General features: G+C 54.0%; 36 protein-coding genes and 2 rRNA genes (2 of these 38 running past the window's edge). 25 read left to right on the plus strand and 13 right to left on the minus strand.

The window, feature by feature from the left end; translation table 11 throughout:
* Both L1F30_RS06495 and rrf read left to right on the plus strand, forming a co-directional pair.
* Positions 1 to 1,701: ribosomal RNA gene (locus L1F30_RS06495) — 23S ribosomal RNA — on the plus strand; it begins 1,185 nt to the left of the window's first position.
* A 270-nt stretch (positions 1,702 to 1,971) separates the two neighbouring features.
* Positions 1,972 to 2,087: ribosomal RNA gene (gene rrf, locus L1F30_RS06500) — 5S ribosomal RNA — on the plus strand.
* Between the two features lie 1,514 nt (positions 2,088 to 3,601).
* On the opposite strand, the gene L1F30_RS06505 is transcribed toward rrf, so the two are convergent.
* On the minus strand, positions 3,602 to 5,200 hold the full coding sequence (locus tag L1F30_RS06505) for a cation:proton antiporter family protein (RefSeq protein ID WP_253360844.1): 1,599 nt from the start codon (positions 5,198 to 5,200) through the stop codon (positions 3,602 to 3,604).
* Positions 5,201 to 5,227: 27 nt separating this feature from the next.
* Positions 5,228 to 6,643 (minus strand): exodeoxyribonuclease VII large subunit, encoded by a 1,416-nt coding sequence (gene xseA / locus L1F30_RS06510; RefSeq protein ID WP_253360845.1) that lies wholly within the window; start codon positions 6,641 to 6,643, stop codon positions 5,228 to 5,230.
* Positions 6,644 to 6,859: 216 nt separating this feature from the next.
* On the opposite strand from xseA, the gene guaB reads away from it, so the two are divergent.
* The 6 genes from guaB (at position 6,860) to L1F30_RS06540 (ending at position 14,793) form a co-directional block, all read left to right on the plus strand.
* The gene (gene guaB, locus L1F30_RS06515; RefSeq protein ID WP_253360847.1) at positions 6,860 to 8,335 is read left to right on the plus strand and encodes an IMP dehydrogenase; all 1,476 of its coding nucleotides are present in this window, start codon (positions 6,860 to 6,862) and stop codon (positions 8,333 to 8,335) included.
* A 102-nt stretch (positions 8,336 to 8,437) separates the two neighbouring features.
* A complete protein-coding gene (gene guaA, locus L1F30_RS06520) occupies positions 8,438 to 10,015 on the plus strand; it encodes a glutamine-hydrolyzing GMP synthase (RefSeq protein WP_253360849.1) in 1,578 nt (525 codons plus the stop codon).
* 216 nt (positions 10,016 to 10,231) lie between these two features.
* Positions 10,232 to 11,176 carry a fibronectin type III domain-containing protein gene (locus L1F30_RS06525; RefSeq protein ID WP_253360851.1) on the plus strand — a complete coding sequence of 315 codons (945 nt, stop codon included), beginning with the start codon at positions 10,232 to 10,234 and terminating at the stop codon, positions 11,174 to 11,176.
* A gap of 262 nt (positions 11,177 to 11,438) precedes the next feature.
* A complete protein-coding gene (locus L1F30_RS06530) occupies positions 11,439 to 11,801 on the plus strand; it encodes an FHA domain-containing protein (protein WP_253360853.1) in 363 nt (120 codons plus the stop codon).
* Positions 11,802 to 11,921: 120 nt separating this feature from the next.
* Positions 11,922 to 14,249, plus strand: a complete 2,328-nt coding sequence (locus tag L1F30_RS06535; protein WP_253360855.1) for a serine/threonine-protein kinase — start codon at positions 11,922 to 11,924, stop codon at positions 14,247 to 14,249.
* Positions 14,250 to 14,439: 190 nt separating this feature from the next.
* On the plus strand, positions 14,440 to 14,793 hold the full coding sequence (locus tag L1F30_RS06540) for an FHA domain-containing protein (RefSeq protein ID WP_253360857.1): 354 nt from the start codon (positions 14,440 to 14,442) through the stop codon (positions 14,791 to 14,793).
* A 111-nt stretch (positions 14,794 to 14,904) separates the two neighbouring features.
* On the opposite strand, the gene fdxA is transcribed toward L1F30_RS06540, so the two are convergent.
* Both fdxA and mutS read right to left on the minus strand, forming a co-directional pair.
* Positions 14,905 to 15,228, minus strand: a complete 324-nt coding sequence (fdxA, locus tag L1F30_RS06545; RefSeq protein WP_183909304.1) for a ferredoxin FdxA — start codon at positions 15,226 to 15,228, stop codon at positions 14,905 to 14,907.
* A gap of 86 nt (positions 15,229 to 15,314) precedes the next feature.
* Positions 15,315 to 17,921, minus strand: coding sequence for a DNA mismatch repair protein MutS (gene mutS, locus L1F30_RS06550; protein ID WP_253360859.1), 2,607 nt, complete (start codon positions 17,919 to 17,921; stop codon positions 15,315 to 15,317).
* Between the two features lie 92 nt (positions 17,922 to 18,013).
* Between mutS and L1F30_RS06555 the strand changes: the two genes are divergently transcribed.
* From L1F30_RS06555 to L1F30_RS06565, 3 genes are all read left to right on the plus strand, one after another.
* Positions 18,014 to 18,508: a CinA family protein gene (locus L1F30_RS06555; protein ID WP_253360861.1), complete on the plus strand. Its 495-nt coding sequence runs from the start codon at positions 18,014 to 18,016 to the stop codon at positions 18,506 to 18,508.
* A 136-nt stretch (positions 18,509 to 18,644) separates the two neighbouring features.
* Positions 18,645 to 19,688, plus strand: coding sequence for a recombinase RecA (gene recA, locus L1F30_RS06560; RefSeq protein WP_253360862.1), 1,044 nt, complete (start codon positions 18,645 to 18,647; stop codon positions 19,686 to 19,688).
* A 139-nt stretch (positions 19,689 to 19,827) separates the two neighbouring features.
* Positions 19,828 to 20,316 carry a regulatory protein RecX gene (locus tag L1F30_RS06565; protein ID WP_253360864.1) on the plus strand — a complete coding sequence of 163 codons (489 nt, stop codon included), beginning with the start codon at positions 19,828 to 19,830 and terminating at the stop codon, positions 20,314 to 20,316.
* Positions 20,317 to 21,080: 764 nt separating this feature from the next.
* Here L1F30_RS06565 and L1F30_RS06570 read toward each other — a convergent pair.
* Positions 21,081 to 21,935 (minus strand): transposase, encoded by an 855-nt coding sequence (locus tag L1F30_RS06570; RefSeq protein WP_253360866.1) that lies wholly within the window; start codon positions 21,933 to 21,935, stop codon positions 21,081 to 21,083.
* Between the two features lie 270 nt (positions 21,936 to 22,205).
* On the opposite strand from L1F30_RS06570, the gene L1F30_RS06575 reads away from it, so the two are divergent.
* The gene (locus L1F30_RS06575) at positions 22,206 to 23,075 is read left to right on the plus strand and encodes a Stp1/IreP family PP2C-type Ser/Thr phosphatase (protein WP_253360868.1); all 870 of its coding nucleotides are present in this window, start codon (positions 22,206 to 22,208) and stop codon (positions 23,073 to 23,075) included.
* 205 nt (positions 23,076 to 23,280) lie between these two features.
* Here L1F30_RS06575 and L1F30_RS06580 read toward each other — a convergent pair whose 3' ends face one another.
* The 4 genes from L1F30_RS06580 to L1F30_RS06595 all read right to left on the minus strand — a co-directional run bounded on the left by L1F30_RS06580 (position 23,281) and on the right by L1F30_RS06595 (position 29,115).
* Positions 23,281 to 25,635 carry a penicillin acylase family protein gene (locus L1F30_RS06580; RefSeq protein WP_253360869.1) on the minus strand — a complete coding sequence of 785 codons (2,355 nt, stop codon included), beginning with the start codon at positions 25,633 to 25,635 and terminating at the stop codon, positions 23,281 to 23,283.
* A 132-nt stretch (positions 25,636 to 25,767) separates the two neighbouring features.
* Entirely contained in the window at positions 25,768 to 26,913 is a 1,146-nt protein-coding gene (gene nagA / locus L1F30_RS06585; RefSeq protein WP_253360871.1) for an N-acetylglucosamine-6-phosphate deacetylase, read from the minus strand.
* On the minus strand, positions 26,913 to 27,959 hold the full coding sequence (locus L1F30_RS06590) for an SIS domain-containing protein (protein ID WP_253360873.1): 1,047 nt from the start codon (positions 27,957 to 27,959) through the stop codon (positions 26,913 to 26,915). Before L1F30_RS06590 ends, nagA begins: the two co-directional genes overlap by 1 nt.
* Before the next feature lie 127 nt (positions 27,960 to 28,086).
* A complete protein-coding gene (locus L1F30_RS06595) occupies positions 28,087 to 29,115 on the minus strand; it encodes a LacI family DNA-binding transcriptional regulator (RefSeq protein ID WP_253360881.1) in 1,029 nt (342 codons plus the stop codon).
* A gap of 192 nt (positions 29,116 to 29,307) precedes the next feature.
* Here L1F30_RS06595 and pgi point away from each other — a divergent pair, with 192 nt between their 5' ends.
* Positions 29,308 to 30,972 carry a glucose-6-phosphate isomerase gene (gene pgi, locus L1F30_RS06600; RefSeq protein ID WP_253360883.1) on the plus strand — a complete coding sequence of 555 codons (1,665 nt, stop codon included), beginning with the start codon at positions 29,308 to 29,310 and terminating at the stop codon, positions 30,970 to 30,972.
* A gap of 92 nt (positions 30,973 to 31,064) precedes the next feature.
* Here pgi and L1F30_RS06605 read toward each other — a convergent pair whose 3' ends face one another.
* From L1F30_RS06605 to L1F30_RS06615, 3 genes are all read right to left on the minus strand, one after another.
* Positions 31,065 to 33,191 (minus strand): prolyl oligopeptidase family protein, encoded by a 2,127-nt coding sequence (locus tag L1F30_RS06605; protein WP_253360885.1) that lies wholly within the window; start codon positions 33,189 to 33,191, stop codon positions 31,065 to 31,067.
* Positions 33,192 to 33,375: 184 nt separating this feature from the next.
* Positions 33,376 to 33,840 carry a methylglyoxal synthase gene (locus tag L1F30_RS06610; protein WP_253360887.1) on the minus strand — a complete coding sequence of 155 codons (465 nt, stop codon included), beginning with the start codon at positions 33,838 to 33,840 and terminating at the stop codon, positions 33,376 to 33,378.
* Positions 33,841 to 33,943: 103 nt separating this feature from the next.
* A complete protein-coding gene (locus tag L1F30_RS06615; protein WP_253360889.1) occupies positions 33,944 to 35,224 on the minus strand; it encodes a sugar MFS transporter in 1,281 nt (426 codons plus the stop codon).
* A 393-nt stretch (positions 35,225 to 35,617) separates the two neighbouring features.
* On the opposite strand from L1F30_RS06615, the gene zwf reads away from it, so the two are divergent.
* The 8 genes from zwf to L1F30_RS06655 all read left to right on the plus strand — a co-directional run bounded on the left by zwf (position 35,618) and on the right by L1F30_RS06655 (position 45,138).
* Positions 35,618 to 37,054, plus strand: coding sequence for a glucose-6-phosphate dehydrogenase (gene zwf, locus L1F30_RS06620; protein WP_253360896.1), 1,437 nt, complete (start codon positions 35,618 to 35,620; stop codon positions 37,052 to 37,054).
* A 3-nt stretch (positions 37,055 to 37,057) separates the two neighbouring features.
* Complete coding sequence (gene pgl / locus L1F30_RS06625) at positions 37,058 to 37,744, plus strand: 6-phosphogluconolactonase (protein ID WP_253360898.1); 687 nt, start codon at positions 37,058 to 37,060, stop codon at positions 37,742 to 37,744.
* 64 nt (positions 37,745 to 37,808) lie between these two features.
* Positions 37,809 to 39,668: a phosphogluconate dehydratase gene (gene edd, locus L1F30_RS06630; protein ID WP_253360900.1), complete on the plus strand. Its 1,860-nt coding sequence runs from the start codon at positions 37,809 to 37,811 to the stop codon at positions 39,666 to 39,668.
* Positions 39,665 to 40,672: a glucokinase gene (glk, locus tag L1F30_RS06635; RefSeq protein ID WP_253360912.1), complete on the plus strand. Its 1,008-nt coding sequence runs from the start codon at positions 39,665 to 39,667 to the stop codon at positions 40,670 to 40,672. Before edd ends, glk begins: the two co-directional genes overlap by 4 nt.
* A 25-nt stretch (positions 40,673 to 40,697) precedes the next feature.
* Positions 40,698 to 41,330 (plus strand): bifunctional 4-hydroxy-2-oxoglutarate aldolase/2-dehydro-3-deoxy-phosphogluconate aldolase, encoded by a 633-nt coding sequence (locus tag L1F30_RS06640; protein ID WP_253360913.1) that lies wholly within the window; start codon positions 40,698 to 40,700, stop codon positions 41,328 to 41,330.
* Positions 41,331 to 41,500: 170 nt separating this feature from the next.
* Positions 41,501 to 42,505 (plus strand): type I glyceraldehyde-3-phosphate dehydrogenase, encoded by a 1,005-nt coding sequence (gene gap / locus L1F30_RS06645; RefSeq protein ID WP_253360914.1) that lies wholly within the window; start codon positions 41,501 to 41,503, stop codon positions 42,503 to 42,505.
* 106 nt (positions 42,506 to 42,611) lie between these two features.
* Positions 42,612 to 44,060, plus strand: a complete 1,449-nt coding sequence (gene pyk / locus L1F30_RS06650; protein ID WP_253360915.1) for a pyruvate kinase — start codon at positions 42,612 to 42,614, stop codon at positions 44,058 to 44,060.
* A gap of 76 nt (positions 44,061 to 44,136) precedes the next feature.
* Positions 44,137 to 45,138 carry a LacI family DNA-binding transcriptional regulator gene (locus L1F30_RS06655; RefSeq protein WP_253360916.1) on the plus strand — a complete coding sequence of 334 codons (1,002 nt, stop codon included), beginning with the start codon at positions 44,137 to 44,139 and terminating at the stop codon, positions 45,136 to 45,138.
* Between the two features lie 2 nt (positions 45,139 to 45,140).
* Here L1F30_RS06655 and L1F30_RS06660 read toward each other — a convergent pair whose 3' ends face one another.
* Positions 45,141 to 45,482, minus strand: coding sequence for a hypothetical protein (locus L1F30_RS06660; RefSeq protein ID WP_253360917.1), 342 nt, complete (start codon positions 45,480 to 45,482; stop codon positions 45,141 to 45,143).
* 51 nt (positions 45,483 to 45,533) lie between these two features.
* Between L1F30_RS06660 and L1F30_RS06665 the strand changes: the two genes are divergently transcribed.
* The 4 genes from L1F30_RS06665 to L1F30_RS06680 all read left to right on the plus strand — a co-directional run.
* Positions 45,534 to 47,708 (plus strand): type I secretion system permease/ATPase, encoded by a 2,175-nt coding sequence (locus L1F30_RS06665; RefSeq protein ID WP_253360918.1) that lies wholly within the window; start codon positions 45,534 to 45,536, stop codon positions 47,706 to 47,708.
* Positions 47,689 to 49,065, plus strand: a complete 1,377-nt coding sequence (locus L1F30_RS06670) for an HlyD family type I secretion periplasmic adaptor subunit (RefSeq protein WP_253360919.1) — start codon at positions 47,689 to 47,691, stop codon at positions 49,063 to 49,065. The genes L1F30_RS06665 and L1F30_RS06670 overlap by 20 nt, the downstream gene beginning before the upstream one ends.
* A 326-nt stretch (positions 49,066 to 49,391) precedes the next feature.
* The gene (locus L1F30_RS06675; protein WP_253360920.1) at positions 49,392 to 50,675 is read left to right on the plus strand and encodes a TolC family outer membrane protein; all 1,284 of its coding nucleotides are present in this window, start codon (positions 49,392 to 49,394) and stop codon (positions 50,673 to 50,675) included.
* 83 nt (positions 50,676 to 50,758) lie between these two features.
* On the plus strand, positions 50,759 to 57,671 hold the start of the coding sequence (locus L1F30_RS06680; protein WP_253360921.1) for an Ig-like domain-containing protein. 15,386 nt of this gene lie beyond the right edge of the window; only the first 6,913 of its 22,299 coding nucleotides appear in the window; it begins with the start codon at positions 50,759 to 50,761; the stop codon falls past the right edge of the window.

Below are 57,671 nucleotides of genomic sequence, written 5' to 3' on the forward strand. Positions count from 1 at the left end.
TAAGCTGTTGAAGGTGTGTTGTCAGGCATGCTGGAGGTATCAGAAGTGCGAATGCTGACATGAGTAACGACAAGGGGAGTGAAAAACTCCCCCGCCGGAAGATCAAGGTTTCCTGTCCAACGTTAATCGGGACAGGGTTAGTCGGCCCCTAAGGCGAGGCAGAAATGCGTAGTCGATGGGAAGCAGGTTAATATTCCTGCACTTTTTGTTACTGCGATGGAGGGACGGAGAAGGCTAGGCCATCACGGCGTTGGTTGTCCGTGTTTAAGGTTGTAGGCTGGGAATTTAGGCAAATCCGGATTCCTAAGGCTGAGAACTGATGACGAGCTCAATTTATTGAGCGAAGTGGTTGATGCCATGCTTCCAAGAAAAGCTTCTAAGCTTCAGGTAACAAAGAACCGTACTGTAAACCGACACAGGTGATCAGGTAGAGAATACCAAGGCGCTTGAGAGAACTCGGGTGAAGGAACTAGGCAAAATAGCACCGTAACTTCGGGAGAAGGTGCACCACTGACGGTGAAGGGCTTGCCCCGTAAGCTGTTGGTGGTCGAAGTAACCAGGCCGCTGCAACTGTTTATTAAAAACACAGCACTCTGCAAACACGTAAGTGGACGTATAGGGTGTGACGCCTGCCCGGTGCCGGAAGGTTAATTGATGGGGTTAGCTTCGGCGAAGCTCTTGATCGAAGCCCCGGTAAACGGCGGCCGTAACTATAACGGTCCTAAGGTAGCGAAATTCCTTGTCGGGTAAGTTCCGACCTGCACGAATGGCGTAATGATGGCGGCGCTGTCTCCACCCGAGACTCAGTGAAATTGAAATCGCTGTTAAGATGCAGTGTACCCGCGGCTAGACGGAAAGACCCCGTGAACCTTTACTGTAGCTTTGCACTGAACTTTGAACCTATTTGTGTAGGATAGGTGGGAGGCTTTGAAACCATGACGCTAGTTGTGGTGGAGCCGTCCTTGAAATACCACCCTGGTATGTTTGAGGTTCTAACGTCGGCCCGTTATCCGGGTTGCGGACAGTGCATGGTGGGCAGTTTGACTGGGGCGGTCTCCTCCCAAAGAGTAACGGAGGAGCACGAAGGTTGGCTAATCCTGGTCGGAAATCAGGAGGTTAGTGTAATGGCACAAGCCAGCTTGACTGCGAGACTGACACGTCGAGCAGGTACGAAAGTAGGTCATAGTGATCCGGTGGTTCTGTATGGAAGGGCCATCGCTCAACGGATAAAAGGTACTCCGGGGATAACAGGCTGATACCGCCCAAGAGTTCACATCGACGGCGGTGTTTGGCACCTCGATGTCGGCTCATCACATCCTGGGGCTGAAGCCGGTCCCAAGGGTATGGCTGTTCGCCATTTAAAGTGGTACGCGAGCTGGGTTTAGAACGTCGTGAGACAGTTCGGTCCCTATCTGCCGTGGGCGTTGGAGAATTGAGAAGAGCTGCTCCTAGTACGAGAGGACCGGAGTGGACGAACCTCTGGTGTTCCGGTTGTCATGCCAATGGCATTGCCGGGTAGCTACGTTCGGACGGGATAACCGCTGAAAGCATCTAAGCGGGAAGCCTCCTTCAAGATAAGTTCTCCCTGAGACTTTAAGTCTCCTAAAGAGCCGTTGAAGACTACGACGTTGATAGGCGGGATGTGGAAGTGCTGCGAGGCATTGAGCTAACCCGTACTAATTGCTCGTGAGGCTTGACCATATAACAGAAACGATTGTGTTGACTGACACGAAAGTCTGTTTGATTGGCCAACGATCTGAAGAAATACGTAACAGCCGAAAGGCAAAGCAAATGAAGTTGAACACGTGTGTTGACCACCGTTCATCCAGCAAAGATTACAACTTGATCACGGTAATTGCTCCTGCATTACCCTGATTCCCTCCATCCCTGGAGGTCATTTACCACCCTATTTGGTTCAGTGAAGAGGCCCTGATAACTCAGGTAAGACCAGCCACAGACCAAACCAGTTTGCTTGACGACCATAGCGAGTTGGAACCACCTGATCCCATTCCGAACTCAGTAGTGAAACGACTTAGCGCCGATGGTAGTGTGGGGTTTCCCCATGCGAGAGTAGGACATCGTCAAGCTTCTAAATTAAAACGCCCTGTAGGTTATCCTGCAGGGCGTTTTTCTTTGTCTGGGATGTAGGTGGGCAATGTCCTACTCCCACCTGGGGAAAGTCGGAGTGCCGCACCACCCTCTCTTTACCTGGCCGAATAATGCTCCTGCATGTTCGGCATTCCCGCCATCCTTGGCGGTCATGGGGCCGCTCCCGAGGCGTCGGACCGGCGGTCCGGCGACCAGCATAGCTGGCCGCGCGAGCCAGCGCAGGTTGCTGGTCGCAACCTAAACGCGCCCGGGTGGCCGTCCCGTCTCGCCCCCATGCGAGAGTAGGGTGAGCCATGGTCGGAATGCCGCATCACGCGCAGCGACGCAAACCGAAGTGTCGGAGCAAACAATTTGCGAATGGCGAACGCCCAATGCTAGCATTGGGCCGGGCCGGCGACAGCCGGTCGTCAAGCTTCTAAAAAACAAAACCCCCGCTGGATTCCAGCGGGGGTTTTGTTTTTTGTGAACACGATTTCTTATTTTCACTAAATACCGGGCCCATGCGACCTAGCCTGTGCTGCAAGCGGATGGCCGCACCTCGCCGGCCGCACCGCACGGCGTAGGGGCGCGTCAGCGTCGGTGTGCCGCATCACGCGCAGCGATGATTCGCCGTTGCTCGGCTCACCCTTCGGGCCAGCTAAAGCTGTTCTCCTGCGCTGCGCTTGTAGTGCGAGCGCTGCTCGCAACCAACTGTAGGACATCGTCAAGTCGCAGCGGCGAACCGATCTAAATCAAAACGCCCTGTAGGTAATCACTCGCCCTTCCTTGGGCTCGGCCTTCGGCCAGCTAACGCTGCGCTAATCGGCTCCTGGCCGATTAGTCCTGCAGGGTGTTTTTCTTTGTCTGGGATGTAGGTGGGCAAATGTCCTACTCCCACCTGGGGAAAGTCGGAGTGCCGCACCACCCTCTCTTTACCTGGCCGAATAATGCTCCTGCATGTTCGGCATTCCCGCCATCCTTGGCGGTCATGGGGCCGCTCCCGAGGCGTCGGACCGGCGATCCGGCCGTCGGTGGAACCTCCGGCGCTTCGCGATGGAGGCTGCTAGTCGCAGCCTAAGCGCATCGCTACGCCCCCATGCGAGAGTAGGACATCGTCAAGCTTCTAAAAAACAAAACCCCCGCTGGATACCAGCGGGGGTTTTGTTTTTTTGGAACACGATTTCTTATTTTCACTAAATACCGGGCCCATGCGACCTAGCCTGTGCTGCAAGCGGATGGCCGCCCCCGGGTGAGAGCGTGCCGGTAGCTGGGTCGGACATGGTTGCATAGATAGCGGCTCGCGCTGCTGGCGACTAGGGCTGGCTAGGGTGTGCCCTTGGCTTGAAGGGTTGGCGCCAAACTTTAGTAAAACCTGCTAAAGGGCGGTGTCAGCAAAGCCCACCGATCGCGCATATAGATGCCGCACACCTTAAAACAAAAAAGCCCAACCGGCTGGCGGTTGGGCTTTGCTTTTACTAGAGGCCAGAGACTAGAAGTCAGGCCCCGATAGTTTTCACCCTGCTTGGGTAGCGGGTTTCTCGGGGAGAATATCCATCACATTCGATAGCGTGTGTTCGGCAAAACCTGCACCCGCCTGTGCGTAGTAGTTGAATACAACATTTGCCCCGGCCCGCTTCATTGCTTCGCGTTCATCGTCGTACTTTGCTACTGCGGCAACTTTGCCTTGATAACCTGATGCGCGGAGCTGATTTACTGCATCAATCATTTCAGACAGTGACGGCATGGTAAACATCACGAGTTTGTAGCGGGTATTCTTTAGCCCTTCCCAGAAGTCGGCATCTTCTGCATCGCCATAAATTACTTTTCTGCCGGAAGCTGTGTGCTTTTCAATTTTCTTTTTATCTGTATCTACGCCACACACTTTCAGGTTGTATTGCGAAACAATCGTATCGTAAGCACCCGATCCCACTCGGCCCATGCCGACTATGAGTACATCAACCGAGCGTGCGGGGCATTGCGGATCGTCGTCGGTTACGAGATCTCGCTCAAAACGTTTCAGCCTGTCTTTGAATCGGCTGTATAGCGTATGTGAGCGGTTATTAACAAGTGTCGAGAGTGCAAAAGACAGAGACACGGCAATCGCGAGTGTGGCTAGCCAATCTTCGCTTAGCCAGCCAAGTTGCAGTGACAAAGTGGCTACAATCAGGCCGAATTCGCTGTATTGGGTAAGGGCGAGGCCTGCCAGTAACGCGGTACGTACACGCATTTTGTAGCGCGACAAGATATAAACAAAGGCCATACCTTTAAGCGGGAGCAGTAAGCAAAGCAGTAGCGCGATGCCTAACATTTCCAAGGTCGGGCTGGCAGAGAGGCCAATATTCAGGAAAAAGCCAATCAGGAAGATGTCTTTAAAGCTGATCATAGACTTGGCAAGTTCGCCAGACTTTTTGTCTCCGCTTAGGAGCATGCCGAAAATCAGTGCGCCCAAATCCGCTTTCATGCCCACAAGTTCGAATAACAGGCTGCCCGCAAAGGTTAGGATGATGCCGGAAAGAATCAGTATTTCATCGTGGCCGCTGGCTTTGAGAATGTAGCTAAATAATGGCCGGGCGAAAAATAGCAGTGGTAAGAGCAGGGCCCACAAGGAAGGAATTTTGCCGGTGGAAACTGTTAAGAAAAGTACCGCGATAATATCCTGAACAATGAGTATGCCCACAGCCAGCTGCCCGTGACGTACGCGAAACTCGCCTCGTTCTTCCAGCATTGCAACGGCGCATACGGTAGAGCTGAAGCTCAAGGCAAAGGCAATAAGGGTGGCTTGCTCCCAGGTTACATCACTCACCAAAGGCAGCCCAAGTACGCCTAGAAATAGCACAAACGCGAAGGTGACCGCGCCAAATACCAGACCGTGCTGAATGGTTGAGCGGTAAATTTCAGGTTTGAACAAGCTTTTCAAATCTAGCTTCAAGCCGATGATGAACAACATTAACGCAATGCCGGTGTCGGCAATGGTGGTAATGGCATCGGTGGATTCAAAGCCCAGGCGGCCCAGTGCAAAACCGGCAATCAAATAGCCAACCAAAGGTGGTTGGCCGATTTGCCGTGCTCCAAAACCAAAAGCGAAGGCTGCAAGAATGATAAGGCTTTCCATAGTGTTATTGGCTTCTTATGGGTTGTGCTAAGTAATTTCGGGTGTATGTACGGCACGTACGGTGGTGGTAAGGCTGCCGTCTGCGAGGGTTATTTCTACGGTGTCGTTAATATTGACCTGGGTGCTTTGGGTGATAACAGCCTTTTCTTTGGTTGTGGCAATTGCGTAACCGCGCTGCAGTGTTTGCAGCGGGCTTAGGTTGTTCAGGTTATGTGCACTGTTTTGCAGTTTAGTTTGCTGCCGCTCAAGCTGCTGTTTAATTGACTTGGCGGCTTGTTGCTGAAGGCGCGCCACTTGCGTGGCTGACTCGGCAATATCTTTTTGCGGGCTGGCCTTAAGGAGCCGTAAGGTGGCGCCAGTTAAACGTTCCTGTGCGCGGGAAAGCTGGCGGCTGGGGTGTAAGCGGGTCAGCTGATGGCGAATGTTCGCTAGCCGTTGTTGGCCTTTATTTATAGGGCCAAGGGTTGCAGCGTGCAGCCTTGCGCCAATGATGTCTAGCGTTTGGGCTTTTTGATCCGTGCTTGGGCGGCAGCGTTGTAAGCGATGGCTTAGAAAACCCAGGTGCTTTTGATGGCCGGAGAGTAGATTGCAGGTGAATTTATGAAGGCGTTGGTCAATTTGTGTACACCTTGTCAGCCATTCATCTATGCTCGGCGAAAGTAGTTCCGCGGCCGCTGATGGCGTAGGCGCGCGCACATCGGCGGCGAAGTCTGCAATGGTGGTGTCGGTTTCATGGCCAACACCCGTAATTACGGGCAGTTCACTATTGACGATGGCGTGGGCGAGACTTTCATCATTGAATGCCCAAAGGTCTTCCAGTGAGCCGCCGCCACGGGCAAGCAAGATCACATCAAACAGCTTGGCGCGGTTCGCCCGCTCTATGGCCTGAATGATTTGCCCGGAAGCGGCGTCACCTTGCACGGCCACCGGCAGGAGCGTTAATGGCTGGCCGGGCCAGCGGCGCTCAAATACCGACAATATATCCTGCAGGGCCGCACCTGTACGGGAGGTTATGATGGCGATGTGCCGGGCTGGGCGCGGCAGCGGGCGTTTGCGCGCGGCCTGGAATAGCCCCAAGGCATCCAGTTTGTCACGCAAGGCGTCAAAGGCGCGCTGGAGCGCCCCTAGGCCCGCATCTTCCATGTGTTCAACAATCAGTTGGTAGTCGCCACGGCCTTCGTACAGGCTGACTCGGCCCCTGATCAGTACCTTCATGCCGTTGGCGGGTGCAACCTTTGAGAACTGCCGCCGGTTTTTGAACATTGCGCAGCGTACCTGCGCGCCTGCATCTTTTAACGTGAAGTAGCAGTGTCCAGAGGCAGGCTGCGCCAGATTGCTGATTTCACCCTCAATCCAGGCGAGCGACAGGTGTGTTTCCAGCAGCTGCCTGGCTTGGCGGTTAAGTTGGGTGACTGTCAGGATCTGGCGCTCGGGGGCGGGCATGGTACTGTCCTATGGGTGTGTGCGGCCTGAGGCTTATAGGCGCGAACTATAACGATTTGCAGCTATGAGGGCGAGCTTTGCTTGGAGAGGTCACCGGCCTGTCATGGGCGGGAGTTAAGTTATTAGTTAAGTTCCCAGTTTACCCCTATGGGCCTAGGCGTTATAATTCGCCGTTTACCTTCTAGACCTTCTATTTACCTAGGTTGGCTGCAAACTATGTTGCGAATTGCGCAGGAAGCTTTAACTTTTGATGATGTTTTACTGGTGCCCGGTTACTCCGACATCACCGCCAAAGACGTCTCCCTGAAAACACAATTAACCCGTGGCATTCAGTTGAATATCCCGCTGGTGTCTGCGGCGATGGATACCGTCACCGAGTCGCGCCTGGCCATCGCCATAGCCCAAGAGGGTGGTATAGGAATTATCCATAAGAGCATGTCCATTGAGCAGCAGGCTTTGGAAGTGCGCAAGGTCAAGAAATTCGAAGCGGGTGTCGTGCAAGATCCCATTACCATTGATGCCAATGCGACCATTGCCGAGCTAGTGGCACTGACCCGTGCCAACAACATCTCGGGTGTGCCGGTACTGGAAAATGGCGACCTGGTGGGCATTGTTACCGGGCGTGACGTGCGCTTTGAAACCAGCATGGAGGCCAAAGTGGCCACCATCATGACACCAAAAGATCAGCTGGTGACTGTGCAAGAAGGCGAAGCGCCAGAAGTTGTGCGTGGCCTGTTACACAAGCACCGCATTGAGAAAGTGCTGGTGGTAAACGACAAGTTTGAACTGCGTGGTTTGATTACCGTAAAAGATATCAGCAAGGCTGAAAACTTCCCCAGCGCCTGTAAAGATCCGGCCGGCCGCTTGCGCGTAGGTGCATCAGTGGGCACCAGCCCCGATACCGATGACCGCGTAAAAGCACTGGTAGATGCCGGTGTGGATGTGCTGGTGGTAGACACCGCCCACGGCCACTCCAAAAACGTGTTGAACCGCGTAAGCCGCATTAAGGAAATGTACCCAGAGATCCAGGTAATAGGCGGCAATATTGCGACTGCTGAGGCCGCCAAAGCCTTGGTGGCGGCGGGCGCAGATGGCGTTAAAGTAGGTATTGGCCCTGGCTCCATTTGTACTACCCGCATTGTGACCGGCGTGGGTGTGCCGCAAATTTCAGCCATTGCCAATGTTGCTGAAGCACTGAAAGGCACAGATGTGCCGGTAATCGCAGACGGCGGCATCCGCTTTTCGGGCGATATCTCCAAGGCCGTTGTGGCCGGTGCCCACTGCATCATGATGGGCTCGATGTTTGCCGGTACCGAAGAGGCGCCGGGCGAGGTGGAACTCTACCAAGGCCGTACTTATAAGTCTTACCGTGGTATGGGTTCACTCGGTGCCATGGCGCGCACCCAGGGCTCTTCTGATCGCTATTTTCAGGATGCCAGCCAAGGTGCAGAAAAGTTGGTGCCCGAGGGTATTGAAGGGCGCGTGCCCTACAAAGGGCCCTTGTCTGCCATTGTGCATCAGATGATGGGTGGGCTACGCTCGGCCATGGGCTACACAGGTTCCATTGATTTGGGCACCATGCGCAATAAACCTCAGTTTGTGCGCGTCACCAGTGCCGGTATGGGCGAAAGCCATGTGCACGATGTGAGCATCACCAAAGAGGCGCCCAACTACCCGGTGGGTGGCCGCTAGCGCAACGCAGTTTTGACGTCACAGTGATCGGCCGAGGCCGGTCACTTTTGTTTTTGGGGTTTGAAAACCCTTAGCCTTTGATAGCAAGAGTTGTCTTTACTCATGAGCCAAGATATTCACGCACAACGCATTTTGATTCTCGATTTCGGTTCGCAGTACACCCAGTTAATTGCACGTCGCATTCGTGAAATTGGTGTTTACTCCGAAATTCGCGCCTTCGATATGACCGACGAAGAGATTCGCGATTTCGATCCCAAAGGCATTATTTTGTCGGGTGGCCCGGAATCTGTAACTGCCGGCGCCTCACCGCGTGCTGCAGATCTGGTGTTTAACCTGGGCGTGCCGGTGCTGGGCATTTGCTACGGTATGCAGACCATGGCAGAGCAGCTGGGTGGCAAGGTGTCCACCAGTGACGTGCGGGAATTTGGCTATGCACGGGTGAAGGTACACGGCAACAGCGCACTCCTGCACGATATTAAAGATCACCTGGCAGACGACGGTGCCGGCCTGCTGGATGTGTGGATGAGCCATGGCGATAAAGTCATCGGTATGCCCAAAGGTTTTGAGTTGATGGCCTCCACAGAGTCCTGCCCAATTGCGGGTATGTACTGCGAAGAAAAAGAGTTCTACGGCGTGCAGTTTCACCCTGAGGTGACTCACACGCTGCAGGGTAAGCGCATTTTCGAGCACTTCGTACTTGAGCTCTGTGGCTGTAAAGCGCTTTGGACGCCGGCTAACATCGTAGAAGATGCCATCGCGCGTGTGCGCGAGCAGGTGGGTAGCGATAACGTATTGCTTGGCCTTTCAGGTGGCGTAGATTCCTCTGTGGTTGCAGCCCTGCTGCACAAAGCCATTGGCGATCAGCTTACGTGCGTATTTGTTGATAACGGCTTGCTGCGCAAAAACGAAGGCGATCAGGTTATGGACATGTTCGCCAAGAACATGGGCGTGAAAGTGATTCGCGTAGACGCAGAAGAGCAGTTCTTATCGCGTTTGAAAGGCGTGAATGACCCTGAGCAAAAGCGCAAAATTATTGGCAACACGTTTATTGACGTATTTGACGCCGAGGCCACAAAGCTCAAAGGCGTTAAGTGGTTGGCGCAAGGCACTATCTACCCCGATGTGATTGAGTCTGCCGCCAGTAAAACCGGCAAGGCGCACGTGATCAAATCACACCACAACGTGGGTGGCCTGCCAGAGGATATGGCGTTCGAATTGGTTGAGCCATTGCGCGAACTCTTCAAAGATGAAGTGCGAAAAATCGGCCTGGAATTGGGCTTGCCCTACGACATGGTTTACCGTCACCCCTTCCCGGGCCCGGGCCTTGGTGTGCGAATTTTGGGTGAAGTGAAAAAAGAATACGCCGATATATTGCGTGAGGCAGATGCAATCTTTCTGGAAGAGTTACACAAAGCAGATTGGTATCACAAAACCTCGCAGGCCTTTGCTGTTTTTCTGCCAGTAAAATCAGTGGGTGTGGTGGGTGATGGCCGTCGTTACGAGTGGGTGGTGTCGCTGCGGGCCGTTGAAACCATCGACTTTATGACAGCGCGTTGGGCGCACTTACCCTACGAATTATTAGAGACTGTTTCCAATCGCATTATTAATGAAATCTCTGGTATCTCAAGGGTGGCTTACGATGTTTCAAGCAAGCCGCCAGCGACCATCGAGTGGGAATAATGCCTTTTTAAAGGCTTGATTTTAGAAGCCCCGCTTAAGCGGGGCTTTTTTTATTCCTTTAACACGTGGTTTCGCGAGCACATACGAAGGAAGTTCCCTTAATAAAAACCTGCGCTCTGTCACCGGAATCCGTTATACCTAATGGTTAGTAAGCGCGTGGACCTTCTCCGCTAGAATGTGTGAACAAGCTTCGTTTGCGCATCGAAAGGGGGCGCCATGAAAACCAATCGTGATCGCTTGGGTGATTTATTAGTTGATCGCGGAGTCATTACCCGCGAACAGCTGATTGAAGCCATTGCTGAACAGCAGCGCCGGCGAGAACTGGATAAGTGCACGGTCAAGCATGGGCGCCAGCGCCACGTATTGGGTGATGTGCTGATTGATCTTGGTTATGTCACGCGCTGGCAGCTGCGCCGGTCATTGAATTGGCAATTGGTGTTGCGGCGCGCTGCGATGTTGGTGGCACTTGCGTCGCCGGTTATGTCGGTTACGGCATTCTCGGCCCCCAAGCATGATAAAAACATCGAATCCAATGAAAAGAATAGAGGCCGCTGGGCAACGCCTGCACCCACACCTGAGCCCACGCCTGAGCCAATACCCGAACCTACACCCGAGCCCACTCCAGAGCCTACACCCGAGCCCACACCTGAGCCCACTCCAGAGCCTACACCCGAACCCACTCCAGAGCCTACACCCGAGCCCACACCTGAGCCCACTCCAGAGCCTACACCCGAACCCACTCCAGAGCCTACACCCGAGCCCACACCTGAGCCCACTCCAGAGCCTACTCCAGAGCCTACTCCAGAGCCTACTCCAGAGCCTACACCCGAACCCACTCCCGAGCCCACACCGGAACCTACGCCTGAGCCCACACCCGAGCCTATAGCTGGGCCAGTGGACGTGAGCGGCCCGGTAACGGTAAATTGGAATACGCCAACCCAGCGAGAAAATGGCGAATATCTGGATGTTTCGGAAATCGGTGGTTATGAGGTGCGCTATCGCGTGGCAGGCGATACAGATTTCACCTATGTGACGGTGGAAGATGGTTATGCCGACTCTTTTTTCCTGGGCGATTTTTACGGCACCTATGAGTTTGAAGTGGCGGCATATGATGTAAACGGTTTGTACAGCCAGTTTGTGCCCGCGAAGGTTAATATTTAACACGTATAAGTTGGCCTTGGCGGTTAAAAGGTAAGCCGTGCTTTGGTTGCGTATTTGCAGGGCTAGCTTTTTCCAGGTGCCTTAGTTGCGTGGTGGCAGCGGTTGTATGCCCGTCAAAAACCTGTTTATCCTCCACACTGTGCGCCATTTGGCGCCTTATCAGGCCCCGGAGTGCTAGCATGTGAGTGCCCGTAGCTGAACGCTACTGTTCTGCGCAGTAAGGGCAATAATAACGACACGTGGCTGAACCAGAGGATTTAAGATGGCCTTCTTACAACATTGTTTAAACGGCGCCTTGGTGGCGCACTATGTGGTAGATGGCCCCTTGCGTATTGGCCGCAGTACAGAAAACGACATAGTGCTGGAAGATGGCACTGTATCAAGCCTACATGCAGAGATTATGCTTACCGATGAGGCCCAGTTTGCGTTCAAGGATCTGGGTAGCACCAACGGTGTGAGCCTTGAGGGTAAAAAGTGCGCAAGCGGTATATTGGCAGAGGGGCAGTGGCTTACTGTGGGTTTGCACGAATTTACCCGTGTAGAGCACTTGCCCGCCGGTATGGAGCAAACGCTGAAAATAAAGAAAAGCTGGATACCCGGGGTTTATTACACCACTGAAAAATAAAGGTAAACTGCACCCTTTATAACAATAAGCGGCCTTTGTTTTATGCTCGCGCCTTGGCGATTTTTCACTCAATTTGGTATTGCTCAATTGGCCTACATTGCGCTGGTGGCGGCTTTTGTCGTGCAGCCGTATTGGCCGGCGAGCCTACAGAATCTTAGCCAGTGGCTGGATCAGCGGGCGCTCGGCGCCGCCTATTCTTTGCAGGCGCCGCCAGAGGCCCCGGTAAAGGTGGTTGTGGCAGAGCTTCCCGATGACGTGCTGCAAGCCTTTGTTGCAAATCCGGCAGATCATACCCTTACCGAAGAACTGAAAGCAGTTAGCAACCGGGACATTGGCGTGGGGGTATTTTTGCCCTCGGCATTTCGCCCAAACGGTTATGTTAGCGCGGAAGATATTTCCCAGGCGCTTGCCGTACTAGAGGCGCCTGATGCAAGCCCTGCGCAAGCTGATCAGCTGCGCTTGCGGCTGGCACAATTGGCCCGCTGGCAGGATTTTCTTGAAGCCCGTGATATCCACTGGTTTTTACCTTGGGGGCAGTTGGCCCAAGGCAGTGGCGAGCCGGTTAATGTGATGCGAGCTACTGCCAGTTGGCAGGCAGGTGCCTTGCAGTGGCTATTTGAGCCTCGGGCTATTGGTAATGAGTTACACCCGTTCGACTGGCAGTTTGGGCGCTACGCTTTTCTGGGTGCAGGTCCTGCATCCTCAATGCCATTGTGGTGGAAAATTTCACCCACTCAACATATTGCCGGTGCGCCGTTGTTGTTTGCCGCCGACCTGGAAAACCTCTCTCAGTTTGAGTGGCAGGCAGGCCTGTTAACGGCCACAGCCGCCAAGGGCAATTGGCAGCGAAGCGTTGCGCGCGATGGCTACCTCCCCGTGGATTTTCGGCTAACGGCATTGAGTGCGCCTATGGCCGCCGCCGAAGCGCACCTCCAAGGGGCTGATTTGTTGTTGGTCACCGGCCAAGATAGCCGCTACGCGCAGCTAAGCGCCGCAGCCTTAAACACCTTGTTAGCCAATCATTACCCCAAGTCGCCCGCTTGGGGCGGTTACTGGAGCGTGGGGTTTATATTGGTGCTAGGGCTGCTGTTCGCGCCACTTGCGTTTAAGGCGCGTACGGCGGTTTTTGTGTTGAGCGTCATCATTCTGTTGGCGCTGCTGATTGGCCTGCAAATTGGCGCCCAGGTGTATTACCAGTGGTGGCTGCCGGTCGGTGTGGGCGTGTTATTTGTTGTCACTGTCTCCGGTTTGCGCTTAGCGGCAGGGCTTTTGAGTTGGCCTGCGCGCCGGTTACAGGCAAGTTGGGCGCAAGCCTGGCAGCGGATCTTGCGCGAGCAAATTAAGGCGGGCCAACTGGCCGAGGCCGAGAAAACCATCAGCGATGTAGAAGCTTGCAGGCCAGAACCCTGGCAGCTGGCTGTGAAGTACGAACTGGCCCAAGGCTACGAAAAACAGCGCCGGTATGATCAGGCTGAATCTTTGTATGCCAGTATCTTGTCGCGATCAGCGAGATTTGCAGATGTAAAAGCGCGCTTGAAGCGGTTGCAGGAAATTTCCAAAAATCCGGCGGGCACGGGCCTGGATGCCACGCTGGTTATCGATGAGCAAATTATCAATAAACCTGTGCTGGGCCGCTATGAAATTCAAAAGGAGCTGGGCCGCGGCGCAATGGGCGTTGTGTACCTTGCCCGCGACCCGCGAATCGGGCGCATGGTGGCGGTGAAAACGCTGCATTACAAGCATTTTGAGCCCAATCAACTTGACGGCGTAAAGGCCCGTTTTTTCCGAGAGGCCGAGGCGGCCGGGCGCTTGAGCCACCCCAATATTGTGTCGGTATTTGATGTGGGTGAAGAGGCGGATCTTGCTTATATCGCCATGGATTTTGTGCCGGGGCGCGCATTGAATTTTTATTGTTCACCCGAGCGCCTGTTGCCGGTGCCCATTGTATACGGGCTGATGGCAAAGGCGGCAGACGCGCTGTTTTATGCCCACAAACACCAGATTGTGCACCGCGATATCAAACCCAGCAATCTGCTTTATGATGCGGAAACCGGCCGTATGAAGGTCAGTGATTTTGGCATTGCGCGCTTGGTAGATAACTCCAAAACCCGCACCGGCGATGTGATGGGCAGCCCGCTGTATATGTCGCCCGAGCAGCTTAAAGGCGCCCGTGTGGGTGAGAGTGCCGACATCTACAGCTTGGGTGTGACCATGTACCAGCTTTTAACGGGTAAACTGCCCTATGATGGTGACTCCCTGGCGAATTTAACCTACAACATTTTGCAGGGTAAGCACCCGAGTGTGCGTAGCCATCGCCAGGAGTTGCCAGCAAGCGCCACCCGCATTACCAATAAGGCGTTGCAAAAGGAACCGGCAGAGCGCTACCAAACCGCCAAGGAGATGGCAGATGCATTGCGTAAATCCCTGGCGCGGGATTTTCAGCAGTAACCTTGGCAATAGGCGGGCCACCGGCGTGAAACCAATCGTGTGCTTAGCAGTCGAATGCTAGATGATGTACCGCCCATAGCGGGGCTGGCCGCAGGGGCGCTCAGTAATTAAAACAAGCCTGGCCTTGGGCATAGGTTAACAATCGCGGGGCTTTGCCCATGCTTTGTGAGAAAACGTAAGAGGTTTAGATATGGCTCAGTTAGCGCAACTCATTGACGATGTAGTGGTAAATAAATTTGATTTGGCGGCAGAGCCTTTAACCATCGGCCGCCACCCGGATAACCGGGTGCAAATTGATGACGGCGCAGTGAGCGGCCGCCATGCGGTAGTTAGCCTGAACGCGAATCCGGACTTCCCCGACTTTCAGGAAGTGATTATTGAAGATTTGGGCAGCACCAATGGTACGCGCGTTAATGGCGAGCGCATTAGCGGCCGTGTACAGCTGCACGCCGGTGATGTGGTAAAAATTGGTTGGAATGAATTCAAGCTGATAGACCACAAGGCAAAGAACCTTGCCAGTACTGTACATATGCTGCACGACTAACAGCGAAAGGTGAGGGCTGCCTGGTTACTGCCGGGCCGCTAGCTCCCGAAAATTACGCCATAAAAAAACCGCGCATTGCGCGGTTTTTTTTAAGCTTGCTGCAACCCGTGCTTAGCGCTCCAGGTATTGCAGCTTGCCCTCAACGCCATCCCATTCGGCGGCATCGGCCGGGGCGTCTTTCATTTCGGTAATGTTGGGCCAGGTTTCGGCCAGCTCTGCGTTCAGCTCCAGGAATACTTCCTGACCTTCTGGCAGTTCATCTTCCGAGAAAATGGCATTCACCGGGCACTCCGGCTCGCATAGCGCACAGTCGATACATTCGTCTGGGTGAATTACCAAGAAGTTAGGGCCTTCGTAGAAGCAATCTACTGGGCAGACTTCTACGCAGTCAGTGTGCTTACACTTGATACAGTTTTCACCAACAACGAACGTCATTATCGCTACTCCGTCTTATACGAAAAATCGGCGGGCATTCTACCCCAAGTTTTAGCAGGCTTCTAACTTTTTAACGGTTAAATGCCTCAAATCTGCTGTTTTAGTTTGTATAACAGCTCCAGCGCGCGCCTGGGTGAAAGGTCGTCTAGGTCGATTTCAGCCAATTGCTCCACTACCGGGTGCGAGGGTGCGCTGAAAAGATCGTTCTGTAGCGGCCCGCCGGCGGGTGCGGGCTGGGCGGGTTTGGGCGTTTCAATGGGGCTAGGCGCTACCACCGGCTGGTGGCTGCCGGCCTCCAACTGGGCCAGTTGTTGCTGGGCCAAAGCCAGTACCGCGCTCGGAATGCCGGCAAGCTTGGCCACTTGAATACCGTAGCTTTGGCTGGCTGGCCCTTCCTGAATGTGGTGCAGGAATACGATGTTGTCTTTATGCTCGGTGGCGCTCAGGTGCACGTTGGCAATGCCCGGCACCGATTCCGGGAGCGCTGTGATTTCAAAATAGTGGGTGGCAAACAAGGTAAACGCCTTCACACTTTGGGCCAGATGCATGGCGGCTGCCCATGCGAGCGATAGGCCGTCGAAGGTGCTGGTGCCACGGCCCACTTCGTCCATCAGCACCAGGCTGTTGTCGGTGGCGTTGTGCAAGATGTTCGCGGTTTCGGTCATTTCCACCATAAAGGTTGAGCGGCCGCTGGCGAGATCATCGCTAGAGCCTATACGGGTAAAAATGCGGTCAACCATGCCCAAGGTGCACTCGCTGGCCGGCACAAAGGCGCCGATTTGTGCAAGCAATACAATCAGCGCGGTTTGGCGCATGTAGGTAGATTTACCGCCCATATTCGGGCCGGTAATCACCAGCATGTGGCGCTCGCGATCGAGCGTAAGATTGTTGGCCACAAAGGGCTTGCTTGATACCTGCTCCACAACCGGGTGGCGCCCCTGCACAATATGGATGCCGGGGGTGGCCGAAAGGCTGGGCTTACACAGGTTCAGGCACTCGGCGCGCTCGGCAAGGCTTGTAAGCACATCAAGTTCAGATACCGCCGCACTGGCATCCTGCAGGGCGATCAGGTGCTCGTTAAGGGTTTCCAGTAATGATTCATACAGCGCTTTTTCACGGGTGAGTGCCCGGCTTTTGGCCGACAAGGCCTTATCTTCAAACTCTTTTAGTTCCGGCGTAATAAAGCGCTCGGCATTCTTGAGGGTTTGCCGGCGAATGTAGTCTGCCGGCGCTTGATCTGCCTGGCCGCGGCTTAGCTCAATAAAGTAGCCGTGCACCCGGTTGTAGCCCACTTTTAAGGTAGAAAGCTTGGTGCGTTCGCGCTCGCGGGTTTCCAGGTCCACCAGAAACTGGCCCGCGTTGGTGCTGATGGCGCGCAACTCGTCCAGCTCGTCATCAAAGCCCTCTGCTATAACGCCACCCTCGCGAATCACTACCGGTGGGTTTTCAACCAGCGCCCGGTCTAGCAGGGCTACAAGCTCCGGGAACTCGCCAATTTGTGCACTTAGGGCGTTTACGCGCACAGCCTGGGCGCAGGCCAAGTGCTGCTGCAGCTGTGGGAAGGCCGCCAGCGAATGCAGCAGTCGGCTTAGGTCGCGCGGGCGGGCCGAGCGCAGTGCCAATCGGCCCAAGATGCGCTCCATATCACCTACTTGTTTGAGGGTTTGCCGTATTGGCTCAAAGGCGTAATCGGCCAGCAACCAGCTGATGGCATCCTGGCGTTCGGTGAGAATCTCACGATTGCGAAGTGGCCGGTTCAGCCAGCGCCGCATTAGCCGGCGGCCCATGGCGGTTACGGCTGTGTTTAATACTGCCAGCAGTGTGTTTTCGTCGCCGCCGCTTAAATTGGTGTCTATTTCCAGGTTGCGGCGGGTGGCGGCATCCATGGCAACGGCTTCATCGCGGTTTTCTACCCCCAGCGCCCGAATATGGGGCAGGGCGGTGCGTTGGGTCTCCCGTGCGTAGGCCAACAGGCAGCCAGCCGCGCCCAGCGCCGCGTGCAGGTGGCCGCAACCAAATCCGTCGAGATCCTGGGTGCCAAATTGCTGATTCAGCAGGTGCTGTGCGGTATCTAGCTCAAATTCCCAGGGCGCTCGCCGACGCAAGCCTTTGCGGTTGCCGAATAAAGGCTGCTCGGCCAGGGTGTCGGCCACCAAGAGTTCGGCGGGGTTTAGTCGCTGCAGTTCGGCGGCGAGTGCCGCCTCGCCTTCCACTTCGAGCACCAAAAAGCGGCCAGAGCCGATATCCAGGCTTGCCAGGCCATAGGTTTCCCCTTGCTGGTATACCGCAACCAGCAGGTTGTCCTGGCGCTCATCCAGCAACGCCTCATCACTGACGGTGCCTGGCGTAACAATGCGCACCACCTTGCGTTCTACCGGCCCTTTGCTGGTGGCCGGGTCACCAATTTGTTCGCAAATAGCAACCGATACCCCAAGCTTCACCAGCCTGGCCAGGTAGCCGTCGGCGGCGTGAAAGGGGATGCCCGCCATGGGGATGGGCTCGCCATTGGATTTGCCACGGGCGGTAAGGGTGACATCCAGCATTTCACTGGCTTGTTTCGCGTCGTCAAAGAACAGCTCGTAGAAGTCACCCATCCGGTAAAACACCATTTCTTGGGGGTGTTCAGCCTTGATGCGCAAGTACTGTTGCATCATGGGGGTGTGCGAAGACAAATCTTTAACTGGCTGATTCATAGTGGCTACTGGGTTGTTGGATGCGGCTGTAAGGGTGAAGATAGGGCGGGTATTCTACGCAAATCCAAGGCATCCATAAACGACATAAACCCATGACCCACCCGCTAACTTCATACGTAGACACAATCGCCCAAGCGCTAACGCAGCTGGGCCAAACGGTAAGCACCGCCGAATCCTGCACAGGTGGAGGCCTGGCCCAGGCGCTCACTGCTGTGGCTGGCAGTTCCGCATGGTTTGAATACGGCTGGGTGACCTATGCCAATGCCGCCAAGGTGTCGCAACTTGGCGTAGAGGCCAAAGCATTGGCAGAGCAGGGTGCGGTGAGTGAGGCGGTGGCTTTGCAAATGGCGGCAGGGGCTGCCAAGGCGGCCGCAAGCAACTGGGCGGTAGCCACTACGGGCATTGCGGGCCCGGGCGGCGGCACGGCCAATAAACCCGTAGGTACTGTGTGGATTGCTTGGTATGAAGGCCAAAAAGCGACCGCTGAGCACTACCTGTTTGAAGGTTCTCGCGAAAAGGTAAGGGTGCAGGCGGTAGAGGCTGCGCTAAGTGGGCTTGCAGAGCGGCTTAAAAAAAGTACTGTATGATTGTATAGTACTGGTTGCGCATACAGTAATTTTGCCCTATGCTACTCAACAACTAAGCGGCATCAGACCGCCCTATAGCTAACAAGAGCCCGTTGGGCGCAGATTTATCAAAATTAGAAATTTAAAAGGTATCAACATGGACCAAAACAAAGAAAAGGCATTGCAGGCGGCGCTGTCTCAAATTGAGCGTCAGTTTGGTAAAGGCACCGTTATGCGCATGGGTGATCGCGAGCGCGTCGCGATTCCTGCAATCTCTACGGGCTCTCTGGGCCTTGATGTGGCGCTGGGGGTGGGTGGCTTGCCTAAGGGTCGTATTGTTGAAATTTACGGGCCGGAGTCTTCCGGTAAAACTACGCTCACCTTGCAGGTAATTGCCGAGGCCCAGCGCAAAGGCGGCGTATGCGCCTTTGTTGATGCCGAGCACGCACTCGACCCGCAGTATGCTGAAAAGTTGGGCGTTAACGTAGACGATTTGATTGTGTCTCAGCCAGATACCGGCGAGCAGGCCCTAGAAGTGGCCGATATGCTGGTGCGCTCAGGTGCTGTAGACGTGCTGGTTGTAGACTCCGTGGCCGCCCTCACACCAAAAGCTGAAATTGAAGGTGAAATGGGTGATCACCACGTAGGCTTGCAGGCGCGTTTGATGTCGCAAGCCTTGCGTAAAATTACCGGCAATATCAAAAATGCCAATTGTCTGGCCATTTTCATTAACCAGATTCGCATGAAAATTGGTGTGATGTTTGGCAACCCTGAAACCACTACAGGTGGTAACGCACTCAAATTTTACTCATCTGTGCGCTTGGATATTCGCCGCACGGGTGCCGTAAAAGACGGCGACGAGGTAATTGGTAACGAAACCCGCGTGAAGGTTGTGAAGAACAAAGTGGCGCCACCGTTTAAACAGGCAGAATTCCAGATTTTGTATGGCCAGGGCATTAACCTGCAGGGTGAAATTATCGACTTTGGGGTGAAGCTGGGCTTGATCGACAAAGCCGGTGCCTGGTACAGCTATAAAGGCGATAAAATCGGCCAAGGTAAAAACAATGTGGTGAAGTTTTTGATGGAAAACCCCGCTGTTCAAGAAGAGATAGAGCAGCAGGTTCGTGCAGAATTGTTGGGTGGCAAGGTAAAAGCGCCCGCGGCTGATGAAAATGCCGTTGTTGAAGATGTAGATTCGTAAGGTTGTTAGCTCGCCTCGCGGCCTTGGTGTCGCGAGGCTTTTTTTGATCCAGATATTGCGGCAGTAAATTTGTATCACACCCCTCATTAGGCGTAATCGTTAGCACTTATTTTTCGGTACAGATGTAAGGAGAGCGCAGGTGGCTTATAGCAGAAACTCTAAACCTTCCTTAACCACTGAGCCCGAAGTTATGGATGCGTGCATACGCTTATTGGCGCGCAGAGACTACAGCGCGGGTGAACTGCGTAAAAAGTTGGCTGCCAAATCTGCAGACCAGACGATAGTTGAGCGTGTCATTGCTCGGGTGCAAGAGCTGGGTTACCAAAATGATGAACGCTACGCAGGTGCCTATGTGCGCTACGCCATTAGCCAAGGCAAGGGGCCGGGTTGGATTGCGGCGCAGCTTTTTCAGCGTGAAATCCATAAGGCACTAATAGACGATAGTATTGAATCTGCCGAGGTGGATTGGCAGGCGCTTGCCGAAGAGCAGCTGCAGAGGAAGTTCAAAGGCCCGGCCCTTGATCCAAAAGAACTCGCCCGTCAATTTCGTTACCTATCCAGCCGTGGCTTTCAGCCAGATATTATTCGCAGTGCAGTAGATTCCCTTAAAGCGGAGGCGGTACTTTAGCCCTTTAAGATTTAGCTGCTTAACCCTTGGCGTGTGAATGCTTTCCCGTTCTTTGTTTTTGGTTTTACTAAAAAGAGGGCAGGTGTGTCACTGCTGTCCCACAAATCTACAGGCATGGAATATGGGGCGGAGTTTGTGACCGTCACCCGCATGGGTTTAAGCGCCCGCTGGCAAAGCAAGGCTTTGTGGGTGCTTAAACGCCTACATGCTGTGCTTGTAGGCAGGCCCCGAAGGGCGGGTGTCGAGACTAGATGGGTATGACAAACGTTTGCAAAGCCGCAATGCCAGCCGTCATACGCCAAGAGCTTTGCTCGCAGGCCGGCCCCGAAGGGTATTTACGTCTGGTCACAAACTCGCCCCAGATTTCATGTCCAGATATTGCTTAGAAACTCTGAGATATAGGTAGTATCAACGTCTGCCTTCAATGGAGACTTAAACTATGGGACAGCAGTGGCAGGTGTGTGGTTTTTTTGGGCGGCAGCTTAAAGGGGTGTAAAACTTAGGCGATTAATCTAGGTGTGCTATTTCTTGGCTTATTTTCCTGACTCTCAATTTACGCCATGCGCGCTTTTAGATCTCTGTATACCTAGCCTGCCCTTTAACCATTGGGGCCATTCAGGCGGCGTTGTTCATTGCCGTACTTAATATTATGTGGCGGTAGAATGCACGGTTATGCGTTGTACTTACAATAAAAGCAGTGCAAGTGCAGCGCTGAGATTGGATTGCTAACCCCATTGGGTTGGTAAACGCCCAGTGATATATTGTTAAATTTCTTTAACTGCAGGGGAGTCTGTTGGCGTTGTGTGGCGCGGGCGTGCTTGCGGCTTGCTGCTGGCAGTGCCTTGTGCGCTTGCTTGCGTTTGCGGGCCAGGTAGATTTTCTACGGGTGTTGGATCGGCGGTTTTCGGATTTTCTGAGGTTTTTTGTGCCTGGTCTTGCTTGCGAGGTCTGCCACGCTTTAGTGGGCGTACGCGCTGATTTGCTATTTTCTCTATTCGGTCTTTAAATGCATCGCCTCCCAATACCTGCCCCAGTTTGACAGTTTCAGCAATATACTCCAGCAAACGATTATCAAAGGCGTAGCGGAACAGTTTTCGGTACGCTTGTACTCGTTCGCGTGCTGTTTCGCCAAGCTTGAGGTAAAGGCGATGATCTTTAATGAGCGGGCTTTCTATCAGGGATGTATGAAAATTAAAGCTGGACCAAGGGTACTCGCCCGGCTCATTAGCCAGCCCCAAGTACATGGGCTTCAGTTCTACATAGCGGTAGCAGGTGAGCAGGTAGGCGTCTGAATCTATTAGGCTTGATTTATAGCGCCCGCCCCAGAGTGTGCCCGAGCGGCGGTAACGGTGATTTACGTATTGCACATAACGCCGCCCAAGGGACTGCATCATAGACGACAGGCCTTGCTCAATGCGGGGTGTAGCAATGAACTGCACCATGTTAGGTAGCAGCACGTAGGCGTGAATTTCAACACGATATTGTTCCGCGGCAGCCTGCAGGCTTTGTAAATAAAATTCGTAGTCTTCATCGTCAAAAAAGCACGGCAGATTGTTGTGGCCGGTTTGTACGATGTGCTGCGGAATATCTGGAAGGTTAAGCCTTGGAAGTCGAGCCATGGCAGGCGGTTGTCCCTAAGTAAATTCACGTCCTTTGAATAGCATCCCCAGTGGGGTGGCTATTATCGCAAAGTCGTTATGGCAATTTCAAACAAATGCGCTGGCTTTTAGTGGTTCTAGCGTACAAGTTAAGGCGCAATAAAAGTAATGATCATAAAGAGGTTTGAGCCTAGGGCCGCTTTTGCTTCTTTTTTCCAAGATTATTGGGCTAGAATGCCTGCGCTTCATGCTCTCTGGTGGAGGGAGCTGTCAACACAGTGGATTGGTGTGATGAAACCAGCGGAGTTGATTCGCCTAGCAATTAATGGGCGAACAGACATAGGGCAAGTACGCAACGAAAATGAAGACCACATTGGCTGGTATAGCCACCCGAGTTTGCCGTTCGGGTTTGTGGTAATTGCTGATGGTATGGGCGGCTACACCGGTGGTTCGCAGGCCAGCCAGCTTGCTGTACGTCGTGTAACTGATTGCCTTGAGGCCACGCCGAGCGCTACGTTTACCTCTTGCACACCTGATCAGCAGCTGCTCATGATGCACGCCAATATTATGGCTGCACTAAATGCTGCAAATACCGATATTCTCAATGCCAAAGTGGCAAACCCACAGCTTGCCAACATGGGTAGTACCATCGTGCTTGCGGTGGTGTGGCAAGATCAGGTAACGGTCGCGCATTTAGGTGATTCGCGCGCCTATTTGTGGAATCGCGAGGGGCTGGTGCAGCTCACACGCGATCACAGTTTGGTGCAAGAGATGATCGATAACGGCTCGCTTACAGAATCGCAGGCGCGCAGTAGCAGGGTGCGCAACCATATTACCCGCGCATTGGGTGTCACGGATTTTATCGAGCCAAGCATTGAAACCTATGCGCTTACGCAAAATACCTTGTTGATGTTGTGCAGTGATGGCCTTACCGAATACATGGATCATGATGAGCTTGAGTTCGTGTTGTCTACCCACAGGCCGGCACTTGAATGCTGTTACCGTTTTATTTCTGAGGCGAACGATTCAGGCGGCAAAGACAATATCAGTGTGGGCATTATTGAGTACACGGTATTGGCGGATGAGGCTGAACAGCCACAAGCCCGGCCGGCGGTATTTCAAGAGGAAGAAGACGTTACTGTACGCAAGGTAACGCATTAAATTGTAAACGCTGGAGTACCAACAGCGGGCGCCAGCTTTTCACGGTGCAAGATATTGTTGACGTCTAGCCAGACTTATTAGAGAGCTGCGTGTAGCAGGTAGCGGTAAGCTTGCAAGCAATTAAAAATGTTTGCTGCGCAACATATATCACTTGGCGTCTAGAATTAAGCGCGAATAAAAACGCCGCACAGTGTGCGGCGTTTTTTTATTTGAGCGGTGTCAAGTTAAGTGTATGTGCCGTTGCGCCTTTTAACCAAGGCGAAAGCCGCCCTTCACTCCAGTCGCTATGGCCCTTGCTGAAAAACTCAGAAAGCGGGTGTGCAGATTGGCCTGTGGCCATGTGGAAAAATGCTTGGTCTTCACGCCCGGGGGAAACAGCAAAGCGCTCGCTTGCGCCGTGCGTGGGTGTCTGCACTCTGGGCATGTGGGTATCGCCCGCCAGGGGTTCGTGAGGCATAGACATCCACCAATCAATGGGGGCAACAAAGCGCGCGAGCGGGTGCTGGATTTTTACGCGATTAGCTTCGCCCCAGGTGTCGTTGGCCAGGGTGTTATCTTTGTATAGTGGCTCAATAACCGCATTGAGCGCGCGTCGTTCGAGTGCTTGCCAGCTTGAAAAATCCGGGTTCAACAAGTGCGCGGGCTTCTCGGTAATGAGCGCCCAGGCGGGGTATTCGATTTGCCGGTTGGCTTTGGCCAGATCAAAAGCCGGGTCAATTTGTTGCATGTAGGTAATCAGCGGCGCACTCAGGTACTCAATGACTTTCAATCGCCAGGCGCGTACCAATCGGTAGCCAACGGAATCTACCGAGGCGCGCGCCCCCCAGTTCTCCAAGTGCGCTTGCGCTTCCTTTAAGGCAGGCGGTAAATCGCCCGCTTGCTCTAGATGCGCGAGTAACAGGTTGCGCCAGGGGGTAAGAAATATTGCTCTGTCGTCTAGCTGAATGTCTAAAAAATCCTGTTCTGAAAATGTGTCTTTAGCGAACAGGCCATCGCGAATTTGTTGTTGGCGAGCTCCCAGTGCATAGGCGGAGTCGCCCATGATTTCAAAGGCCTCACCAGAGAGGGTACGCGCGTTGGCCGTCCAGAGCCTGTGGTGTTGCGGGGCCAAAAGTTTCGGGTGCTCGTTGCCCTCACGCACGCCCTGCCAAGATTTGTCGCCGGTATGCCAATACTCCGGCAGCTTGCCATCGGTGCCGATGCGTTTGGGAAAGGGGCCGGCTACCGTCCAGCCGATGGTGCCCTCTGCATCTGCCAGCACCAAATTCTGGTGGGGCATACCCAACTGCGGGCCCAAGTTAATCGCCTGTGCTACGTCATCCAGCTCCTCAAGCATTCCCGGGCCCATGTTGGCCCCGCTTGGGTCGTGGGCAGTCCACCGGTAGGCCAATTGCCGGCCTTTGGCATCGGTGGCGATTACCGGCCCCCAGCGCGTGGTGCGCACGGTGTGCTGCACGGGTGCCTCGCCTTTGATGTGAATCAGCTCCTGGCTTTCTTCGAAGGCGGCCCAGCCCTCAGCGGTTTTGTAGTGGGTATTATCCGCATCGGTTTCGAGCAGCACTATGTCAGACCAGTCGCCTTGGGTGTTGGTAAACCCCCAGGCCAGCTTGCCGTTGGAGCCCGCTACCATAATTGGCGTGCCAGGCAGGGTGGCGCCGCTAACCAGCCGGCCGGTATTTGGGTTCTGCCATTGGGCGCGATACCAAATGTTGGGCACGCGAATAGCCAGATGCATGTCGTCGGCTACCATGGCGCCGCCGTGGGGGGTAAGTGCGCCAGATACTGCCCAGTTGTTACTGCCCACAACCACGTCTTCACTGACCATGGGTTGGTAAACCAGTGGGGTGTGAGCGTCTAGCAATTGCGCCCAGCCGGTGCCGGGTATGGGTGTGCTGGCCAGTGGCTCCCCCATAAGGGGGGCATCCCACCGGCCACCTTGTTGGGCAAAAAATGCGTAGAGATCGGCGGGTAAATGTTCAGCCATTAAGCCTCGCGTGCGCTCGAACCAGCCTTCGTTATCTTGCAGTACGAGAATCATGCTAAACACTGTGAGCAGGCTGTCTTCCGGGCGCCAGGGGGCAGGCTCTTCACCCAGCAGGGTGTATTCAAAAGGCACGGCTCTGAGTGCATTTAGGCCTTGGTTCACGCCGTTACTGTAGGCATTTAATAGTTCGGTGGCATCAGGTTCCAGGTGGGAAAGGTTGCGCTGGGCGCGTTTGCGAAATTGATGCAAGCGTATTTTTTTATCATGCTCAAGGGCCGCTTCGCCGAACAGCTCGGAAAGTTCTCCCGCGGCATTGCGGCGCTGTAAATCCATTTGAAAAAATCTATCTTGCGCGTGCGCAAAGCCCAGCCCGAAGGCGATGTCGCTGCGGCCTTTTCCCTGTACCTGCAATATGCCTTGGGCGTCTCGTTCAAGCACTACCGGATTGGCAATGTGATGCACGGCAAGGTCGCCATCAAGCGTGGGCAAACTTTGTTTGAGTAACACATAGATGCCGCAAAGCGCGATGACAATCAACGCACACAGGCCAGAAAAAATACGCACGGTCAGTTTCATAGGGTCCCCTTTTTGGGCTCTATCCTAGCAGCGTCAGGGGCTTTACGGGCGGGAAAGTGTGACTAGGGATTCATGTGCGGGTTAAGCCCCGTTTACGCATCGCTTGCGTGCCCGGGGCTTGTTTTGCTAGAGCTAGTAGCGCTTGGCTGCGCCTGCAATCCAGCTGTAGTGCAAGGTAAAGTTATCATCAATGGCGATCATATCTGCTTGGTAGCCGGGTGCTAACCTGCCAAGTTTGTGATCAAGGCGCAACATGCTGGCGGGGTAGAGGCTGGCCATGCGCAGGGCTTCATCAAGCGGCAAGCCCACTAATTGGTGGGTGTTTTTTACAGCGCTTAGCATATCCAGGTCTGAGCCCGCTAAGGTGCCGCTTGCCGTGGCACAGCGGCCGTCTACAGCTTCAATGCGCTCGCCATTTAGCACAAAGCTTTTTTCTGCCGCACCTACTGTGGGCATGGCATCAGATACCAATACCATTTTGCCTTTGGGTTTCGCAGCAATGGCAGCTTTGAGGGTGGCGGGGTGTACGTGATAGTTGTCAACGATCAGGCCGCACCAGCTTTCTGCATCTTCAAGTGCAGCGCCCACTACACCGGGTTCGCGGCTGCTCATGGGTGTCATGGCGTTAAACAGGTGAGTGAAGGCGCGCAGGCCGTGCTGCAGTGCCACTTTAATCTGTTCATAGTTAGCGGCGGTATGGCCTGCGGCTACTATCACGCCTGCATCAGCCAGGCGCTGGATCATCTCGGGCGTGGTGCACTCAGGTGCCAAGGTGACGTAGGTAACACCTTCCGGCAGCGAGGTTAACAGTGCCAGTGCTTCTTCATCGAGTGTTTTGAACTTGTCTGCATTGTGCACACCCTTGCGCACTTCATTAAGAAACGGGCCTTCAAGGTGAACGCCCAGCACGCCAGGCGCTTTCGCTTTGATGGCTTGCTCAACCGCGCGCAAGGTTTCGCTCACGGTGGTTAAATCATCACTGATTAAAGTAGGTAAAAAAGAGGTGGTGCCCAACTTGCGGTGGGCATCACCTATGGTGCAAATCGTTTCAACGCTGGGGGCATCGTTCAGCAAAGCGCCGCCGCCGCCGTTGACCTGGGTATCAATCAGGCCCGGCACTAAGCGCAAGCCTTGTAAATCTACCTGCTCATAATCTTGCAGGTTAATCTCAGACAATGGGGCCACGCGTTCAATGGTATCGCCAGTAAAAATCACGGCGCGATCGGTATACCAGTGTTGGCCATCAAAAATGCGTGCGTTAATCAGGGCCGTTGCCATTACAGAGTCTCCGTAACCTTGCGCAAGTGCGGTGGTTCATCGGGATTGTAACCGCGCGCAACCGATAAGGCGTTGGCCATTTTGTAAAAACTTTGTACCGCCAGTAGCGGTGCCAGCGCTGGGTGGCTACCAGCTACCACGGGCAAGCCGCCGGTGGCTTTTTCACTGGCCACCATCACTTTTGCGTCACGGGCTTTGAAATCTGCAACCAGTTCATCAAAGCCTGCGCTGGTTTCGTCTTGCTGGGCCAGCATCAGTACCGGGAAGCCCGCTTTTACAATAGCCATGGGCCCGTGTTTTACTTCGGCCGCGCTAAAGGCCTCGGCATGCAGGCCGCAGGTTTCTTTAAATTTGAGAGCAGCCTCCTGTGCTACGCCAAAGCCCAGGCCACGGCCAATCACAAAGAGGTTGTTGGCATCGGCCAGCTGTTCAACGGCGGCAGACCAATCGCACTGCCAAGCCTGTTCTAACTGTGCTGGCAATTGGTGGTAGGCAGCTTTAAGTACCTCATCACCGCTCCACTCGCTCACTAAGTGGAGCACCGCGCTTAAGGTGGCAATATAAGATTTTGTGGCGGCAACGCTCTTTTCTTCACCCGCGCGCAGGGGAATTACCAAATCCGCAAGCTCTGCCAGTGGCGAGTCTTCTACGTTTACCAACGCCAGAGTAAGGGCGCCGGCTGCTTTCGCTTGTTTCACGCCGGCCAGTAAATCGGGGCTTTTGCCCGATTGGGAGATAGCGATGTACAGCACGCCACCCAGTTTCTGGCTGATCTGATAAACCGAGCTCACCGAGGGCGATGCCGAAGAGGTGAGTACACCGGTGCGGGTTTCAATCAGGTATTTGGCGTAAGTGGCTGCATGGTCTGAACTGCCACGGGCCATGGTGGCCACAGCCACGGGGTTAAATTCTTTGATTTTGGCTACGGCTGCGCTGATAAGTGCCTGATTCTCCGCTTGCTGGCGTGCCACCACGCGCGCACTGGATGCTGCCTCTTGGTACATCAAGGTTTGTTCTGGCTGGAGTTGCGTAGCTGTAGCTGACATCTGAATTCCCGTTTCGCGAAGTAAATTAATTGCGCTTGGTGTGCTGTCGCCTCCCAGTCTATGAAGACAACGTTGTCATTGTGGCGTGAAAAAATGGGGCTGTAAACCCCCATTTGCGGTATTTGTGCTACTTGTTGGCCGCCGGGCAGCTGGAATCGCGTACCACAAGCTTGGGGTAGAAGCCCTGTGCTGCAGGCTCGCCACTCGATTCGCGGGCCGCGCGAATATCGTTTATCAGCAGTTTTGCAGCGGTTTGTGCAATGGTGTTGTTGGGCTGCTGGGCGGTGGTGAGCTTCGGCCAGGCCTGGCGGGAAAAAGGTGAATCCTCAAACCCCACGATAGAAAGCTCCTGCGGTACTGAAACACCTAAAATGCGCGCGGCAAAAAGGGTACCGGCCGCAATTTCATCGTTACAGGCGAAAATGGCACTTGGGCGGGCGTCTTGGGCCAGCAGTTTTTTAGAGCGCTCAATGCCCGACTCAAAGGCATATTCACCGGGTAATATCAGCGCTTCATCAATGGGGAGGTTGTTCTTTTTCAGGGCGTCTTTGTAGCCTTCCAGGCGCTCGCCACTTGATGCGTGCTCCATATCGCCGCCCAAAAACGCGATGCGGGTGTGGCCTAGGTCAATAAGGTACTGGGTGATATCAAACCCCGCCGTGCGGTCATCAATAAATACACAGGGCGACAGCTTATCGGGCGCGTGTTGGCCCGATAAAATACGCACGAAACGTACTTTTTTCTGTTTCAGAGCCTCTATCATTTCAGGGGTTTCAGACAGCGGCGGGGTAAGTACCAGGCCGCCAACCCGTGAGCGATCAAGCATTTCATTCAGCTCATCAAGAATATCGGGTGCTTTCGCGTCACAGGGGTGAATCACCAGTTCGTAACCCTCTTCGCGGCAGGCCTGTAAAATGCCTTTTTGCATTTCAATGACGTAGTTGCTGTTGGGGTTGTCGTAAATAAAGCCGATAGAGGAGGCCGCGCCGCGCATCAGCCGCGCACCCAAGTTGGGCTGGTAATTTAATTCCTTGACGGCGGCCCACACCTTGTCTTGCAGTTCCTGGCCTACGCTCGGTTCACGGTTGATCACCCGTGAAACGGTTTTGAATGAAACTCCAGCCAGTTTGGCCACATCCTTGATGGTTGCCTTCATGTCTTTGGGTAGACCTTATTTACAGTTGTGACGGACAAGTCGGCAAGGGTAGAGCTTAACGCAAGGCGGGGCAAGGCCGCGCTTAGTTCCTTGGCGATAAATGCTGGAGCATAAAGCTCTGTTGACAACGTTGTCTTTTCTTTGGCATAGTCTAGACAACGTTGTCAAAATTGCCATCAAGGGTCTACCTCTATGCCTTGCCCAACACAGCTTCCATCCTGGCGCGTGCTGCAATCGCTCGCCGCTATCGCCCATACACAGCGCGTAGCGCAGCTATTTGAGGCCGATAGCCAGCGCTATGCGCGTTTTTCTCATCGGTGGCAGTCGCTATTGGTGGATTTTTCCAAGCAGCGTATTACGCCAGAGGTTATGAACGCGCTGCTGTCGCTCGCGCAAGAGGCGGGCCTTAGCGAGTGGAAGTCTGCGTTGCGGGCGGGGCAGCCTGTAAACCATACCGAGCACCGGGCTGTGTTACACATGGCGCTTCGCAACCAAACGGGTCAGCCCTTTGAAGCCCAGGGTACGGATGTTACCGCGGAGGTGGCCAGTGAGCTTTCCCGAATGGAGCGGATTGTATCGGCCATAAGGCAGGGCGATTGGCGCGGCTACACGGGTAAACGAATCACCCAGGTGGTGAGCATTGGTATTGGTGGTTCGCATCTCGGCCCACAAATGGTGTGCGAGGCGTTAAATCATCTGGCGGAGGGCGAGCTGGCCGTGCACTTCGTGAGTAATGTTGATGCAGCGCAGCTTACCCAAACACTGGCCAGGCTAAATCCTGAAACCACCTTGTTCGTTGTGTCTTCTAAAACTTTTACCACTCGCGAAACATTGTTAAATGCTAATACCGCGCGACGTTGGTTGTTGGCCAGTGGTGCACCTGAGTCAGCCATTGCCCAGCACTTTGCGGCAGTGTCCTCCGCAACGGATAAAGCCAAAGCTTTTGGCATTGGTGCAGATAACATTTTTGCCATGTGGGATTGGGTGGGGGGGCGTTTTTCGCTCTGGTCAGCCATTGGGTTGCCCATTGCGCTCTATCTCGGTTTTGAGCAATTCGAGCAATTACTCGACGGCGCGCACAGTATGGATGAACATTTTCTAACCGCGCCAGATGATGAAAACCTGCCAGTGCTCATGGCGCTCATAGGTGTGTGGAACGCCACGTTTTTGCGCATTCCTACCCAGGCCTTGCTGCCTTACGACCAAGGCTTGAAATATTTGCCGGCCTATCTGCAGCAGGCTGAAATGGAAAGTAATGGTAAGTCGGTGCAGCGTGACGGCAGCCCGGTGACCTACCCAACCTGCCCCATTGTATGGGGCCAGCTTGGCATTGACGGGCAGCACGCCTTTTACCAGTTGTTGCATCAAGGCACCCATGGTGTGGCCGCAGATATGATTGGCACCCTGCGTGCGCAGCATCAGGAGCCGGAGCACCATGAGAACCTTTTGGCAAACCTGATTGCACAATCGCAGGCTTTAATGAGTGGCGTAGGCGATGCGGCGGTGCGTGCAAGTCTGCGTGACAAAGGCTTGCCAGAGGCCGAGATCAACCATTTGGCCCCGCACAAACTCCATGAAGGTAACCGCAGTTCAACCACAATTTTACTGGATGAAATGACACCCTTTAATTTGGGCGCGTTAATCGCCCTGTATGAACACAAGATTTTTGTGCAGGGTGTAATTTGGAATATTAACTCTTACGACCAGTGGGGCGTGGAGCTGGGCAAGGTGTTGGCTGCAGATGTAGAGCGCCAGCTCATGGGTGAGGCAAGCCCAGAAGGGCAGGATGCTTCCACCGCGGGTTTGGTTGCCGAGTTTCGGCAGGCTGCGCGCGCCAACAATGGCGGTGGGCTGTAACCTCAAAGTTGCGTTGCCGAAAGCCGCCATTTAAACGAATGGCGGCAATCTTTCGCAAAATAAAAGCGGGCATCTAGATGCCCGCATTTATTTTATTGCTGTGTACTGTTTGTATTTTGGTCGCTTAGTTCTGTCCAGAGGTGGGTATAGCCCAGCGCCACACGCTTGGCCAGCTGATCTTTGGTGCTGGATCCACCGTGGCCGCCCTCGCGATTTTCATAGTATTCAACGGCGTGGCCCATGGCTTTCATGCGCGCGGCCATCTTGCGTGCGTGGCCAGGGTGCACGCGGTCATCCTTGGTGGATGTGTAAAAAAGCACAGGCGGGTAGTGGGCATCGGCTTTTACATTTTGAAAGGGTGAGTATTGTTTTATCCAGCCCCATTCCTGCTCGATATCCGGGTTGCCATACTCCGCCATCCAACTGGCGCCTGCGAGCAGTTGATGGTAGCGCTGCATGTCCAGTAACGGTACACCACAGATTACCGCGCCGTAGAGGTCTGGGCGGCGAACCATGGTTGCACCTACAAGCAAGCCGCCATTACTGCGCCCTTCGATGCCAATATGTTTGGCCGAAGTAATGTTTCGTACAATCAAATCTTCTGCAATGGCCTCGAAATCTTCGTAGGCTTTGGTGCGATTTTCTTTTAGTACGGCGCTGTGCCAAGCCGGGCCATATTCACCGCCGCCACGAATGTTGGCGAGTACAAATACGCCGCCACGTTCAAGCCACAGTTTGCCATAGGCGCCATTTAAATCTTCATAAGAGCCCGAGTATGAGGGTGTTAGGGATACGCGAAAGCCGCCGTAAGAAAAGATATGGGTAGGTGCGCTGCCATCGAAGGTCAATGACTTCGGGCGAACCACAAAGTAGGGGATTAGCGTGCCGTCGCTTGAGGCAACTTTAAATTGCTCTACCATAAAGCCGCTGGCATCGAAGGTGGCGGGCTGGCTTAAGGCAAGTTTTGGTGGTGCGCTCGATGTCACATGGTACAAGCGGGGCGGCGTTAGAAAGCTTTCATAGCGTGCAAAGAAATCGCCATTTTTATGGTTAATGGTTTCAATACTAATGGCGCCCGCAGTGGGTAATTCTATTGCAGCCCACTGCCAATTGCCGGCGCGCTTTTGGTAGAGGCGCGCTTGTGATGTAACATCGGCCAGGCCCACAGCCAGAATGCCGCGCGGCGTTGCGTAGATTTCTTCAACCACGAAATCGGCTGAGGGTTCGATCAGCTCAACAATATCGTGTGCGGCAGATTTCTCCGGTGTGATTAAAATTTGCGGGCGCGCAAGTAATACCGCGCCCTGTTTAAACGTGCGCCCATTAAACTGCCAGTCGGCCTTAAGTGAAAATAGTAATTCATTTTTCACCAGGTCCTTCACTATAGCTGTGGCCGGAATTTTCAGCTCTGCAAGCTTGCCGTCAGTGAGCAGGTAGTGGCGCGACTCCCAGAAGCTTGTGGCTTCGCGGATGAGTTTTACCTGGTGGTTGCCATCTTTGTACAGATTGCCACTGGCCGAAACCGAGGATTTTTGGGCAGTGTGAACGAGCTCGGCATTCGCAAGTGGGGTGCCGCGTCGCCAAATGCGCACCTCGCGCGGGTAGCCTGAGTCTGTGAGGCTGTCTGCGCCGAAATCTGTGCCCACAAAAACATGATTTTCATCAATCCAATCCACATTGCTTTTGGCGGGGGGCAATGTAAAGCCGCCTGCGATAAAGTTAAGGGTTTGGGCGTTGAATTCACGCACTTCAATGGTGTCGCCACCGCCCTCAGACAGCGAGACTAGGCAGCGTTGATACTCGGGTGCCAGGCAGTTCATCCCCTTAAGTACCCATTGAACCCGCTCGGTTTTAGACAGCTCATCCAAATCGAGTACCGTTTCCCACGTGAAGTTGCCGCTGGCAAAATCTGCAGCAGGTGTGCGGCGGTATAAGCCGCGCGGGTTTTCGGTGTCTTGCCATAAGTTGTAAAGGTAGTCGCCCTTTTGCGTAATATCGGGCAGGCGCTCGGGGTTGGAAAGTACCTCTAGCGCCTGGTTGTACAGCGTTTCATAGAGCGCGCTGGATGCCAGGCGCGCATCTGTTTCGCTGTTTGCTGCCTCTACCCATGCCAGCGCTGCGGAGCCTTCTACATCTTCCAGCCACTGGTAATCATCCGGGGATTTGCTGCAGGCGGTAGCGAGTAGCGCGGCAGAACATAGCCAGAGTAATAAGCGCATATTGGGTTCCTTAACTTTTATTGAGGGCGAGCGTAAGCACAATGGTGTTGCCGCTCAGAATATTGCACAAAAAGATTGCCTGTAAGACGTGCCAGAGGCTGTAAGACCTCAATATATCCTGTGAAATGGGGTGAGAGCTGCCCGCGGCGCGGGCAGAAAGGGGCTTGGCTTAATGCGAAGTTGGCTACTTGCCGGCCAGGCGTTCTTTAAGGTAGCGCTCGTAGTCGGGCACTTTTCGCTCAAAGCTGCCGCGAAATAGCGTGGAGGTAACCATCACATCGGCAGAGCTGTGGTTGCAAGCCACGGGTATATTCCAAACTGCGGCGATGCGCAGCAGGGCTTTTACGTCTGGATCGTGGGGCAGGGGCTCAAAGGGATCCCAAAAGAAAATCAGAAAATCGATTTTGCCCTCGGTGATGAGCGCGCCTATCTGCTGATCGCCACCCAGTGGCCCGCTGATCAGCTTGTGTACCGGCAGGCCCGTTTCCTGCTCAATGATCGCGCCGGTAGTGCCTGTGCCAAACAGTGTGTGGGGGGCTAAATCTTGCTGGTGCTTTTTGCACCAATCAACGAGCTCCTGCTTTTTGTTGTCGTGAGCGACCAATGCGACGTTTTTTGTGGCGGCCATGGTCACGGTTTTCTGCTGCATGTGGTGATCCTGCGGTATGGGTGATGGGCCGATTGTAGCAGCCAGCCTGTGCCACAAGTCAAAAAAAACCCGCGCTATGCGCGGGTGAAGCGGTGCATCACACTTAACGAGGTATCCAACCCTTGAAGCCGTAATAGGCAATGTAGATGTAGCAAGCCAGTGGCAGTACGAAGGAGATTTGCAGGCCAAACCCGTCTGCGAGCATGCCCTGAAACAAAGGCACCACCGCGCCGCCAACAATGGCAAGGCACAGCAGGCCTGAGCCGTTGCTGGTGAGCCGCCCGAGCCCTGCCACTGCCAGCGCGAAAATGGTGGGAAACATAATGGAGTTAAACAGGCCCACCGCGAGAATGCTCCACATTGCAATGTTGCCGGAGCTTGTTATAGATACAGCAATCAGTGCCACGCTCATCAATGCATTGAAAATCAGCACCTTTGGGGCACTCACGCGCTGCATTACCGCAGCGCCAATAAAGCGACCTACCATGGCTCCGCCCCAATAGTAGGCAATGTATTCTGCAGCCTTGGCTTCTTCCATGCCGGCCACATGCTCTAGTGCAAAGTAATTTACCAGCAGTGAGCCAATGGCTACCTCTGCGCCAACGTATAAAAATATGCCAACGGCACCCAGCAGCAGGTGCGGGTGGTTCCATATGCTGTCTTCAGTGCCTTGAATAACACCTGCATCGGGTGTGATGCTGGGCAGTTTCAGCCAGGCGAAAATACCGGCCAATACCAATAACGAAAGTGCAAGGCCGACGTAGGGCATTTGTACAGCGGAGGCTTCCGCCGTGCGGTAGGCGTCAAGCTCAGAGGCTGAAAGTGCGGCAATTTGCTCTGTGCCCAGTACGGCAGCAGACAAAATAAGGCTGGCCCCGAAGAAGGGCGCCAAAGTGGTGCCGAGAGAGTTGAACGCCTGGGTCATGGTCAGCCGGCTGGAGGCCGTAGCCTGCGGCCCAAGTGCGGTCACATAGGGGTTAGCTGATACCTGCAAGATGGTGATCCCCGCGGCAAGTACAAACAGGGCGCCCAAAAACAGGCTGTAAACACGCAGGCTCGCAGCAGGGTAGAACAGCAGGCAGCCAAGGGCTGCAATGATTAGGCCCAATACGATGCCCTGTTTGAAACCGATGCGGCGCACCAGTGCTCCGGCGGGCATCGATACAACAAAATAGGCCCCAAAAAAACAAAACTGCACCAGCATTGCTTGTGTGTAGTTAAGTGAAAACACGCTTTTCAGGTGCGGTATCAGGATGTCGTTGAGGCAGGTAAGGAAGCCCCACATGAAAAAGAGCGTTGTCAGCGCCGCTAGCGGGCCATGAAAGCGCTTACTTTTCGAACTGTCGTTTAGTTGGTACTGATTGCCTTCAGCAGTACTGGCCATGGTTCTCTCCGGGTTTTGTTTATTGTGATGATGGCGTGGCGGTGTGCCTTGCGTGTTGGGTTGGCAGTGCTCACAAGCTCTAGGGGCTTACTTTCTGATAGATTGACAGCGCTGTCAATACGGTTTGGGCCAAAATCTCCCAAATTTGGGCCCATTCACCCTTTGAGGCCTCGTCTTCTATGGCATAATACGCAATATGCAGGCAATACATACGCTTATCGCCCAGTTTTGGGGCTTGGCCTGCATACGTATGAATCTATTCAATAGGGCTTAGCCTTGGTTAATGGTTTGACAGCGCTGTCATTTCGCCATTAAGCTTTGCGCCCATAAAAAGGCCCCTGGAGCCTGTTTTTCGCTCCGGGTGGCAGGCAGCACATTCAGAAGGGGTGTACTTTGCAAGCAACAGATTGGGTAATTTTTGGCGGTACGGGTGATCTTTCTATCCGTAAACTAATGCCTGCCTTGTATCGCTGTGAAGGCGAGGGCCGCATGATTGAAGGCTCGCGCGTTTTGGCTACCTGCCGTGGCAACGTGACGCAAGAAGAGTTTGTTGCCAAGGTAAAGGCCGGTTTGCAGAAGTTTCTTACTGCTGGCGAGTTTGAAGAGGCCACTTGGCGCGCCTTTGCCGAACGTCTGTTGATCGTCAACGTAGACCTAAGCGATGTAGAAACCTGGGCCGATATGACGGCCATGCTGCTGGAATCAGACGCCATTCCCGTTTATTACCTGGCCATTCCGCCAAGCCTGTTTGGTGGCGTATGCGCGACCTTGTCGTCGCTGGGGCTGGTGAGCGACCAAGCGCGTGTGATTGTGGAAAAACCGTTGGGTTACGACCAACAATCTGCCGAAGCCATTAATGGTGAAATCGGTCGCTATTTCAACGAATCTCAGGTGTATCGCATTGACCACTACCTGGGTAAAGAATCTGTTCAAAATCTGTTGGCCCTGCGCTTTGCCAACCGGATGTTTGAAAACATCTGGGATGCCAACTCCATAGACCACGTACAAATCACACTGGCCGAATCTGTGGGTGTGGAAGGCCGTGGCGGTTTCTATGATGGCGCTGGAGCCATGCGCGATATGGTGCAAAACCATTTGCTGCAATTGCTGTGTTTTGTGGCCATGGATCCGCCCAATGCACTGGATGCAGACAGCGTGCGGAGTGAAAAAATCAAGGTGTTGCGCTCGCTGCGCAAAATTGATGGCAAGGATATCGGCAAGCACACGGTGCGCGCTCAATATGTGGATGGCGAAGTGGGTGGCAACCCGGTAGACAGCTACGTGGGCGACCTGGGTAAGCCCAGCCGCACTGAAACCTTTGTTGCTATTCGCGCATTTGTTGATAACTGGCGCTGGAAGGGCGTGCCTTTTTACCTTCGCACCGGTAAGCGCATGAGTGGCCGTTATGCTGAAATGGTGATTCAGTTCAAGCCGGTTACTCACCCACTATTTGGGCAGGAGCAGAATAACCAGCTGGTTATTCGCCTGCAGCCTGAAGAGCACATTTACATCAATTTAATGAGCAAAGACATTGCCAGTGCCGATGTAAAGCTGCGCCCCATTGAGTTTGAAATTGATCTGGCCGCCGAGTGCAATGCGCCGGTTGCCGATGCCTACAAGCGGTTGATGCTGGATGCCATGGCCGGTAACGGCACCTTATTTGTACACCGTGATGAGGTGGATCACGCATGGCGCTGGGCAGATCCTATTATCGCCGGCTGGAAGAAAAATCTAACGCCTTTGTCTTATTACGCCGCTGGCAGCAACGGGCCGGAAGCAGCCGAGCAGTTAATAGCCGAAGACAACCGTAAATGGCATGTACAGGATTAATACGTGATTAACGAACACTTTTTTGAAACACGCGAAGCGCTGCTGGCGCAGCTTCAGTCAGATATGCAGGCGCAAATAGATGCCGTTTTGGCCGCCGAGGGCGCGGCAAGCCTGCTGCTTTCGGGCGGCAGTACACCTGGGCCCGTGTATGAGTCTTTAGGGCAAGCTCTGGATCAACGCGTGCAAGTTGCGTTGGTGGATGATCGCTGGGTAGATGTGGGTCACAAGGGGAGCAATGAAGCGTTGCTCAAGCGCTGTTTCCCCAACCACGCAGTCACCGGCATGAAAACCGCCGATGAAAAACCGCAGGCGGCCACGCAAGAAGTAAATGCACGTTATGCCGAATTGAAACAACCATTTGCGCTCACGTTGCTGGGCATGGGGCCAGATGGTCACACAGCTTCGCTATTTCCCTATGCTGAGGGTTTAGATGCCGCCATGGGCGAGGCCGCGCCAACTTGCTGTGCAATTACTGCCACCCAATCCGAAGTGACAGGCCCCTTGGTAGATCGTATGACCTTGAGCCTGCCTGCCATTATTAATAGCAAAAAGCTCGTGCTGTTAATTACCGGTGAAGACAAGTTGGCGGTGTATCAGCAGGCTAAAACTGCCACAGATCACAAGGCCACACCTGTTGCTGCAGTGCTGCAGCAAGCGCGGGTTGATGTAGATGTTTACTGGGCCAAGTAGCCAGTAGCTACCGCCCGATGAAGAAATAAACCAGAACCAGACGCAACAAAGCGCAAGGGGTCACATGTCAGAATTTCCTAAAGTTGAGCTCAATGCAGTGGTCGCTCAAGTTACCGAAACCATCCGCGAACGCAGTAAAGCCAGCCGCGCCGATTACCTTGCGCGCATGGGCGCGCAAGCAGAGCAAGGCCCACACCGCAAAACCCTGCCCTGTGGCAACTTGGCTCACGGTTTTGCTGCCTGCGGCACCACGGATAAAGAGCTGTTGTCGCAATCGGATGTGCCTAATATCGCCATTGTGTCTTCGTATAACGATATGTTGTCGGCGCACCAGCCCTTTGAGGATACGCCAAAGCAAATCAAAAAAGTGATTGCCGAGGCAGGTGGGGTGGCGCAGTTTGCCGGCGGTGTACCCGCTATGTGCGATGGCATTACCCAGGGCATGGCGGGCATGGAGCTTTCGCTTTTTTCTCGTGATGTGATTGCAATGTCTACTGCCATCGCGCTTTCGCACAATATGTTTGATGGCGCGCTGTGTTTGGGTGTGTGCGACAAGATTGTTCCCGGTTTGCTGATTGGTGCATTGTCTTTCGGGCACTTGCCAATGATTTTTGTGCCCGCAGGCCCTATGCCTTCCGGCTTGCCTAATGATGAAAAAGCCCGCGTGCGCCAGCTGTTTGCGCAAGGCAAAGTGGGGCGTGAAGAGTTGCTGGCTGCAGAAAGTGCCAGCTATCACTCGCCCGGCACCTGCACCTTTTATGGCACCGCTAACTCCAACCAGTTGTTAATGGAAATTATGGGCCTGCACTTGCCTGGTGCTTCGTTTGTAAACCCCAACACGCCGCTGCGTGATGCGTTAACTGCCGCCGCCAGCGAGCAAGTGTTGAAGCTTGTGAAAAGTGGCGATGACTATCGCCCGCTCGCGCAAGTGGTAGATGAAAAAGCCATTGTCAATGCTGTTATCGGCTTGCTGGCAACCGGTGGCTCTACCAACCACACCATGCATTTGGTTGCAATGGCTGCCGCCGCTGGTATTCAGCTGACTTGGGATGACTTCTCGGCGCTTTCAGGTGTGGTGCCGTCGCTCACAAAAATTTACCCCAATGGCGTGGCAGACATTAACCATTTCCAGGCCGCTGGTGGCATGGCGTTTTTGATTTCTACTTTGTTAGATGCAGGCTTGTTGCACGAAGACGTGCTCACAACCTCCACGAAATCCGGTATGAATGCCTACCGTGAAGAACCGCAGTTGCGCGACGGAAAGTTGCAGTGGGTGCCAGGCCCTGCCGAATCGCACGATACAAGTGTTCTGCGCCCGGCCACAGACCCCTTTGCCGCCGATGGTGGCTTGAAGGTGATGAAAGGCAACCTCGGCCGCGCAGTGATTAAAACCTCAGCCGTGAAGGCCGAGTACCGCGTGCAACAAGCACCGGCCATTATTTTCCACAGCCAGGCGGAATTTATTGAAGCCTTCCAGCGTGGAGAGCTTGAAAAGGATTTCATTGCGGTACTGCGCTACCAGGGGCCAAAGGCCAATGGTATGCCAGAGCTGCATAAGCTCGTTCCCATTCTGGGTAGCTTGCAAGACAAGGGCTTTAAAGTGGGCCTGGTAACTGATGGCCGCATGAGTGGCGCATCGGGCAAGGTGGCAGCGGCTATTCACGTAACACCCGAGGCGGCCGATGGCGGCCTTATTGGCAAGGTGCAAAACGGTGATGTGATTCGCCTGGATGGTGAACAAGGTACGCTCGATGTGCTGGTAGATGAGGCAGAGTTTGCCTCGCGCATTAGCACTATGCCTGATTTAAGTGGCAACCAGTACGGGTGTGGGCGCGAGCTGTTTGCAGCGCTGCGCTCACAGGTAACTGGCGCCGCCTTCGGCGCGCGCAGTTTCGACTTTGATGTAGACGAGGGCAAGCAATGAGTGCATTGGCTACCGTAAATAGCCCCTTGGCACAGCCCGATGTATTCCCCTATGTGGTAGCAGACATCGGCGGCACTAATGCGCGCTGGGGGCTGGTGACCGGCGTAGACAGTGCGGGCAACTATTGCATTGAGTCTATTCAAACCTTTGCAAATGCCCAGCACCCTAAATTTGAAGATTCGTTGGCCGCCTATTTGGAGTCGCTCCAGGGGGTAGACGTCGCGCGCGTGTGTGTTGCCTTGGCAGGCCCGGTACTGGGTGATCGCATAGACATGACCAATATCAATTGGTCGTTTTCTATTCGCGAAGTTGAAGAAGCGTTTGGCCTGCGCAAACTACTTATCGTCAACGACTTTACGGCCTTGGCCTATGCCACCAGTGCGTTAGGTGAAGCTGATGTAATTAGAGTAAAGCCAGGTACGCAAAAAAATGCCCCGCGCGCAATTATCGGCCCTGGTACCGGTTTGGGTATGGCGACATTGGTGCCATTGGCTGGCCGTTGGTTACCGCTCAGTGGTGAAGGGGGGCACACGGCATTTGCCCCCTGTGGCGAAGAAGAGCTGGCGCTGTGTAAAGTGCTGCAGCAGCAGATTGGCTACGTATCCAAAGAGGCATTGCTTTCCGGTGCTGGCATCGCGCGTATTTACGCAGGCCTCGCGGAGGTGCGTGGGTTGGATGTTGCTGCTAAAACGGCAGCCGACATCAGTGGGGCGGCCGTGCGTGGCGATGACCCCTTGGCAGTAGACACTCTGCACCTTTTTTGCCGGGTGATGGGGTCAGCCGCTGCAGACCTGGCACTTACGGTGGGCGCACTCGGTGGCGTTTACCTGGGTGGCGGCATTTTGCCAAAGATCCGCGAGTTCTTTTTGGCCAGCCAGTTTGTTGAGTGTTTCTGTAGCAAGGCGGTCATGACCCACTATGTGGAAGATATTCCGGTGTTTTTAATTGTTGCAGACGAGCCCGCGCTTATTGGCGCAGCGGCCCTGTTGGCTGAACATTCTTAAAAATTTAAACGAAGACGAGAACATTATGCACACTGCAATTGAGCGCGTTGTACAAGCGGCACCGGTAGTGCCGGTGATGGTTATTGAAGATATCGCACATGCTGTGCCCTTGGCTAAAGCTTTAGTGGCCGGTGGCTTGCCGGTGCTTGAAATTACCTTGCGTACCGAGTGCGCTTTAGAAGCCATAAAGCAAATTAAAGCCCAAGTGCCTGGCGCAATTGTGGGCGCCGGTACAGTGAATACACCTGCCGATGTGGATCGCGCGGTGGCCGCTGGGTCTGAATTTCTTGTATCGCCCGGCTCAACGCCCGAATTGATTGATGCCGCGCTGGCTTCAGGCGTGCCTATTTTGCCCGGTGTAAATTCTCCCAGTGAAGTTATGGCGCTAATGGCTCGCGGATTCAAATACCTGAAGTTCTTTCCTGCCGAGGCCGCAGGTGGCGTGCCCATGCTGAAATCTATCAGTGGGCCGTTGCCGCAGGTGAAATTCTGCCCTACCGGCGGTGTAAGCCTTAAAAATCTCACGGCTTATCTTTCGCTGCCAAACGTAGTGTGCGTGGGTGGCTCCTGGATGGCTCCGGTTGATTTGATGAAGCAAGGTGATTGGGCAGGTATTGAAACCTTGGCCCGTGAGGCGCGAGCCGCCGCCGAGCAGTAAGAAATTATTTGGTGCAATAGCAAAGGGGCCAGAGCTGGAAGCCCCAAAAAGGCAGGAAATGCCACATTAATTCAGAGCCGGTACACCGGCCGAAACCGCACTTTACTCGCCACAGGCGTGCGAAGTGCTCACACAGATTCAGTTAAAGACAAGTTTCAGGGGTAAAGACAATGATTAAGGTCGCTATTAACGGGTATGGTCGTATTGGTCGCAACACGCTACGTGCATTGTATGAAAGCGCGCTGGCAGACCAGATTAAAATTGTCGCCATTAACGATTTGGGTGATGCCAAATTCAATGCGCACTTAACGCGTTACGACACAGTGCACGGCAAATTTGCGGGCAAAGTAGAAGTAGACGGCAACGCCATGATCATCAATGGCGATGTAATCCAGATTTTTTCTGAACGCGATCCAAAGAACCTGCCTTGGGGCCAGTTAGGCGTAGATGTGGTGTACGAATGCACCGGTATCTTCACCAGCAAGGCCAAGGCCGGTGCGCACATTGAAGCGGGCGCTAAAAAGGTAATCATATCTGCACCTGCGGCAGATGCAGATATCACGGTTGTATATGGTGTAAATCACGATAAGCTCACCAAAGATCACCAGATTATTTCCAACGCCTCTTGTACCACCAACTGTTTGGCGCCAATCGCCAAGGTATTGAACGATAGCATCGGGATTGAGCAGGGCATGATGACCACCGTGCATGCTTACACCAATGATCAGAAGTTGAACGATGTGTATCACTCAGACTTGTACCGTGCGCGCAGTGCTACCCAGTCTATGATCCCAACCAAAACCGGTGCAGCAGGTGCAGTGGGCCTGGTGCTGCCGGAGCTCAATGGCAAGCTCGATGGCATGGCCGTACGCGTGCCCACCATCAACGTAAGCCTTGTAGACTTTAACTTCCTGGCCAGCCGTGAAACGAGTATCGAGGAGGTCAACACCCTAATCGAGCAAGCCAGCGGCGGCGCCATGAAAGGTGTGCTGGGCTATAACGATGAACCTCTGGTGAGCATCGATTTCAACCACAACACGCACTCCTCTGTATTTGATTCCAGCCAAACCAAGGTTGACGGCAAGTGGGTGAAGGTGATGAGCTGGTACGACAACGAGTGGGGTTTCTCAAACCGTATGCTCGACAACACCATTGCGTTGATGAACGCCAAGTAATTTGCCAATAAAGCCGTGATGTCCGCGGCTTTTAATTGCGCGGTTCTTGGCAACTGCACACTCAGCACGGCTAAACCCGTGCGATCAGGAAATTAACGGAATGGTTATGTTACGAAGAACAAAAATTGTCTCTACCCTTGGCCCGGCCACCGACGACCCGGCAGTACTTGAAAAGCTTATTGTTGCCGGCGTAGATGTAGTGCGGCTGAACTTTTCTCACGGTCAGCCAGAAGATCACCAGCAGCGCGCAGACTTGGTGCGCGAGTTTGCCGCAAAACACAATCGCCATGTGGCGGTGTTGGGTGACCTGCAAGGCCCGAAAATTCGCATTGCACGCTTTAAAGACGGCAAAATCGAGCTGCAAAAAGGCGACAAGTTCTTTTTGGATGCGGAGTTGGATTCCAATGCCGGCAGCCAAGAAGGCGTAGGTATTGACTATAAAGAGCTGCCTGCCGATTCGCGCTCTGGCGATGTATTGTTGTTGGATGACGGGCGTGTGGTGTTTGAAGTGGACCAGGTTGTGGGTTCGCGCATCCTGTGCACCGTTTCCGTTGGTGGTGTGCTTTCTAACAACAAGGGCATTAACCGCCAGGGTGGTGGTTTGTCTGCGCCTGCGCTGACTGAAAAAGACCATCGCGATATCGAATTGGCTGCAAAAATTGGTGTTGATTACCTCGCGGTATCTTTCCCCCGCAAGGCCAGCGACATCCACCGGGCCCGTGATTTACTGGTGCGCGCCGGCGGCAATGCCCGCATTGTGGCGAAAATTGAGCGTGCTGAAACTGTTAACGATACCGATTGCCTAGACGACATCATCTGCGCATCAGATGCAGTTATGGTTGCCCGGGGTGATTTGGGTGTTGAAATTGGCGATGCCGCGTTAATTGGCGTTCAGAAAGATTTGATCTCACGTGCTCGCAAGCTCAACAAGGTGGTTATTACAGCCACCCAGATGATGGAATCCATGATCAACAGCCCGCTGCCAACGCGTGCGGAAGTGTTTGATGTGGCTAACGCCGTGCTTGATGGTACCGATGCGGTGATGTTGTCTGCTGAAACGGCCGCGGGTAAGTACCCCATTGAAACCGTTGAAGCCATGACCCGCGTAATTTTAGGTGCGGAAACCCACCCCAAAGCCGTCTCATCGGTGGACTCCTTTGATGTGAATCTGGCATCGGTGGATCAGGCCATCGCCATCTCGGCAATGTTCGCGGCCAGCCGCATGCAGGGTGTAAAAGCCATCATCTGTATGACGGAGTCTGGCAGCACACCTCTGTTGATGTCGCGTATTCGCAGCGGTTTGCCAATTTTTGCCTTTAGCCGTCAGCCGGAAACCCAGGCGCGTGTTGCGCTGTTCCGCGGTGTGCACACCATCCCGTTCGATAACGAAGAAATTCCCAGCGAGCAGGTGAACCAAAGTGCCGTGGATGAGCTGAAGAGCCGCGGCATTGTGACTGATGGTGATCTGGTGGTAATTACCAAGGGCGATTTTATGAACGTTCTGGGTGGTACCAATACCATGAAAATTGTACGGGTTGGGCAGGCTGTTAAATAATTAGCCCTCAGTACACACCGCACCCGCAATGTGGCGGGTGCGTATTTTTCATGCAACACAACGGGTAGGGAATTGCGTGGCGAAAGCAACCATTGACGATGTGGCAGCACTGGCTGGTGTATCTATCAAAACCGTGTCGCGCGTGGTTAACCGTGAGCCCAATGTTCGCCCGGCCACCCGAGACAAGGTGCAGCAGGCCATTGATAAGCTGGGTTATCACCCAAGCCAGTCGGCACGAAGCCTTGCCAGCAATCGCTCTTTCCTGATTGCATTGCTTTACGATAACCCCTCGGCAAGTTACGTACTCGATGTACAAAGCGGTATTTTGGCAGAGTGCCGGCCGGCGGGTTACGACCTGCTTATTCACCCCTGTGATAACGCCGATGCCGAGCTGGAAAGCCAGGTTGCCAATTTTGTGCGGCAGTCTCGTGTGGATGGTGTGGTTTTAACACCGCCTTTATCTGATCACGAAAACCTGGTGCGCAGGCTTATGGAAATGCATATACCGGTGGTGGTTATCGCACCGGCCGAAGATGGCATTCCCTGCTCAAGCGTGATGACCAACGATGAAGAAGCCGCCTTCGCCATGACCACGCGCCTAGTGGAAAAGGGTCACAAGCGCATTGGCTATATTCTGGGGCACCCGGAGCATCGGGCCATGGGTAATCGGTACCAGGGTTATCGCAAGGCGTTAATGTACCAAGGCATACCGGTGGATCCTAAGCTTGTGGTGCAGGGTATGAACAGCTTTGAATCCGGCTATTATGCGGCGGAAAAATTGTTGCTCATGGCTAACCCGCCATCGGCAATTTTTGCCTCAAATGATGATATGGCGGCCGGGGCCATAAAGCTTGCCCACAAACTCGGGCGCAAAATTCCTTCTGAAGTGGCCGTGGCGGGGTTTGACGATATTCCTGCTGCCGAACAAATCTGGCCGGGCCTTACCACAGTGCGCCAGCCCATTATGGCCATGGCCCAGCAGGCCGCCCAATTACTGTTGCTGCAGCTGAAATCTGCTGACGCCCCCGTTCAGCACCAGCGTGTGAAATCTACGCTAATCCAGCGCGAATCTGTGTAGGTTTACAGCAGCTCGCTGTCGTCCAAAAAGTTATCTTCTTGTTGTTGCAGGTGCGAACGCAGGCGCTCGCGGTCTAGCAGTTTTTGCTGCACGATGTTGGGCAGATCGGTAAACAGAATAATGTTTTTATTAATCAGCAGGTGAATTAAATCCTCGGTTACCCGGGCAATGTCTTGATCTGATTCGGCCAGAGCGCGCTTGTAGGCATCGGGAGTGGGCAGGGTGGATTTGGCTAAAAACTGCTCAACATCCGGGTGTTCACTGGCCAGTTGCTCGCTGGCCTCTTCAGCTGTGGCGTGCAGGCTCACAATGTGGCCATGGGCATTGCGCTTAACGTAGGGCATGTGTTGACCTATAAGGGGGCTTCATAGACTATGCTGGGTTAACGTGTACACATGAGCATAGCAATGAATTCAGAGGCCTTGGTAAATCCGAACCCTGACATTAGCACCCAGCATCAAGATCCGCTGCTCGATTGTTTGCTGGCGCTGGCCAAACGCGAGCACCACCAATGCTCCGCCACCTCCCTGATTGCCGGTTTACCCCTGGTAGATAACTGCCTTACACCTGAGCTGTTTGTGCGCGCTGCGCGCCGGGCGGGGCTCTCTGCCAAAGTTGTGCAGCGCAGCCTAGCCGACATCCCCTCTCTGGTACTGCCGGTAGTGCTTTTGCTTGAGAACAATCAAGCGGTAATCTTGCTTGAGCGCAAGCCCAACGGTGATCTGCTGTTACTCGATAGCCACACAGAGGGGGAGCTGGTTACCACCGAAGAGGCCTTGGCCCAAACCTATTGCGGTTACAGCATTTATTGCAAGCCCGAGCACCGCTACGATTCGCGTACCGAAAACCTGGCCACAAATCATCAGGGCCATTGGTTTTGGCGGGTTATTGGCCGTTCCTGGCGCATCTATCGCGACGTACTGATTGCCTCGGTATTAATTAATTTATTCGCGCTGGCCAACCCCCTGTTTGTGATGAACGTGTACGACCGGGTTGTGCCTAACGATGCACTGGAAACCCTCTGGGTGCTGGCCATGGGAGTTTGCCTTGTTTACGGGTTTGACCTGGTGCTCAAGCTTTTGCGCAACTACTTTATTGAAGTGGCCGGCAAGAAGGCCGATGTTCAGCTTTCTGCATTTATTTTCGAGCGGGTGCTAGGCGCGCGCTATGAAGCACACCCGCATTCGGTAGGTGTGTTCGCCAGCCAGTTGCGGGATTTTGAGTCGATTCGCAGTTTTATCACCAGTACTACGGTAACGGCGTTTGTGGATTTGCCATTTACGTTGCTGTTTTTGCTGGTCATTGCCTACTTGGGCGGGCCGCTTGTGTGGGTGCCTATTATTGCAATTCCGCTGATTTTGGTTTTCTCGCTGGTGATGCAGCGCAAGCTGCATGTGGCGGTGGAAGAAACCTACCGATCGTCTGCACAAAAAAATGCCACCTTGGTAGAAACCCTAACCGCACTGGAAACTGTAAAACTCATTGGCGCAGAAGGAAAACTGCAGCGCTTGTGGGAAAAGTCTGTTGGCCATTTGGCGCAGTGGGGCCAGCAGGTCAGATTGCTTTCGGCAACAACAACCGTAGGTGCAGGTACCATTCAGCAGCTTGCGGCGGTTGTGTTAGTGATTGTGGGAGTGTACGAAATTGCAGATAAGTCACTCACCATGGGCGGCTTGATCGCCTGTGTGATGTTAGCTGCCAGGGCTATGGCACCCATGGCGCAGGTTGCCGGTTTAATGGTGAATTACCACCAAACCAAGGCTGCGTTAGATTCACTTGAGGAAATTGTTAACAAGCCTCAAGAGCGTGATGAGCAAAAACCCTTCGTGCAGCGCACAGATGTAAAAGGCGCTATTGCCTTCGATGGCGTGAGCTTCGCCTACCCAGAGGAAAAGCAGTGGGCGCTCAACAATGTGAGTTTTAAAATTGCACCTGGCGAGCATGTAGCCATTATTGGCCGCATCGGCTCTGGCAAAAGTACAGTGCAAAAGTTGATGACGGGCCTATACCGGCCAACAGAAGGTGCGGTGCTGGTTGATAACATTGATTTAAGCCAAATAGACCCGGCCGAGTTGCGCACCCATATAGGTTCTGTGCCGCAAGATGTCACACTCTTTTTTGGCAGCATTCGCGAAAATATTGTGTACGGTAATCCACTCGCTACCGATGCCGATTTGCTGCGCGCGGCGGATTTAAGTGGCGTATCGGAATTTGCTAACCGGCATCCACAGGGGCTGGATAGGCAGGTAGGCGAGCGTGGTGCGGCACTTTCCGGTGGCCAGCGCCAAAGTATTGCCATTGCCCGGGCTATCTTAAACGGCCCGCCCATGTATATTTTGGATGAGCCCAGCACCGCGATGGATAACAGCACAGAAGAGCGATTAAAGCGCAATTTAGCAGAGCTTACCGAGGGGCGAACCCTCGTGGTGGTGACCCATAAAACGTCACTGCTCTCGTTGGTGGAAAGAATCATCGTGCTTGATCAGGGCAGGCTAATTGCCGATGGCCCGAAAGACGCGGTACTCGAAGCATTAAAGAAAGGGCAGTTACGTGTATCAACCGCTCACTGATTGGCGCCGCTTTATTGGCGCAGAGGAAGATCCGGCAGAAAAGCCACCCTACGAAGAAGATCTCGATTACATGAGTTCTTCAGCAGCGGCGGTGCTGCAACAAACCCCCAGGGGCGGGCAGCGATTGCTGTGGGCCATTGTGGTGTTTGTGGTGTGCATGCTCGTGTGGGCCGCCTGGGCTGCGGTAGATGAGTTTACCCGCGGGGAAGGGCGTGTCATCCCCTCGCAGAAATTGCAGGTTATTCAAAACCTTGAAGGTGGCATCGTGCAGGAGATTTTCGTGCGCGAAGGGCAGGTGGTTAGCCGTAACCAACCGCTTTTGCGTATAGACGATACCCTGTTCAGCTCTTCTTTCCAGGAAACCAATGTCACCCTTGATCAGCTTACGGCCAGAGTTGCACGCCTTGAGGCCGAGGCCGCCGGTGAAGAGTTTGCACCGGAAGGCTTGCCCGGTGTCGCCCCGCAAGTGGTGGCGCAGGAGATCGCCTTGTACAGCTCCCGTAAGCTTGAGCGTCGCACGTCTGAGCAGGTAATACGAGAGCAGTTGATTCAAAAGCAGCAGGAGCTCAGTGAGCTTTTGGCGCGCGCGAATCAATTGGAGCGCAGTTATAAACTGCTGCAAACCGAATTGAACCTCACCCGCCCCTTGGTGGCAGACGGTGCGGTATCGGAAGTGGAAATGCTGCGCCTGGAGCGGCAAGCCAATGATGCGCTGGGTGAGTTAGAGGCCGCCCAACTGGCCATCCCGCGGGCCAAAGCCGCCATTGAGGAGGTTAAAGAAAAGCTGGAGGCCAGCCGCCTGATGTTTCAGTCGGAGGTGCAGAAAGAGTTGGCCGAGGCCAGTGGCGAGCTTTCGCGCCAGTTTCAATCCAGCAAGGCTGCAGAAGACAGGGTAAAGCGCACGCTTGTCCGCTCGCCGGTTGCTGGCACAGTTAAACAGATGATGGTAGATACCATCGGCGGCGTGATCCAGCCGGGTATGGATATCGTAGAGATAGTGCCAAACGAAGATAAGTTACTGGTAGAGGCACGTATCCGGCCATCAGACATCGCGTTTATAAGCCCGGGTTTACCGGCAAATGTGAAAGTAACCGCCTACGACTTCGCCATTCACGGTGGGCTACAGGGCAAGGTTGTACACATAAGCCCCGATACCATTGTGGATGAAGAGGGCAATAGCTATTACCTGGTGCGCATTGAAACCGATGTGGCCTTCCTAGGGTCTGAAACCAATCCCTTGCCGATCATTCCGGGCATGGTGGTGAGTGTGGATATTCTAACGGGCAAGAAAACCATCCTAGACTATATTCTTAAGCCCATTCTCAAGACTAAGCAGCTTGCCTTAAGAGAGCGCTAGCCTCTGCAAATAGTGGGGCATATATAACCAAATGCCCCAGCTATGCGATTAACTTCTCGTTTTTTGTCCTAAAAGTGGCGGGTTTTAACCTGTTCCTTGCCTATTCCTTCAGAGAATATAGGCTGGCACAGGAATAACCCTGCATTCTTTGTGGGCGTTAATGGTATAAATGCGCCGTTTTATAACCGCTTGGCTATAAAAAAATGCACTTTATAAAGTTTTAACTCACCGTATTTGCTTTTTCACGGTGAAAAATGTGAAATTGGTCACATTGTTGCTCATTCAAAAGAATGACGTAGACGGACCTATAGGAGCTTTAGTAGCAGATGATCGCATTTCGTTCGCTTGTAGTTGCAGGCCTTTTGTTGGGAGCCGCTAGCACTGCCCAGGCTATCTCCCTGCAAGATGCCGTTAAGCATACCCTTGAATCCCACCCGGAAATTTTGGCTGCTCGCCACGAAATAGACGCCCGCAAGGCTGAAGTAGGGCTTGCCAAGGCAGGGTTTCTGCCACGGCTGGATGCCACGGCCGGCGTGGGCTACGAAGAAAATCGTAACCCCAATACACTGGATGAAACTGTATCGATGAGCCGCAACGAGCTCTCGCTGCAGGCGCGACAAATGGTCTTTGATGGCTTTGCCACTGCTGATGAAGTTGACCGCCAGCAGGCGCGGGTAGACAGCGCAACCTTTTTAGCGCTCGCCTCTACCGAAGGGGTGACATTGCGCACTGCCGAGGTGTATTTGAACCTGTTGCGCCAGCTGGATTTAATGAAACTGGCCAAGGAAAACCTTAAGCAGCACCAGAACATTTACGACCAAATGGTACTAAGGAACCGTTCAGGGGTTGGCAGCAAGGCCGACCTCGATCAGATTTCTGCTCGCCTGGCACTGGCTAACAGTAATCTGGTTGTGGCTGAAAATAATTTGCTGGACGCCCGTACCAACTTTTACCGGGTAGTGGGTTTTTTGCCCGACACCAATGCCATGAGCATGCCAGACCAAACCTTGCCCTTGCCGCCCACCATGGAGGCAGCGGTTGGCATGGCGTTAGAGCGTCACCCCACCTTGCTTTCTGCCATGGCGGATGTGAGTGCTGCCAAAGCCCAATACGAAGCGAGTGATGCCAGTTATTGGCCGCAGTTGCAGTTAGAGGCTGATAAACGCCTGGATAACAACATTGGCGGCATTGAAGGGCGTGATGAGAATTTTGTAGTGGCGCTGCGTATGCGCTACAACCTGTTTAATGGCGGTGCCGATAAGGCGCGCCGCACGCAAACCGCCTACCTGCTGGAAGAAGCCCGTGAAGTTCGTAACAACACCCACCGCCAAGTGGTTGAAAGTATGCGTCTTTCCTGGAGCAACTATGAGGCAGTGAGCAGCCAGCTGCGCTATTTGCAAGAGCATGTGCGCGCTGCCACCTCAACGCGAAAAGCCTATCAGCAGCAATTCAACATTGGCCGACGCACTTTGCTAGATCTGTTAAACACAGAAAACGAAGTGCTTGATGCCAAGCGTTCTTTGATTGGCGCGAATTATGATCGGCTGTTTGCCCAGTACCGCATTCTAAATGCCATGGGTGATTTAACGGCCTATTTAAGCGGCGAGTAACCGCTAAACTGAACAAAGAAATTGCCGGCGCTGCCGGCATTATACCGGGCTGGCCCCGGCGTTTTTGTAACTTGAGGTGAGCTATGGCGAGCGCGTTTTCTGCGGTAATTCAAACCCGTGTAATGGCAGTGCAGGGGGAGGCGTGGGTTACCGATGCCGAAGGCGTCAAGCGGCCGCTGACCGCGGGCGAAATAGTTGAGCTCAATGAATGGATTGCCACCGGCGCGGGTGCAGTGTTGGTGATGTCTATTGGTAAAGACGCCGTGATTACCCTCGGCCAAAACGAAACGCTGCGTTTTGATAAAAACTTTTTGAGCGAACTGGATAAGCAAGCCGAAGAGGGGAGTTTACAAGCGGGCGTTAATTTTGATGCACTAGAACAGGCTATCGAAGAGGGCCGAAGCCTGGACGAGGTCTTGCCAGCGGCCGCCGCCGGCGGTGATGGCACAGCGGACGGGAGTGCCGGCACCGGTGGTGTGCGCGTAGATTTAACAGCAGAGCGGGTAACGCCTGAAAGCGGGTTTGAAACCTCGACTGTGGGCTACGATTCCAACCGCCAGTTTAACGACATTGGTGGTCGTGATGGCAGCGGCAACCTGAACCTGCCAGACCCTGTAATCACCATCAATCCACTGACGGTGGATGACGTCATCAATGCCCAAGAGCAAAGCCAGCCTTTGGTTGTTTCGGGCGATGCCACCAACATGCCCGATGGCAGTGAAGTGCTTGTCACCTTCAATGGCAACACTTATGTGGGCGTGGTAAATAATGGCTCCTGGAGTGCCACCGTGCCTGCAGCAGATATGCTGGCCGCCGCAGACGGCCAATACCAGCTCACTGCCGGTGCCGGTAACACGTTAGTAACACGCGATTTCAGTATCGATAGCCAAACCAATGGCACCATCAATTTCACGTCAACTGTTACTCCCGATAACAGCTTGAGCCCAGATGAAGCCACTGGCACTGTAACGGTGGCAGGCAATGTTACCGGCGATTTCAATGCCGGTGATCAAATCACATTGACGGTAAACGGTGTTGATTACCTGGGTACACTTGATGGTGCGGGTAACTTCGCGGTCGACATCGCCGGGAGTGATTTGCAGGCAGACGCTGATAGCAGCATCAGTGCAAGCTTTCTCGCATCAGACAGCGCCGGCAATACACAATTAATTGCTAACCAGTTGGCCTATCAGGTTGAGGTGGTTAACACAGAAGGCAGTGTAACTGTTACGGGCACCCCGCAAGTGGGTGAGGCGCTTGTTGCCAGTGTGACTGATGTTAATGGCGCAGCTGGCGCGATCAGCTACCAATGGTTTGCCGACGGCGTGGCCGTTAATGGTGCAACCTCCAGAGCCTTTACACTTTCAGATGCTGAAGTGGGTAAAACCATTACTGTACAGGCATCTTACACAGACGACGAAGGCTTTACAGAAGCGCCTGTTTCCGCGGCAACATCTGCCGTGGTAGCGGTGAATGACGGTGCATCGGCCACCATCGCCGGCATTGCACAAGAAGATGAAACGCTGACTGCCACAGTCAATGATCCCGATGGTGCGAGCGGTGCCATTGCCTACCAGTGGTACGCCGATGGTGTAGCGATCAGCGGCGCGACGGGTAGCACCTATACCCTGACCGATGCCGACGTGGGCAAAGCCGTCACCGTGCAGGCAAGTTACACCGATGATCAAGGCTTCGCCGAATCACCAACCTCTGCGGCCACCTCAGTTGTTGCGGGCGTAAATGACGGTGCCTCAATCAGCATCACTGGCACTGCGCTAGAAGACGAAACCTTAACTGCGACTGTGAATGATCCAGACGGTGCCAATGGTGCAATTACCTATCAGTGGTACGCCGACGGCGTCGCTATTGGTGGGGCTACCGGCAATACCTACACGCTCACAGATAGCGAAGTAGGCAAAGCCATTACCGTGCAGGCAAGTTACACAGACGATCAAGGCTTCGCCGAATCACCAACCTCTGCGGCCACCTCAGTTGTTGCGGGCGTTAATGACGGTGCCTCAATCAGCATCACCGGCACTGCGCTAGAAGACGAAACCTTAACTGCGACTGTCAATGATCCAGACGGCGCCAATGGTGCAATTACCTATCAGTGGTTTGCTGATGGCGTGGCCATTGGTGGCGCCACAAATTCGACCTACACGTTGACCGACAGCGAAGTGGGTAAGGCCATCACTGTTCAGGCCACTTATACGGATGACCAGGGCTTCGCCGAATCACCAACATCGGCAGCGACGGCGGCGGTTGCTGGCGTGAATGATGGCGCATCCGTTTCCATCACCGGCACTGCGCTAGAAGACGAAACCTTAACCGCCACTGTGAATGATCCCGATGGCGCCAGTGGCGTGATTAGTTACCAGTGGTACGCCGACGGCGTCGCTATTGGTGGTGCTACCGGCAATACCTACACGCTCACAGATAGCGAAGTAGGCAAAGCCATTACCGTACAGGCCACTTATACGGATGACCAGGGCTTCTCCGAATCTCCGATTTCTGCGGCCACTGCTGCTGTTGCGGGCGTGAATGATGGTGCATCCGTTTCCATCACCGGCACGGCGCAGGAAGATGAAGTTCTTACTGCTACAGTCAATGATCCAGACGGTGCGAGTGGGGCAATTACCTATCAGTGGTTTGCCGATGGCGTAGCTATTGGTGGCGCCACTAATGCGACTTACACACTGACCGATGCGGAAGTGGGTAAAGCCATCACCGTACAGGCCACTTATACCGATGACCAGGGCTTCTCCGAATCTCCGATTTCTGCGGCCACTGCTGCTGTTGCAGGCGTTAATGACGGTGCCTCAATCAGCATCACCGGCACTGCGCTAGAAGACGAAACCTTAACTGCAACCGTCAATGATCCAGACGGCGCCAATGGTGCAATTACCTATCAGTGGTTTGCTGACGGCGTCGCTATTGGTGGTGCTACCGGCAATACCTACACGCTCACAGATAGCGAAGTAGGCAAAGCCATTACCGTACAGGCCAGTTATACCGATGATCAAGGCTTCTCCGAATCTCCGATTTCTGCGGCCACTGCTGCTGTTGCAGGCGTTAATGACGGTGCCTCAATCAGCATCACCGGCACTGCGCTAGAAGACGAAACCTTAACTGCAACCGTCAATGATCCAGACGGCGCCAATGGTGCAATTACCTATCAGTGGTTTGCTGACGGCGTCGCTATTGGTGGTGCTACCGGCAATACCTACACGCTCACAGATAGCGAAGTAGGCAAAGCCATTACCGTACAGGCCACTTATACCGATGACCAGGGCTTCTCCGAATCTCCGATTTCTGCGGCCACTGCTGCTGTTGCAGGCGTTAATGATGGCGCATCCGTTTCCATCACCGGCACTGCGCTAGAAGACGAAACCTTAACTGCAACCGTCAATGATCCAGACGGCGCCAATGGTGCAATTACCTATCAGTGGTTTGCTGACGGCGTCGCTATTGGTGGTGCTACCGGCAATACCTACACGCTCACAGATAGCGAAGTAGGCAAAGCCATTACCGTACAGGCCAGTTATACCGATGATCAAGGCTTCGCCGAATCACCAACATCGGCAGCGACGGCGGCGGTTGCTGGCGTGAATGATGGCGCATCCGTTTCCATCACCGGCACGGCGCTAGAAGACGAAACCTTAACCGCCACTGTGAATGATCCAGACGGTGCCAATGGTGCAATTACCTATCAGTGGTTTGCCGATGGCGTAGCTATTGGTGGCGCCACTAATGCGACTTACACACTGACCGATGCGGAAGTGGGTAAAGCCATCACCGTACAGGCCACTTATACGGATGACCAGGGCTTCGCCGAATCACCAACATCGGCAGCGACGGCGGCGGTTGCTGGCGTGAATGATGGCGCATCCGTTTCCATCACCGGCACTGCGCTAGAAGACGAAACCTTAACCGCCACTGTGAATGATCCCGATGGCGCCAGTGGCGTGATTAGTTACCAGTGGTACGCCGACGGCGTCGCTATTGGTGGTGCTACCGGCAATACCTACACGCTCACAGATAGCGAAGTAGGCAAAGCCATTACCGTACAGGCCACTTATACGGATGACCAGGGCTTCTCCGAATCTCCGATTTCTGCGGCCACTGCTGCTGTTGCGGGCGTGAATGATGGTGCATCCGTTTCCATCACCGGCACGGCGCAGGAAGATGAAGTTCTTACTGCTACAGTCAATGATCCAGACGGTGCGAGTGGGGCAATTACCTATCAGTGGTTTGCCGATGGCGTAGCTATTGGTGGCGCCACTAATGCGACTTACACACTGACCGATGCGGAAGTGGGTAAAGCCATCACCGTACAGGCCACTTATACCGATGACCAGGGCTTCTCCGAATCTCCGATTTCTGCGGCCACTGCTGCTGTTGCAGGCGTTAATGACGGTGCCTCAATCAGCATCACCGGCACTGCGCTAGAAGACGAAACCTTAACTGCAACCGTCAATGATCCAGACGGCGCCAATGGTGCAATTACCTATCAGTGGTTTGCTGACGGCGTCGCTATTGGTGGTGCTACCGGCAATACCTACACGCTCACAGATAGCGAAGTAGGCAAAGCCATTACCGTACAGGCCAGTTATACCGATGATCAAGGCTTCTCCGAATCTCCGATTTCTGCGGCCACTGCTGCTGTTGCAGGCGTTAATGACGGTGCCTCAATCAGCATCACCGGCACTGCGCTAGAAGACGAAACCTTAACTGCAACCGTCAATGATCCAGACGGCGCCAATGGTGCAATTACCTATCAGTGGTTTGCTGACGGCGTCGCTATTGGTGGGGCTACCGGCAATACCTACACGCTCACAGATAGCGAAGTAGGCAAAGCCATTACCGTACAGGCCACTTATACCGATGACCAGGGCTTCTCCGAATCTCCGATTTCTGCGGCCACTGCTGCTGTTGCAGGCGTTAATGATGGCGCATCCGTTTCCATCACCGGCACTGCGCTAGAAGACGAAACCTTAACTGCAACCGTCAATGATCCAGACGGCGCCAATGGTGCAATTACCTATCAGTGGTTTGCTGACGGCGTCGCTATTGGTGGTGCTACCGGCAATACCTACACGCTCACAGATAGCGAAGTAGGCAAAGCCATTACCGTACAGGCCAGTTATACCGATGATCAAGGCTTCGCCGAATCACCAACATCGGCAGCGACGGCGGCGGTTGCTGGCGTGAATGATGGCGCATCCGTTTCCATCACCGGCACGGCGCTAGAAGACGAAACCTTAACCGCCACTGTGAATGATCCAGACGGTGCCAATGGTGCAATTACCTATCAGTGGTTTGCCGATGGCGTAGCTATTGGTGGCGCCACTAATGCGACTTACACACTGACCGATGCGGAAGTGGGTAAAGCCATCACCGTACAGGCCACTTATACCGATGACCAGGGCTTCTCCGAATCACCAACATCGGCAGCGACGGCGGCGGTTGCTGGCGTGAATGATGGCGCATCCGTTTCCATCACCGGCACGGCGCTAGAAGACGAAACCTTAACCGCCACTGTGAATGATCCCGATGGCGCCAGTGGCGTGATTAGTTACCAGTGGTACGCCGACGGCGTCGCTATTGGTGGTGCTACCGGCAATACCTACACGCTCACAGATAGCGAAGTAGGCAAAGCCATTACCGTACAGGCCACTTATACGGATGACCAGGGCTTCTCCGAATCTCCGATTTCTGCGGCCACTGCTGCTGTTGCGGGCGTGAATGATGGTGCATCCGTTTCCATCACCGGCACGGCGCTAGAAGACGAAACCTTAACTGCGACTGTGAATGATCCAGACGGTGCCAATGGTGCAATTACCTATCAGTGGTTTGCCGATGGCGTAGCTATTGGTGGCGCCACTAATGCGACTTACACACTGACCGATGCGGAAGTGGGTAAAGCCATCACCGTACAGGCCACTTATACCGATGACCAGGGCTTCTCCGAATCACCAACATCGGCAGCGACGGCGGCGGTTGCTGGCGTGAATGATGGCGCATCCGTTTCCATCACCGGCACGGCGCTAGAAGACGAAACCTTAACCGCCACTGTGAATGATCCAGACGGTGCCAATGGTGCAATTACCTATCAGTGGTTTGCCGATGGCGTAGCTATTGGTGGCGCCACTAATGCGACTTACACACTGACCGATGCGGAAGTGGGTAAAGCCATCACCGTACAGGCCACTTATACCGATGACCAGGGCTTCTCCGAATCACCAACATCGGCAGCGACGGCGGCGGTTGCTGGCGTGAATGATGGCGCATCCGTTTCCATCACCGGCACGGCGCTAGAAGACGAAACCTTAACCGCCACTGTGAATGATCCCGATGGCGCCAGTGGCGTGATTAGTTACCAGTGGTACGCCGACGGCGTCGCTATTGGTGGTGCTACCGGCAATACCTACACGCTCACAGATCGCGAAGTAGGCAAAGCCATTACCGTACAGGCCACTTATACGGATGACCAGGGCTTCTCCGAATCTCCGATTTCTGCGGCCACTGCTGCTGTTGCGGGCGTGAATGATGGTGCATCCGTTTCCATCACCGGCACGGCGCAGGAAGATGAAGTTCTTACTGCTACAGTCAATGATCCAGACGGTGCGAGTGGGGCAATTACCTATCAGTGGTTTGCCGATGGCGTAGCTATTGGTGGCGCCACTAATGCGACTTACACACTGACCGATGCGGAAGTGGGTAAAGCCATCACCGTACAGGCCACTTATACCGATGACCAGGGCTTCTCCGAATCTCCGATTTCTGCGGCCACTGCTGCTGTTGCAGGCGTTAATGACGGTGCCTCAATCAGCATCACCGGCACTGCGCTAGAAGACGAAACCTTAACTGCAACCGTCAATGATCCAGACGGCGCCAATGGTGCAATTACCTATCAGTGGTTTGCTGACGGCGTCGCTATTGGTGGTGCTACCGGCAATACCTACACGCTCACAGATAGCGAAGTAGGCAAAGCCA

It is taken from the genome of Simiduia sp. 21SJ11W-1 (assembly GCF_024138675.1).
Lineage (GTDB): Bacteria > Pseudomonadota > Gammaproteobacteria > Pseudomonadales > Cellvibrionaceae > Simiduia.

Bases quoted from the DNA above. Each gene is read 5' to 3' on its own strand.
- guaB (WP_253360847.1), top strand. From the start codon at position 6,860: ATGTTGCGAATTGCGCAGGAAGCTTTAACTTTTGATGATGTTTTACTG.
- guaA (WP_253360849.1), top strand. From the start codon at position 8,438: ATGAGCCAAGATATTCACGCACAACGCATTTTGATTCTCGATTTCGGT.
- L1F30_RS06640 (WP_253360913.1), top strand. From the start codon at position 40,698: ATGCACACTGCAATTGAGCGCGTTGTACAAGCGGCACCGGTAGTGCCG.
- gap (WP_253360914.1), top strand. From the start codon at position 41,501: ATGATTAAGGTCGCTATTAACGGGTATGGTCGTATTGGTCGCAACACG.
- nagA (WP_253360871.1), bottom strand. From the start codon at position 26,913: ATGGCAACGGCCCTGATTAACGCACGCATTTTTGATGGCCAACACTGG.
- pgi (WP_253360883.1), top strand. From the start codon at position 29,308: ATGCCTTGCCCAACACAGCTTCCATCCTGGCGCGTGCTGCAATCGCTC.
- mutS (WP_253360859.1), bottom strand. From the start codon at position 17,921: ATGAATCAGCCAGTTAAAGATTTGTCTTCGCACACCCCCATGATGCAA.
- fdxA (WP_183909304.1), bottom strand. From the start codon at position 15,228: ATGACGTTCGTTGTTGGTGAAAACTGTATCAAGTGTAAGCACACTGAC.
- L1F30_RS06605 (WP_253360885.1), bottom strand. From the start codon at position 33,191: ATGCGCTTATTACTCTGGCTATGTTCTGCCGCGCTACTCGCTACCGCC.
- L1F30_RS06610 (WP_253360887.1), bottom strand. From the start codon at position 33,840: ATGCAGCAGAAAACCGTGACCATGGCCGCCACAAAAAACGTCGCATTG.
- xseA (WP_253360845.1), bottom strand. From the start codon at position 6,643: ATGCCCGCCCCCGAGCGCCAGATCCTGACAGTCACCCAACTTAACCGC.
- L1F30_RS06570 (WP_253360866.1), bottom strand. From the start codon at position 21,935: ATGGCTCGACTTCCAAGGCTTAACCTTCCAGATATTCCGCAGCACATC.
- L1F30_RS06660 (WP_253360917.1), bottom strand. From the start codon at position 45,482: ATGCCCTACGTTAAGCGCAATGCCCATGGCCACATTGTGAGCCTGCAC.
- L1F30_RS06530 (WP_253360853.1), top strand. From the start codon at position 11,439: ATGGCCTTCTTACAACATTGTTTAAACGGCGCCTTGGTGGCGCACTAT.
- edd (WP_253360900.1), top strand. From the start codon at position 37,809: ATGTCAGAATTTCCTAAAGTTGAGCTCAATGCAGTGGTCGCTCAAGTT.
- recA (WP_253360862.1), top strand. From the start codon at position 18,645: ATGGACCAAAACAAAGAAAAGGCATTGCAGGCGGCGCTGTCTCAAATT.
- L1F30_RS06575 (WP_253360868.1), top strand. From the start codon at position 22,206: ATGAAACCAGCGGAGTTGATTCGCCTAGCAATTAATGGGCGAACAGAC.
- L1F30_RS06665 (WP_253360918.1), top strand. From the start codon at position 45,534: ATGAGCATAGCAATGAATTCAGAGGCCTTGGTAAATCCGAACCCTGAC.
- L1F30_RS06590 (WP_253360873.1), bottom strand. From the start codon at position 27,959: ATGTCAGCTACAGCTACGCAACTCCAGCCAGAACAAACCTTGATGTAC.
- pyk (WP_253360915.1), top strand. From the start codon at position 42,612: ATGTTACGAAGAACAAAAATTGTCTCTACCCTTGGCCCGGCCACCGAC.
- L1F30_RS06525 (WP_253360851.1), top strand. From the start codon at position 10,232: ATGAAAACCAATCGTGATCGCTTGGGTGATTTATTAGTTGATCGCGGA.
- L1F30_RS06555 (WP_253360861.1), top strand. From the start codon at position 18,014: ATGACCCACCCGCTAACTTCATACGTAGACACAATCGCCCAAGCGCTA.
- L1F30_RS06615 (WP_253360889.1), bottom strand. From the start codon at position 35,224: ATGGCCAGTACTGCTGAAGGCAATCAGTACCAACTAAACGACAGTTCG.
- glk (WP_253360912.1), top strand. From the start codon at position 39,665: ATGAGTGCATTGGCTACCGTAAATAGCCCCTTGGCACAGCCCGATGTA.
- L1F30_RS06580 (WP_253360869.1), bottom strand. From the start codon at position 25,635: ATGAAACTGACCGTGCGTATTTTTTCTGGCCTGTGTGCGTTGATTGTC.
- L1F30_RS06675 (WP_253360920.1), top strand. From the start codon at position 49,392: ATGATCGCATTTCGTTCGCTTGTAGTTGCAGGCCTTTTGTTGGGAGCC.
- L1F30_RS06540 (WP_253360857.1), top strand. From the start codon at position 14,440: ATGGCTCAGTTAGCGCAACTCATTGACGATGTAGTGGTAAATAAATTT.
- L1F30_RS06595 (WP_253360881.1), bottom strand. From the start codon at position 29,115: ATGAAGGCAACCATCAAGGATGTGGCCAAACTGGCTGGAGTTTCATTC.
- L1F30_RS06505 (WP_253360844.1), bottom strand. From the start codon at position 5,200: ATGGAAAGCCTTATCATTCTTGCAGCCTTCGCTTTTGGTTTTGGAGCA.